The sequence below is a fragment of the Emticicia fluvialis genome, from assembly GCF_024793945.1.
In the GTDB taxonomy this organism is placed as follows: Bacteria; Bacteroidota; Bacteroidia; order Cytophagales; family Spirosomataceae; genus Emticicia; species Emticicia fluvialis.
The window spans coordinates 57,672-115,342 of record NZ_JANUSD010000001.1 but is presented as its reverse complement, the minus strand read 5'-3'; the positions used below and the strand labels follow the sequence as shown (position 1 = coordinate 115,342).

The 57,671-nt window shown below is 39.6% G+C and carries 44 protein-coding genes and 2 pseudogenes (1 of these 46 only partly in view); 15 read left to right on the top strand and 31 right to left on the bottom strand.

Annotated elements, in window-relative coordinates:
- The first annotated feature begins 117 nt into the window (after positions 1-117).
- The 4 genes from NZ848_RS00455 (at position 118) to NZ848_RS00440 (ending at position 3,398) form a co-directional block, all read left to right on the top strand.
- Entirely contained in the window at positions 118-1,122 is a 1,005-nt protein-coding gene (locus tag NZ848_RS00455; RefSeq protein ID WP_259013931.1) for an RHS repeat-associated core domain-containing protein, read from the top strand.
- A complete protein-coding gene (locus NZ848_RS00450) occupies positions 1,119-1,475 on the top strand; it encodes a hypothetical protein (protein ID WP_259013930.1) in 357 nt (118 codons plus the stop codon). The genes NZ848_RS00455 and NZ848_RS00450 overlap by 4 nt, the downstream gene beginning before the upstream one ends.
- Before the next feature lie 208 nt (positions 1,476-1,683).
- Positions 1,684-2,679, top strand: a complete 996-nt coding sequence (locus NZ848_RS00445; protein ID WP_259013929.1) for an RHS repeat domain-containing protein — start codon at positions 1,684-1,686, stop codon at positions 2,677-2,679.
- Positions 2,676-3,398: a hypothetical protein gene (locus tag NZ848_RS00440; protein ID WP_259013928.1), complete on the top strand. Its 723-nt coding sequence runs from the start codon at positions 2,676-2,678 to the stop codon at positions 3,396-3,398. The genes NZ848_RS00445 and NZ848_RS00440 overlap by 4 nt, the downstream gene beginning before the upstream one ends.
- A gap of 224 nt (positions 3,399-3,622) precedes the next feature.
- On the opposite strand, the gene NZ848_RS00435 is transcribed toward NZ848_RS00440, so the two are convergent.
- The 6 genes from NZ848_RS00435 to NZ848_RS00410 all read right to left on the bottom strand — a co-directional run bounded on the left by NZ848_RS00435 (position 3,623) and on the right by NZ848_RS00410 (position 11,089).
- A complete protein-coding gene (locus NZ848_RS00435) occupies positions 3,623-4,963 on the bottom strand; it encodes a TolC family protein (RefSeq protein WP_259013927.1) in 1,341 nt (446 codons plus the stop codon).
- Between the two features lie 11 nt (positions 4,964-4,974).
- Complete coding sequence (locus NZ848_RS00430; RefSeq protein WP_259013926.1) at positions 4,975-8,061, bottom strand: efflux RND transporter permease subunit; 3,087 nt, start codon at positions 8,059-8,061, stop codon at positions 4,975-4,977.
- Positions 8,062-8,069: 8 nt separating this feature from the next.
- The gene (locus NZ848_RS00425) at positions 8,070-9,104 is read right to left on the bottom strand and encodes an efflux RND transporter periplasmic adaptor subunit (protein ID WP_259013925.1); all 1,035 of its coding nucleotides are present in this window, start codon (positions 9,102-9,104) and stop codon (positions 8,070-8,072) included.
- A gap of 7 nt (positions 9,105-9,111) precedes the next feature.
- Positions 9,112-9,510 carry a hypothetical protein gene (locus tag NZ848_RS00420; protein ID WP_253532983.1) on the bottom strand — a complete coding sequence of 133 codons (399 nt, stop codon included), beginning with the start codon at positions 9,508-9,510 and terminating at the stop codon, positions 9,112-9,114.
- A 249-nt stretch (positions 9,511-9,759) separates the two neighbouring features.
- The gene (locus NZ848_RS00415; protein ID WP_253532981.1) at positions 9,760-10,320 is read right to left on the bottom strand and encodes a Crp/Fnr family transcriptional regulator; all 561 of its coding nucleotides are present in this window, start codon (positions 10,318-10,320) and stop codon (positions 9,760-9,762) included.
- Positions 10,321-10,651: 331 nt separating this feature from the next.
- Positions 10,652-11,089 (bottom strand): cyclophilin-like fold protein, encoded by a 438-nt coding sequence (locus NZ848_RS00410; RefSeq protein ID WP_259013924.1) that lies wholly within the window; start codon positions 11,087-11,089, stop codon positions 10,652-10,654.
- A gap of 195 nt (positions 11,090-11,284) precedes the next feature.
- On the opposite strand from NZ848_RS00410, the gene NZ848_RS00405 reads away from it, so the two are divergent.
- From NZ848_RS00405 to NZ848_RS00395, 3 genes are all read left to right on the top strand, one after another.
- Positions 11,285-12,169 (top strand): helix-turn-helix domain-containing protein, encoded by an 885-nt coding sequence (locus NZ848_RS00405; RefSeq protein WP_259013923.1) that lies wholly within the window; start codon positions 11,285-11,287, stop codon positions 12,167-12,169.
- Between the two features lie 186 nt (positions 12,170-12,355).
- Positions 12,356-12,835 (top strand): response regulator, encoded by a 480-nt coding sequence (locus tag NZ848_RS00400; protein ID WP_259013922.1) that lies wholly within the window; start codon positions 12,356-12,358, stop codon positions 12,833-12,835.
- Positions 12,836-13,286: 451 nt separating this feature from the next.
- Entirely contained in the window at positions 13,287-13,826 is a 540-nt protein-coding gene (locus NZ848_RS00395) for a YciE/YciF ferroxidase family protein (RefSeq protein WP_253532973.1), read from the top strand.
- A 274-nt stretch (positions 13,827-14,100) separates the two neighbouring features.
- Here NZ848_RS00395 and NZ848_RS00390 read toward each other — a convergent pair whose 3' ends face one another.
- From NZ848_RS00390 to NZ848_RS00375, 4 genes are all read right to left on the bottom strand, one after another.
- Complete coding sequence (locus NZ848_RS00390; RefSeq protein ID WP_259013921.1) at positions 14,101-15,522, bottom strand: phytoene desaturase family protein; 1,422 nt, start codon at positions 15,520-15,522, stop codon at positions 14,101-14,103.
- Complete coding sequence (locus NZ848_RS00385; RefSeq protein ID WP_259013920.1) at positions 15,515-16,279, bottom strand: hypothetical protein; 765 nt, start codon at positions 16,277-16,279, stop codon at positions 15,515-15,517. The genes NZ848_RS00390 and NZ848_RS00385 overlap by 8 nt, the downstream gene beginning before the upstream one ends.
- Positions 16,280-16,425: 146 nt before the next feature.
- Positions 16,426-17,022: a hypothetical protein gene (locus NZ848_RS00380; RefSeq protein WP_253532968.1), complete on the bottom strand. Its 597-nt coding sequence runs from the start codon at positions 17,020-17,022 to the stop codon at positions 16,426-16,428.
- A 623-nt stretch (positions 17,023-17,645) separates the two neighbouring features.
- Positions 17,646-18,458 (bottom strand): polysaccharide biosynthesis/export family protein, encoded by an 813-nt coding sequence (locus NZ848_RS00375; RefSeq protein WP_259013919.1) that lies wholly within the window; start codon positions 18,456-18,458, stop codon positions 17,646-17,648.
- A 972-nt stretch (positions 18,459-19,430) separates the two neighbouring features.
- On the opposite strand from NZ848_RS00375, the gene NZ848_RS00370 reads away from it, so the two are divergent.
- Positions 19,431-20,168, top strand: a complete 738-nt coding sequence (locus tag NZ848_RS00370; protein WP_259013918.1) for a tyrosine-protein phosphatase — start codon at positions 19,431-19,433, stop codon at positions 20,166-20,168.
- 36 nt (positions 20,169-20,204) lie between these two features.
- Here NZ848_RS00370 and NZ848_RS00365 read toward each other — a convergent pair whose 3' ends face one another.
- The 20 genes and pseudogenes from NZ848_RS00365 to NZ848_RS00275 form a co-directional block, all read right to left on the bottom strand.
- Positions 20,205-21,593, bottom strand: a complete 1,389-nt coding sequence (locus NZ848_RS00365) for an undecaprenyl-phosphate glucose phosphotransferase (RefSeq protein WP_253532962.1) — start codon at positions 21,591-21,593, stop codon at positions 20,205-20,207.
- A 465-nt stretch (positions 21,594-22,058) separates the two neighbouring features.
- Entirely contained in the window at positions 22,059-23,180 is a 1,122-nt protein-coding gene (locus NZ848_RS00360; protein WP_259013917.1) for a YjbH domain-containing protein, read from the bottom strand.
- Positions 23,164-24,051, bottom strand: a complete 888-nt coding sequence (locus NZ848_RS00355) for a YjbH domain-containing protein (RefSeq protein WP_259013916.1) — start codon at positions 24,049-24,051, stop codon at positions 23,164-23,166. Before NZ848_RS00355 ends, NZ848_RS00360 begins: the two co-directional genes overlap by 17 nt.
- 26 nt (positions 24,052-24,077) lie before the next feature.
- Positions 24,078-25,118, bottom strand: a complete 1,041-nt coding sequence (locus NZ848_RS00350) for a hypothetical protein (RefSeq protein ID WP_259013915.1) — start codon at positions 25,116-25,118, stop codon at positions 24,078-24,080.
- Positions 25,119-25,643: 525 nt separating this feature from the next.
- Positions 25,644-26,714 carry a GDP-mannose 4,6-dehydratase gene (gene gmd / locus NZ848_RS00345; protein WP_259013914.1) on the bottom strand — a complete coding sequence of 357 codons (1,071 nt, stop codon included), beginning with the start codon at positions 26,712-26,714 and terminating at the stop codon, positions 25,644-25,646.
- A 105-nt stretch (positions 26,715-26,819) separates the two neighbouring features.
- Positions 26,820-27,770, bottom strand: coding sequence for a GDP-L-fucose synthase (fcl, locus tag NZ848_RS00340; protein WP_253532955.1), 951 nt, complete (start codon positions 27,768-27,770; stop codon positions 26,820-26,822).
- A gap of 17 nt (positions 27,771-27,787) precedes the next feature.
- Complete coding sequence (locus tag NZ848_RS00335; protein WP_259013913.1) at positions 27,788-28,543, bottom strand: WecB/TagA/CpsF family glycosyltransferase; 756 nt, start codon at positions 28,541-28,543, stop codon at positions 27,788-27,790.
- A gap of 78 nt (positions 28,544-28,621) precedes the next feature.
- Positions 28,622-28,795: pseudogene (locus NZ848_RS21540) on the bottom strand (acyltransferase); the annotation flags it as partial.
- A gap of 126 nt (positions 28,796-28,921) precedes the next feature.
- A pseudogene (locus NZ848_RS21535) lies at positions 28,922-29,122 on the bottom strand (acyltransferase); the annotation flags it as partial.
- Between the two features lie 18 nt (positions 29,123-29,140).
- Positions 29,141-30,058, bottom strand: a complete 918-nt coding sequence (locus NZ848_RS00325) for a glycosyltransferase (protein ID WP_259013911.1) — start codon at positions 30,056-30,058, stop codon at positions 29,141-29,143.
- Between the two features lie 114 nt (positions 30,059-30,172).
- Positions 30,173-31,009: a glycosyltransferase family 2 protein gene (locus NZ848_RS00320; protein WP_259013910.1), complete on the bottom strand. Its 837-nt coding sequence runs from the start codon at positions 31,007-31,009 to the stop codon at positions 30,173-30,175.
- Between the two features lie 395 nt (positions 31,010-31,404).
- Positions 31,405-32,025 carry an acyltransferase gene (locus NZ848_RS21485; protein ID WP_309600814.1) on the bottom strand — a complete coding sequence of 207 codons (621 nt, stop codon included), beginning with the start codon at positions 32,023-32,025 and terminating at the stop codon, positions 31,405-31,407.
- An 80-nt stretch (positions 32,026-32,105) separates the two neighbouring features.
- Positions 32,106-33,113, bottom strand: a complete 1,008-nt coding sequence (locus NZ848_RS00310; protein WP_259013909.1) for a glycosyltransferase — start codon at positions 33,111-33,113, stop codon at positions 32,106-32,108.
- Positions 33,114-33,328: 215 nt separating this feature from the next.
- Positions 33,329-34,597: a glycosyltransferase gene (locus NZ848_RS00305; RefSeq protein WP_259013908.1), complete on the bottom strand. Its 1,269-nt coding sequence runs from the start codon at positions 34,595-34,597 to the stop codon at positions 33,329-33,331.
- Complete coding sequence (locus tag NZ848_RS00300; RefSeq protein ID WP_259013907.1) at positions 34,594-35,841, bottom strand: hypothetical protein; 1,248 nt, start codon at positions 35,839-35,841, stop codon at positions 34,594-34,596. Before NZ848_RS00300 ends, NZ848_RS00305 begins: the two co-directional genes overlap by 4 nt.
- 92 nt (positions 35,842-35,933) lie before the next feature.
- Positions 35,934-36,971 carry a hypothetical protein gene (locus tag NZ848_RS00295; RefSeq protein WP_259013906.1) on the bottom strand — a complete coding sequence of 346 codons (1,038 nt, stop codon included), beginning with the start codon at positions 36,969-36,971 and terminating at the stop codon, positions 35,934-35,936.
- Between the two features lie 4 nt (positions 36,972-36,975).
- The gene (locus NZ848_RS00290) at positions 36,976-38,043 is read right to left on the bottom strand and encodes a polysaccharide pyruvyl transferase family protein (RefSeq protein WP_259013905.1); all 1,068 of its coding nucleotides are present in this window, start codon (positions 38,041-38,043) and stop codon (positions 36,976-36,978) included.
- Between the two features lie 38 nt (positions 38,044-38,081).
- Positions 38,082-39,614 (bottom strand): lipopolysaccharide biosynthesis protein, encoded by a 1,533-nt coding sequence (locus NZ848_RS00285; protein WP_253532940.1) that lies wholly within the window; start codon positions 39,612-39,614, stop codon positions 38,082-38,084.
- Positions 39,615-39,645: 31 nt separating this feature from the next.
- Positions 39,646-42,015, bottom strand: coding sequence for a GumC family protein (locus NZ848_RS00280; RefSeq protein ID WP_259013904.1), 2,370 nt, complete (start codon positions 42,013-42,015; stop codon positions 39,646-39,648).
- Positions 42,016-43,640: 1,625 nt separating this feature from the next.
- Positions 43,641-44,810, bottom strand: a complete 1,170-nt coding sequence (locus NZ848_RS00275) for a LacI family DNA-binding transcriptional regulator (protein ID WP_259013903.1) — start codon at positions 44,808-44,810, stop codon at positions 43,641-43,643.
- Positions 44,811-45,115: 305 nt separating this feature from the next.
- Between NZ848_RS00275 and NZ848_RS00270 the strand changes: the two genes are divergently transcribed.
- The 6 genes from NZ848_RS00270 to NZ848_RS00245 all read left to right on the top strand — a co-directional run bounded on the left by NZ848_RS00270 (position 45,116) and on the right by NZ848_RS00245 (position 54,128).
- A complete protein-coding gene (locus NZ848_RS00270) occupies positions 45,116-48,277 on the top strand; it encodes a SusC/RagA family TonB-linked outer membrane protein (protein ID WP_259013902.1) in 3,162 nt (1,053 codons plus the stop codon).
- Between the two features lie 12 nt (positions 48,278-48,289).
- The gene (locus NZ848_RS00265; RefSeq protein ID WP_259013901.1) at positions 48,290-49,840 is read left to right on the top strand and encodes a SusD/RagB family nutrient-binding outer membrane lipoprotein; all 1,551 of its coding nucleotides are present in this window, start codon (positions 48,290-48,292) and stop codon (positions 49,838-49,840) included.
- Positions 49,841-49,932: 92 nt separating this feature from the next.
- Positions 49,933-50,886 (top strand): bile acid:sodium symporter family protein, encoded by a 954-nt coding sequence (locus tag NZ848_RS00260; protein WP_259013900.1) that lies wholly within the window; start codon positions 49,933-49,935, stop codon positions 50,884-50,886.
- A 32-nt stretch (positions 50,887-50,918) separates the two neighbouring features.
- Complete coding sequence (locus NZ848_RS00255; protein WP_259013899.1) at positions 50,919-51,860, top strand: RraA family protein; 942 nt, start codon at positions 50,919-50,921, stop codon at positions 51,858-51,860.
- A 106-nt stretch (positions 51,861-51,966) separates the two neighbouring features.
- A complete protein-coding gene (locus NZ848_RS00250) occupies positions 51,967-53,196 on the top strand; it encodes a mandelate racemase/muconate lactonizing enzyme family protein (protein ID WP_101726753.1) in 1,230 nt (409 codons plus the stop codon).
- A 101-nt stretch (positions 53,197-53,297) separates the two neighbouring features.
- On the top strand, positions 53,298-54,128 hold the full coding sequence (locus NZ848_RS00245) for a fumarylacetoacetate hydrolase family protein (protein WP_259013897.1): 831 nt from the start codon (positions 53,298-53,300) through the stop codon (positions 54,126-54,128).
- A gap of 271 nt (positions 54,129-54,399) precedes the next feature.
- On the opposite strand, the gene NZ848_RS00240 is transcribed toward NZ848_RS00245, so the two are convergent.
- A complete protein-coding gene (locus NZ848_RS00240; RefSeq protein WP_259013896.1) occupies positions 54,400-54,522 on the bottom strand; it encodes a hypothetical protein in 123 nt (40 codons plus the stop codon).
- A gap of 103 nt (positions 54,523-54,625) precedes the next feature.
- On the opposite strand from NZ848_RS00240, the gene NZ848_RS00235 reads away from it, so the two are divergent.
- Positions 54,626-57,671, top strand: partial view of a SusC/RagA family TonB-linked outer membrane protein gene (locus NZ848_RS00235; protein WP_259013895.1) — the 5' portion only. It continues 86 nt past the right edge of the window; the window shows 3,046 of its 3,132 coding nt (coding positions 1-3,046); it begins with the start codon at positions 54,626-54,628; the stop codon falls past the right edge of the window.

The window sequence follows — 57,671 nt, the reverse complement described above, 5'->3', positions numbered from 1 at the left end:
TAGCGTTCTCTGAACGCATTTTTGAGACATATAAGGTAAAAGAACACCCTCCGCACCAGTTGCCGATGTGTAGAAAAACCAAATGCCACGGCAATTAACCAGGCCTACCCTACGCTGGTGACACAAGAAAACCACTATGACCCATGGGGTGTAGGCATTGAGCGAGAAGTTGTTTCTGATACCAGCAAGCTGCCGAAATTTGAATTGAGAGACCGCTTTACTTACAATGGTAAAGAATTGCAGGGTACTTTAAATTATTTAGACTACGGCGCGCGGATGTATGACCCGAGTATTGGTAGATGGGGGGTAGTGGATCCGCTGGCGGAGAAATTTAGTAACCTCACATCATACAATTATGTGGGTGGTAATCCTGTAAGGAATACTGATCCAACAGGCATGTCTTGCAAAGGTTGTGGTAAAGACGGAGAATCCATATCTCCTCCTGAAATAAATGGTCATTATGCTTATATCGGGACTTGCCCTACTTGTCCTAATAGTAAAGAATATGATATTTATAGGGATAATAAAAGTTTATTTACTTACGATAGTCCAACAGGTATAGTTTATAATGGAGAAGGAAGTGCTTCAGTTACAGCAAAGTGCTGGACTAGAGAAGACGAAGTAGCTTATCAGTTTGTCCATAGTTTCCAATATAATCCTCATGATGATAGAGACTACGGAGCTTGGCGGCCTCATGGTTTTGGGTTACAAGGAGGCGTCTCTTTAGGTGGTGCAGGTATGAATTTTTCTGGTTACGGCGGCTTATATTTTGATGATTATGGTGTTACTACTTACGGAGGGTATGAATTTAGTATGGGGTATTTGAGTGAATATTATAATACCTATATTGGCAATATTATTGCTTTTTATGGAAACTCTAAAACTAATGGAGCTTATTTAGGCCCACTAAGTGTCTCAATTTCTGAGTCAGGCAAGTACGATTCTAAGAGAGCTCTACAAGCTGCTCCATTAGGCATAAGGTCATATGGCCTTGGTTTTGAATTTGGAAGTAAATCTTTTGGGAAAGGACCAATTCCACTTGGAGGGATGTTTACTTCAGGTTCAAATACCCTCCTTTATAAAACTTTTGATTATAGAAAGAGACCAACTAAAATAATATGAAAAAGATAACTGTAGTTTTCTTAATTGCATTAACCAGTTGTAGAATTGGGAATAATTGCTCTGAATACAATTCTACTTTAAAAGCCCAGGAATTTAACATTAAGATTGATTCCCTATGGCAAGATGGTCCAAATAGGATGTGGGTATTTGAAAATGCAAAAGAGAAAAAAAGATTTATGGATGACGGTGTCTATGAATTGTATCGTAAGACTAACAAAGGTGATAGGATAGTTAAAAAGAAAAATACTATAAGCATTACACTTTATAAAAATGACAGTAAAGATTCTGTAGAGGTTTTTAGCTTTGAATGTAAAAATGGTACTATTTATTACAATGGAGTGCCAACCGATTAAGAAGCTAATACTAATGGGGTTTAGTTAAATTGACCCATTAGCTGATAAATACCGTTCTCATCTCCATATGTTTACGCCCCGTTCGGCTAAATGTTCTACATTTAGTCGGTGTGTTTAGCGTTCTCTGAACGCTCATTTGAAACATATAAGGTAAAAGAACACCCTCCGCAGCAGTTGCCGCTGCGTAGAAAAACCAAATGCAACGGCAATGACCCAGGCCTACCCTACGCTAGTAACACAAGAAAACCACTACTACCCTTGGGGCGTAGGCATTGAGCAAGAAGTAGTAGCTGATACCAGCAAGCTACCGAAATTTGAAATGCGAGACCGCTTTACTTACAATGGCAAAGAATTGCAGGGCAATTTGAATTACTTAGACTACTGCGCCCGGATGTATGACCCGAGTATTGGTAGATGGGGAGTAGTGGGTCCTTTGACGGAGCAAAGAGAATGGCTAACTTTATATAACTATGTTCAGAATAATCCTATTAACCGTATTGAAATTAATGGAGAACTGGATAGGGATTATTATGATAAGAATGGAGCTAATTTAGGAAGCGATGGCGAGAAAGATAAAAAAGTTTATGTTGCCACTAGGAAAATAGTGACTGATAACAAGGATGCAAAATCTTGGTTTGAAAATGCCAAAGAGTTACCTATAGACCACGACAAATTTAGAAATCGAGCAGCAACAGTTTACGCTGAAAGTTCAATAGGATATGGTATTGAAAGTAAAGAGGAAATGTATGCAATAGCCAGTGTGTTAATATATGGAAACACAATTGCGTATGGAGCGAATGCGCCATTAGCAAAGAAATTCTTAAAGACTTCTTTGGAAGAGCAAACAAGTGCAATGGAAACAGCAAATGCAGCAATTATTAATACGTTGACGGGTGGACCTGATTTTAGCAATGGTGCAAAACAGTGGGACGGAAGCGAACAGACTATGGTCCCCCAAAAAGACATGGGAAAACCTTCCAATGGTTCTTTTATGTACAAAATGAATGTAATGAGCTGGAAGATGGAAGATAGTCATTATAAGTCTTGGAAATCAGCAATAGAGAACAAATTTGGTACTGGCAAATTTACAGTAGCACAAACAAGAGTTGCAACTCATGATTATAGTGGTATGAAAAATACTGGTAAGATACGTTTATTCTCAACAGCTCAGTATGGACTTAGTATATTTTGGAAAGAAAAATGAAAATAAGATTATTATTATTATTAGCGATTGGTTTTCTATCTTGTAATGTTCATAATTCGAAAGGTAGTTTACAGAAAACTTGTTTAATTAGACAAAATGGAGTTTTAGTTGAAAAGAGGTATCTTAGTCCAAAAGGTACACCAACAAGTATAATTACTTACGAAAAAGATGAGAAAACGCCTAGGGATTCTATAATCTTTAATGAATATTTGAATGTTACTGCTTATGTCTATGATAATGGAAGCTATTCTATTAATGATTTACTTTTAGTAAAAGATTATTACACAGAAATTTACAATATTGATAGTACATGCAATCTATATAAAACTATAAATCATAGAATTTTAATTGAGGACTCAATTGCGAATCTCTGTTATATTGCGAATTCTGTTTTGTCAGATGGGACTGATGCATCAACAAAAGCAGTAGTAACTAAGAGTTTGAATGGAATAAGAATTAAATATTTAAGATTAAATTCACTATTTCTTGATTTGCCAGAGGTTTTGCAGTCTTATTTTTATGAGAAAATCCTTTGTAATGTTAGTTTATATATAGATGAAGGATATTTAAAAGAGGAAATCTACATTTTTGAGAATGGAAGTGCCTCAAGGTACTTTATCTATGAAAAGGGCTTTTTAAAAGAATCTAAGTTGGAGGTCAGATATTTTAATAGTAATGAAACGCCTATTAAGACAATCCGTACCTATGAGCTTAAATAAATGAAATTTAGAAATTTTATTTATTAGAATGTGAATATACTTTGATTATAAAGATAATCGCAAGACACTCCATTTGGTGAATTGATTCACATAACTTTAAATTGTTTAGTTTTATCTAAAATCATAAACAAAACCAAACGAGACTGTAAACTAAACTGTGTCAAGTAAAAGTTTCAGCAAATTTATAACTTTACTTAAACACAGTTTAATTTTTGGTCTCATACTTACTTACCTATCAGCGCATTGATATCTGAAATGGCCAGAATGTAAGCCAGTCTGGCTGAATACACATGGGCTTCTGCTTTGGCTGCCAATGCACGGGTGTTTAGTACATCTGTTTTTAAATTCATGCCGGCAGCCAGCCTGTCGTTTTGTAGTTTCAGTTCTTCTCTGCGGTATTGAAGCGCTTTCTCTGCTACATTTACCAATGCCTTACTTTGGCTCGCCTTCCGGTAGGCTTTTTCTATATCATAGGCAAGCTGTTGCCGGGTGTTCATTATGTTTTCTTCTGCCTGCTTTAATTGATATGTTCTTTGTTGTAGCACCTGCTTGTTGGCATACAGATCCTGAATATTCCATTTCAGGCTTAAGCCTACAAAGGGGTTATTCATAGGCATAATGGGGTTTCCACCCTGTACCACATACCCTGCCACCAAACCCACATCCGGTCTGTTGCTTTGTTTGGCTGCTTTAATACCCAGCTCGGTTCTGGCTCTGGTAAGTTCTGTCAGTTGCAAGTCGGGGTTATTGGGTATCTCGCTTGCAAAAGAATCCATACTAGGCAGGTCGGGTAAAGTATCCGAAATGCCGTCAACATTAAAATCTTCCGCCTTTATACCGGTCAGCTTTGCCATATCGGCCTTGTAATTCTGAATCTGAAAGTCCAGTTTCAGCATATTCTGCTCTTCATCAGCAATACCGGCCATCAGGCCTGCCTTGTTTACATCAATGGTTTTTCCGCTTAGCAGGGCATTTTCAACATCTGCCAGCCTTGCCTGTGCCAATGCCAGTTTAGCCTGCGCCTCTTCCATCTGTTTCTGGCTTATCAATATGCCAAAATACAGTTGCTCAATGCCATGCTTTATCTGCAAAGCTATCTTTTGTTTTTCTTTTTCTGATACACTCACATCCAGCTTACTTAACTCAATGCCTGTTTTAATTTTTGCCTGCTGAGAAATCGGCTGATAAACAGTGGCGCCGGCATTATACGTACTTTTTTCGCCTACTTTAAATGTCCGGTCTTCGTTAGGTAAAAGCACCTGATTGGTGGCGCTTAAGGGTATTACACCTATTGTTCCTGCCGGGATAGTTATATCGGCCAGATTCAGGTTATACTGATACGTTCCGCTCAGGCTCACAACAGGCAGACGTTTTATCTCGTCTTCTTTAATTTTAGCTTTCTTCTCCTCTACCTGCCATTGCTTAATGGCCAGTATATGGTTATTCTTTAAGGCGGCATCAGTCAACTGCTGAATAGAGTAAGTTTTCACGTTTTGTGCTGAAACCAACTGAATACCTACTAAAAAGCCTATAAACACACTTATTGATATTTTGAAAGTTTTCATATTTCAGGGCTTTATTTTTTCGTTAACACATCTTTTTTATCGTCTGGTTTAATCCAGCCGATGTAGAGAATCGGCACTGTCAGTAAGGCCATAATCATGCTCCAGACCACCCCGAAAGCCAGCACACTTGCCAATGGCGCCCACATGGGCGACCCTGAGATAATCATGGGCAGTACACCTATGGCGGCTGCCATGGCAGTCAGGAAAATCGGGCGCAGACGTCTCTTTCCACTCTCAATAGCGGCCGTTCTGATATCCATCCCATGTTTCAACAGTTCGTTGGTGTGGTCTACTAATATAATGGCGTTTCTGACCACAATACCCGACAAAGCAATGAACCCGATAAAAGCCGTGAAGCTAAAGTTATTGCCGGTTACAAATAAGCCCAGAATTGCGCCAAACAAACTCAAGGGGATGGTTAGCATAACAATGGTCGTTTCTTTCAGGTTTTTAAACTGAAACAGCAGAATAAAGAAAATAAGTACCAGACTAACCACCATAGCCGTTACCATTTCACTCAGGGTTTCTTCCTTGTTTCCATGTTCGCCACCATATTCTATATGGTACCCATTCGGCAAAGCCAGTTTATCAATGGTGGGTTGCACCTGTTCAAGCAGTTCAGCAGGTAGCATATTATCTGATAAATCAGATTGAACCGTTAAGGTGCGAACGCCATTTCTATGCATAATTTTACCTGTCTGCCATTGCGGAATAATATCGGCAATTTGTCTTAATGGCACGTTGACACCTGTAACCGGCGACTTCAGGTAGACTTTTTGGAGGTCGTCTGTATTTTGTCGTTTTACATCGTCCAGCCTCAACACTATACCAATCTGGTTGTTGCCTTCGTACATGGTAGAAATTGATGCTCCGGTAAAACCGGTATAAACCGTTTGCGAAATACTGGTGGTAGTAAAGCCTAATCTGCCGGCTTCGGGTTTCAGGTTAATACCTATGCCGTAGTAGTCTTCGGCAAAATCGCTGCGCACATACCTGCTGCCTTTTGTATTTCTAATTATGCCGGCTACCTTATTGCCAATGTCTTTCAGTTTCACAATGTCATCACCAACTATTCTTACTTCAACCGGCGCTTTCAACGGCGAGCCCTGCTGCATCAGTTTCACAAAAGTGGTGCCTTCGGGTATTGCTGCGTCTACTTTCCGGCTCAGTTCTTCAGCAAGTTCTTCGGCAGTTTTGTCGGTGGTTGTATTCACCAGAATCTGTGCGTAATTAGTAGTTGGAAATTCAGGCGAAAAGTTATAATAAAATCTGGGCGCAGCGGTACCGGTAAATGTAGCATAAGAGCTCACACGCTCATCACTCTTCACCAGGTTTTCAGCCTTCTGAATCGCCAGTCTGGTTTTCTCAAGTTTGGTGCCTGTTGGTAACCATACCTCAATTACAAACTGGTTTCTTTCTGCAGTAGGAAAAAACAATTGTCGAACACCCTTCGTCAACAATAGCCCTGCCAGTGCAATAGGAATCAAACTGGCCAATATGGTGGTCTTCGGATATTTTACACAAACTTCAAGCAATCGGTTATAGCCCGTCTGCATGTAGTCGAGCAACGATTTACGCTTTTTACCCTTGTTTTCTTCTGCTTCAGCCTGGTGCAGCCCTTTCTTAATAAAAGTGTAACACAGCATAGGCGTAAGCAGCATGGCTACCACAAAAGACGACAATAAGGCTATTGCCACAGTAATAGGCAGGGCAAAGATAAACTCGCCTATGCTGCCATCTAACAATACCATGGGCATAAAAGAGGCAATAATGGTTACGGTGGCCACCAGCACAGGCATAACCAGGTCGCTGGCACTTCTCCATGCGGCCGTCCATCGGTCAACACCTTCATCCAGTAGCTCTACATAATTATCTGCTATCACAATGGCATCATCTACCACCATTCCCAGAACCAGAATCAAAGCGGCCAGTGAAACCTGATGTAACTCTATACCCAGGGTGTGCATGGTAGCAAAGGTAACTGCCACCGTAACCGGAATGGCCGTAGCTGCCACGGCAGCAATGCGAAAAGGAAGCAATAAGATAACTACTATAATTACCGAAACAATTGCCAGAAAAAACTCTTTGATAAAATGCGAGATGTTTTCCTGCACCAGGTGTGGCTGGTTAACAACGGTAGTAATTTTGACATTACTGGGAATAACCCCTCTTGCCTGCTCAATTTTTTGCTCAATTGCGTCACCAAAATGAACAATATTATTACCCTCATGCATTTGTATGGCAAGCAGAATAGCAGGGTGGCTGTTTACGGTAATTATACTTTGGGGTTCGGCATACTCACGTTTAAGAGTGGCAATATCGCCCAGCTTAATTACTGAACCCGTAGACGACGTACCTACAATCTGGTTAGCCAGGTCTTTTTCTGTGTTATAGTACCCGTTGGTGTATAGTGGCGCTTCGCTGTTGGCTGTTTTAATGTCGCCGGTTGGGTTAATGGCATTTTGTGACTGCAGCACCTTTACAACCTGCTGCATGCTGATACCATACTGCGATAACTTTTCTGAGCTGGACGAAACCACAATTTCTTCTTTCTGCTCACCGATGCGCTTAACTTTTGAGGTAGCCGGTATGGCACGTAAATAATCTTCCAGCTTCTGCGCGTAATTTTTAAGCTCGGTTGGTGAGGCGGTCTCGCTTTCAAGCGCAATTACCATAGCCTCCGTATCGCCAAAATCTGAATTCACTATCGGCCCCATTACGCCTTCAGGCAAATCTATCTGCCTGGCCACCAATAACTGGTTCCGCAGCTTGCTCCAGAATATATCCGGCTGTTTTACTGACTCTGTCAGTTCTACATTAATTACCACTACGCCGTCTTTGGTGGTCGAAAAAGTTTTGGCTTTGTTTACCTCTTCATATTGAAACAGATACTGCTCCAGTTTTTTGGTGAGCTGGTCTTCTACCTGAACAGAATTAGCGCCGGGATAATAGGCTATTACAAGACCCGTGCGGACCACAATTTTGGGATCTTCGCGACGTGGCATATTCAGAAGCGACTGAATACCCACTGCAAATAGCATTAACAATACCGATAACGTTATTTGCTTATATTTTAATGATGCCTGAATAATGTTCATGTCGGTAATTATTTATAAATGACAGCAGTGCCATCGGTTATTTTATTCTGACCGGCCACAACCACCAGGTCTCCTTTGTTCAGCCCGTTGATGATTTCAATTTTGTTTTCAATCATTTTGCCAATATTTACTTCTCGTCTGTACGCCTTGTTTCGGGCTTTATCTACCACATATACATAGGTTTGGTTATTGATGTCATGATTGATGGCCTCAGCGCTTAACACAATGGCCTCTGTGGTGGTATCAGCATCAATTTTAGCCTCGGCTATCATACCCGGCCTGATAACAAGCCCCGGGTTGTTTACTTCAATTTTAATGGTAAAAGCTCTGGTCGACGGGTCAGCTGCCGACCCTACCTCTATTACTTTACCGCTGAAGGTTTTGGCAAGCGCAGAAATGGTAATACTGGCAGGCTGGCCAATTCTGATATAATGCAGTTCACCTTCGGGTATATACGCCAGCACTTTTACTTTGCTGATATCAGACACCACAAATGCGGGCATACCAACACCCACCATTTCGCCGGTTTCACTCATTTTCTTGAGCAATACCCCGCCAATTGGCGTGTATAGTTTGCAGTCTGCCTCATTTTTTTGCTGAAGCTGCAGTTGTAACCTGGCCTGTTGTAATGAAAAACTAACTTTCGAAAAATCGCTATCGGTTACGCTTCCACGCTCATGGAGGGCTTTCAAACGGTTGTATTCATCAGTTACGGCATTTACCTGTACCTCTGCCAATTGTCTGGCTATGGTATAACTGGTGGGGTCCAGGCTGGCCAGTAGCTGACCCTTCCTGATGGTCTGCCCTTCGCGGGCGGTTATCAGATTAACCTTACCCCCTACCATAAAACCCAGCCTTACAGTAGTGTTACCCTCAATATTCCCACTTACAGAAACATCATTGCTGATGGCCGTGGTTGATATTTCTTCAACACTTACAGGTACGGCTGTGGTAGTGGCGGTGGTGGCCTCCGTACTTTTTGTATTGCATCCTGCCAGACCTACAAGCAGCGTCAGCAGAATATAAATGCCCGATTTTTTCATTTTAGAATTAGTTATTTTTAAAAAATTGTTCTTGGAAGACTATTTCTTTGATATCCAGAAATTGCAGGGTTTCTTCTATCACCAGGTTAAACTCTTCGCAGCCTGAAACCAAAAACCTGATTTCACGGCTGGTATTGGCATTAATCACGTTTTCGATGATGGTAGTGTCAAACTCAAAATCGCTGGCGGCTAATCCAACCTCATAAAATGCTATAAACTTACCCGGATAATGATACTTTAAAATTTCAATCTCTTTACTGAAACTAAATTCATTGTTCCAGGAGTAATAAACCAGCGTAATAAACGAGATAGCTTCTTCATGAAACATATCTTTCAGATTCGGAAAAACAGAAGCTATTCCGGCATTGTCTGCCACTATTACCCAATGTGTGCCATTTGTTTCCATTATTTTGATGTATTAATATGGCACAAAAGTAGAGGGTATGTTTTTGTGTATTTTTAAGATAGATTAAAAAATGCAGGCATCAGTAAAGAATAAAAGCATTTAAAAACCCATTCAAACTATATAGCTTAGATACTTGGGTAAATTATGAAACCGGGTGCGGAAGGTTGAGAAGCTGGCAACGCTGCGGCGTTAGTTTATCACGGCAAAGAAAAAACAAACCAATTGAACAGCACTAAGAACAACGTACGCTCAGAGCTGCGCTCTTATTACGCTTAGTGTCTGTTGGGTAATACCCAGATAAGAGGCCACATGACCCAAAGGCGCACGTAATAAAATGTTCGGGTATTGTTTAATCATTCGTTCGTAACGCTCTTTGGCCGAATGAAACTTCAGATAATAATTGTTGTCAGATAATTTCTTTACCACATTATACAACACCAGTTTTTCAAGCTGATTGATTTCAGTGTTTTGACTACTGAGCCGGGCAAAATCATTAAAATTACAGGTCGTAATGGTACTTGTTTCAAGCACTTCAATGCTGTAGCGCGACGGCCGTCCGAAAAGAGCGCTTTCTATCGTGGCCGTTACGCTTTGTTCCGGAAAGAAATCTTCAGTTACATCTTTATCATCTTTCATGTAATAAGACCTGATCAGGCCGGTTTCTACATAAAATACCCGGTAAGAATGTTCACCTTCTGTTACCAGCGTATGGCCTTTGGGGTAAACCTTGGTTTTTGTGCTGTTATTCAGCCAATCGGTTATGGAGTCTGTCTCAATTGACTGAGACCTGAGATAAGTTGCTAAATTCATACGCCTGATAAGAAAACTGGCTTAATGTAAATATTATTTGGGCAATTTGCAACAAATGCCATTCGGGGAAAGGCTGATTACCTGCTGAAAACATAGATTTCAACTATGCACCTGCCAACACGTATAGACAAGACCGAGATACGCTGACTAAACAACAATTGTGGGCTTTTATGTGCCTGAATGCCGCTTGAATGCAGAAGTAGATGATAAATGGCGACCGTATTTTTCGTGTACAGGTGTGGCCGCCTGCAAGACACAGGCGGCATGAAAAGAACACAGGCCACCAATAAGCATCAAGCCTTTGTGATAAGCCCTGTGGATAATAATACCCTTATGGGAGTTCAAACCTGATGGTTTTGTTATCAGAACCTAAAACCTCCGCAAGTCCTGAAGCATCATTGATTCGCCCTATCCGGGTATAACTGTATGTTGTTGAAAATGTCTTGTAAAATAATACAAGCGTATTTGACCCGAACAACATGAGGTCTCCGTTTTGGATTATCGGAGGAACTGCCGGATTAACCGGCAGATTCTTTGACAACCTGTAAAACTTTTCATTGGCGTTCAGTTCTGTCATACTTATTTCAAGTGGCAGCATGGCTCTGAATGCCCCCGCTGTTGGGCTGTCGGCCAAGGTGCCACCGAAAGTTCTGCCTCCTGCTTTTATAATTATTTGGGTTTTCATGGCTATAGTTGAGTTATAAATTTTATCAGGTTTTACGTCCTGATAAACAGATACGTCTTTTGTATAGGAAGCCGAACCAGCCATACAGGCAAGCACGGACAGGTCTGAAAGTACGCATCATTCGTATTGCATTTAGCCAGACGTGCCGGCATCGCAAAACTAATACACCTGTGTAAGACAAATCTTATACATTTTACGGTATTGCTTACCAATTTCAACGGCAGCGATATATTTTTAGAAATTTCAGGGTATTTTTGATTAGTAAAACATGACCAGCCAATGCTCATCTACGACACCATCAGGAAATACAGTGGGATGTTCAACAACCCGATATTGCATCCGCTAATTAATGTGGTTGATCTAAGCAAGTCGCCCCTACTGCCCAAAACCAGATTTATGTTAGCTTTTTATGCCGTTATCATCAAAGAAACCAGATGCGGCGATATCAGGTATGGTAATCAGTACTACGATTATGACAACGGAACCATTGTGTTTTTTGGCCCGGGTCAGGTAATTACCCATGACCCAGAAGGGGAAATGCACCAGCCTTATGGCACAGCGCTTATTTTTCATCCGGATTTAATCAGAGGCACTTCACTGGTAAAGCACCTGCATCAGTACTCGTTTTTTAGCTATCAAACAAACGAGGCATTACACGTCTCAGAAAAAGAAAGAACCTTAATAGATGGCTGCCTGGCTAATATAGCGGCTGAGATAAGCCAGAATCTTGATAAACACAGCCGAACCCTTATCGTTGCCAATATTGAATTACTACTGAAATATTGTGCAAGGTTTTATGACCGGCAGTTTATTACCCGTGAAAATGTAAATCGTGGCCTTATCGGTAAATTTGAGCAGCTACTGACCGACTACCTGACAGGCGAAAAACTGAAAACCAAAGGCTTGCCTTCTGTAGCCCATTTTGCAGAATTGCTCCATCTTTCGCCTAATTACTTTGGAGACCTGGTAAAAAAAGAAACCGGAAAAACAGCGCTTGAATTTATTCAGTTGCGCCTGCTTGAAGTAGCCAAAGAACGAATACTTGACCACGGCAAATCGCTCAGTGAAATTTCTTATGAGCTGGGGTTCAGGTATCCGCAGCACTTTACCCGTTTTTTCAAACAAAAAACAGGTGTAACTCCTACTCAGTACCGGATGCATTGAGATCAAACCATCCCCCTGTCAACCGGCTGGTGGCAATAGTTTTCTGCCTGCCGCCAGGCATCTGAACTGTATTAAGAAATCTCTTTTTCAGTGCTATAGAGTTACAAATGGCCCCTTTGCTGATATAAATGCATATATCGGTAATGAAATAATTTTCCCTGAATCCTGAAAATGAACGGCCTTCCTATGATGAGAAACCTTTTAACTGACCAGCAAAATCCAATTAAGGTTCTTTTGGCAGAGGACGATGAAGACGACCAATTCTTTTTTTCCAATGTGTTGTCTGAACTACCTTTTGCCACAGAACTCACAATAGTGAATAATGGTATGGCTGCCGTTGAAAAATTAAAATGCCCCGAAAGCCAACCAGACATCATTTTCCTGGACCTTAACATGCCCAAAATGAGTGGCAAAGAGTGCCTGAAAATGATAAAAACCAACAATTTATACAAAACCATTCCCTGCGTCATTCTCAGCACCTCCTCTTCAGGAGCAGAGATTGAAGAAACCTATTGCGCCGGCGCCAACCTTTACCTGCTTAAACCCAATGAGGTAAGCAACCTTCTTAAAATGGTTGATAAGGTGCTGAAAATTGATTGGAAAGAATACATAACCCCTAAAAGAGAATTGTATTTTCTATCAGAACGCTCGCTTCAAAGAGCCTGAATCACATAGCATTTTGTTTATATTTCTGGTACCAGCTTAGAGTATCAGCCTTGTTTATGGCTCGGGCAGCAAATGCCTGAGCACTTGCTTACTGTTGACGCCTCATTGAATTGAGTGGATGAAGATTCTGAAACAGGTTTCCCCGTTGGTGCATAGGCTTTTCATAATCTGTTTCTGAATCAGATTTATGGAAACGCATTGACGTTTACTGCTACTTCCTTTCGTTTTGAATAATTGATTAAACCTCAGGTTTTCATGTGGGTTATTCTGCGCTTTATATCCAATAATTTACCCTAACGATTGCTTATCTGTTTTGTGGTGATTTTCTTACCCGTCAGTTGAACAATTAATGAAATCTTTTGCCAGCTTAAAAGTACTCCCCTGCCCTTTCTACCTATGGAATGGTTATTTGCTTATACTATTCAGTATTATCAACTAAATCTTTTACACAATGAAAAATTCAAAATCAAAACGTAGTGTTGATGTTTCTGAAAAGGAAAGTGAAAAGCTGAAAGAGCTTTTTACAGATGGCCTGAAAGATATTTACTGGGCAGAGAAACATCTGACAAAGGCTCTGGGTAAAATGGCTAAAGCCGCCACTTCTGAAGAGTTGAAAATGGCCTTTGAAACGCATTTAACAGAAACAGAAGGCCAGATTGCCAAAGTTGAGCAGGTGTTTGAAATGATTGGCGAAAAAGCCAAAGCCAAGCACTGCCCGGCCATGGAAGGACTTATTAAAGAAGGGGAAGAAATAATTGAATCAACTGAAAAGGGCACTTTCGTTCGTGACTGCGGTTTAATTCTGGCAGCCCAGAAAGTAGAACACTATGAGATAGGTTCTTACGGTGGGTTGAGAAGCCTTGCCCAGACTTTAGGATACGAAGAGGCAGCAGGTTTATTACAGGAGATTCTGGACGAAGAAGGTGCGACCGATAAAAAGCTGACCGAACTGGCAGAAGCAACCATTAATGTGGAAGCTGCGCAGGAATAACGTTTATTAGAAATGATTAAGGTAGTATAGGCATCTGCCAGATGGCCCTATACTACCTTTTTTTTATTCACGAGCTGTTAGTCTTTAATCTATTTAAGTTAAAGTATTATTGGATGTCTCTTGGTAATACTTTCAACCTTTGAAAAACAATTTCCACTAAAGATTGAGACTCAAACAGCTGGTAAAGTATCTGGTTCTATCTATACAATTACCAATATATTTACGCTTGAAGTCAAGATACACAGGCATGAAATAGCTAAGCCTTTCTTAGACATTAGCGTAAGCTTTTTATGAACGATCGGGCTGCTCTGTAACCGCACATACCGTGCACACCACCCCCGGGCGGAGTAGAACCGCTGCATATATAAATCTTTGGATTCGGCGTTGAATAAGGATTTAGCCTTGCTACCGGCCTTGTAAATAATTGTGTTAGGTCTGCTGCCCCTCCGGCAATAGTACCACCGAAAAAATTCCTGTTATAATTATAAAACTGAGAAGTATTGGTAGTTTTTCTTTCCAGAATAGTGTCTTTGAAACCCGGGGCAAATCTTTCAATCTGTTTTTCTATAGCAAGTGTCATGTCTTTTGTGCTTCCGTTAGGCACATGGCAATAAGCATATCCGGTTTGCATACCTGACGGGGCCCGGCTGAAATCAAACTCACTTTGCTGGCATACCATAACAAATGGCGACTCGCTATGCCTGCCATTCCAGGCATCTTTTTCACTTTGCGCAATTTCCGGTAATGTTCCGCCAACATGTACTGTCGATGCTTTTAAGCAGTTGGCATCTTTCCAGGGGATGGATGAACGTAATGCCCAATCAATTTTAAATACCCCAGGGCCAAAATTGAATTTCCTTAACCTATTTATGTAGTTGGCCGGCAATTGCTTTTCTGCAATATTTGAAAGCTGAAGTGGGTCGGTATCAAAAAAGTAGTAATCTGCCTTGGGTAAATCTTCCATGCTGCTTATAAAGCAGTTAGTAATAATTTTACCCCCAGCCTTAATAAAATAAGAAGCCAATGCATTGGCTATGGCTATTGAGCCTCCTTTTGCAACGGGCCAATCAACCACATGGCCGGAAATGGCAAATACCAGACCTACTGCCGACGAGAAGCTCATGTCTAAAGGCAATATGCTGTGCGTTGAGCAACCTGCAAATAAAGCCTTTGCCCTGGTCTGGCTAAACAAACTATTGGCAAGAGAACTGGCAGGAAGCATTCCTTTTAGGCCAAAATTTGCTAAGGTGAATGGCGCATCAGGCCAACCCAAAGGCCCCAGAATATCTTTAAAAAGTACATCTGCCTTTTTTACAAAAGGTGTTAATGTTTTCTCCCACTTAATTCCATCTTTACCCCCAATTGAAAGCTTTGTATCTTCAATTGACCGATATTGAATCACTGCAGGTTCATTATCAAGCGGATGCGCAATTGAAGCCTTCGGAAATACCCACTCAAGGCCATGTTCCTGCAATGACAGACTCTGAAAAAAAGGTGAAAGAAAGCCCATCGGATGAACCGCCGAACAATGATCATGATTAAAACCTGGTAAGGTAAGTTCAGATGTTCGGGTTCCACCTCCAATGGTATCAGCCCCCTCAACTATTACAACCTGCAAACCACTTTTTTGTAATTCAATAGCGGCCGCCAGACCGTTCGGCCCAGACCCGATTACAACAACATCCGGATTACCCATTTTGCGAAATCCTGTTTATTAAATTTTCAAAACCTGATTTTGCTCCTGCTACTTTACTTTTAATATTCTCTATCATTGAGGTATAATCCAATAATACAAAAAGTAAAAGCATGTTTTCAAGAAAAAGAATATTCATTAGCAGATATATACCTAAATGAAACAGGAAAAGTAAGACTACAAGCCCAAGTCGTAGCTTTTTACTTGTAAATAAAGCAAAAGGAGCAATGATTTCAAGAACAGTTGAAACCGGCAGCATTGGCGCAACTAAATAATTCAGCCATGGATAATCTAATACCATTTTACCATATTCAAATCCCCATTCGCTAGGGTTATAGGCATGAAAAACTATCCATTGGCGCATAATATCAGGATGAAACGTGATTGGGAAGCCCTTGGCAACTCTGGCAATTCCGATAACCGCGTAATCAAAAGTGATTATAATTCCCAAAGCGAGCATTCCAGCCTGGTAAACCGACTGAGGCTTGTCGCTTTTGCTATTTGCGGTATCATAACATGGTAAAAGCAACAATAAATAAGTACAATATAGCAAGGTAAGCTCCCGGTGATTGACATGATTGCCCCATCCGCGAATATAGCCCATATAAAATGTCAGCAATACAGCTGCAATAAAAATGTTCCATTTAGACCTTCCAATTCCAAAAATAACTGCAACTATAAAATACAGGGTTACGCATTTAACTGTGAGCATTACACCCGGAGATATAGCCCTCAGAAAATCATCACTTAAAATATTCATCAGGCCATGCTTAAAGAAAATGCTGTGTTCTGCATTGGCAACCAGATAGCTGCTATCTGTAGAAACCCATATAAACCAGATAAAAAATATCCAAATTCTTGCAAAAGAAAGCGTATCTGCATTTGCGCCGTTGTGTAAAGTTATTTTCATTTCTTAAAGGGATTTTTAACAGACATTTGATAATCTTTAGATACTGCGTCTTTTGTAGTTTTAGTTAAGTCTATATTCACAATTTGAAAATCTAAGCTGTCTGGTAAATCTTTCCCCTGAAATTGAAGCACATTATAAATTGATCTGCCATACTTACTTATCTCTGCTTTTGCCCAGGATATTTTTTCGGCATTATCAGATTTTAGCGCGGATATAATTACATTGTTCATTTTCGTTGACAATGTTGGTGTGCCTGCTCCTCTAAGAATATCTGAAGGTGCATAGTATTCTGTTTTGCCATCTGAAAACCTGCCGGCAAATTCGTAGGTTTGAACGGTTTGTATTCTGCCCCCTCCTTCAAACATAGCGAATCTCGCAATCGGGAAAAACTCAACCTTCTTATCAGGGAATTGATATTGCCAGCGGTCAATAAGCTGTACAAACATCCAGAATCCAAAAAATAACATAAAAATACCCAGTTTAAATGCCCCCAGGCTTCTTAATGCATTTAGTACCCTTAATCTTAAAAAAATTACATAAAGTAATCCAATTAAAAATACTGCTTCAAAAACTATACGTAGATATTGGACCATCGCTTTTTGGTAAGTAGTTCATATAAAAAACTAAAAACCAATGCCACATCTGCATCTTCCTGAAATTCTAAGCTATTTCATAATAGTGCTTAATTAATAAAAGAAAATGCTAAAATTGTATGGGAAAATTTTCCCATATAATTTGAATATATAGTAAATAATTCTACTCATGTAGAATTACTGCCACGATAATTTAAAATTTGATTTTTTGACAATAAAACGCAATTTTTAAGCATAAATGGCGTATAAGCATACTATGCAAAGTTATTTTATAAGAAAGATTTAAGATTAAAAACACATCTTGTGTATTTGATGTCAGTGGCACAATCATTTACTTACTTCAACCCCTTAAATCAGCACGGCAAGTCAATTTTCCGATTTGAAACCTTAAATAGAATTGATAAAGCCTGAGCTACAAGCTAACATTTAATAAATTGGGAATGCCCATCAGGTTTAACTGACTCATGCATTATATACGTTTACAGGCAGAGCTGTATTCTAAAAAAAAGCCAACCCCCACAGCACATTACTGTAGGGGTTGGCTTGTGTTTTCATAGAGATTTTCAAACCAATTGAAATACCTCCTGAATTTTAATACTAATCAGACCACCAATGGCCAGACCTTATTTAATGACATTTAAAATAAGTACAAGCGTAGTTACTATACCAGTAAATATTGGAATCAACTGAATGGTCTGTATTCTCTGATCGGTATAAGTAACTTTACCTTTACTGATGTCAATATAAATTACATCATTGTTTTTAATGTAATAATAAGGCGAATTAAAAAAGTCTCTTTTGGTTAGATCCAACTTAACTATCTCGCGTTTATCTCCCGTTGTTCTAATCAACATTACATTCTTACGCAAACCGTAAATTGTTAAATCACCAGCCATACCAATTGCGTCTGGCAAGGTTGTATGGTCGTCCAGAAGATTGAAAACAGACGGTCTGTTCACCTCGCCAATAATTGTAAACTTATGGTTCAGAAAACGGACATTTACAGTAGGCTCTTTTAAAAATGTAAGGAGTTTTGCCTTTATACTATCACCGGCCTCTTTCAAGGTTAGGCCCTCCAATTTTACACTTCCAACCAATGGCATATCAATATTGCCTTGCGGATTTACCAAATAACCAAGTGGTTGATTTCTTGCCATACCTCCACCCGTTGAACCCGGAAAGTTAGTAGTTGTAAGGGCATTAACGTTAGGGAAATTAAAAATAACGTTAGATTCTTCACTTAAGCTGCTCACGGTTACGGCCAGAATGTCATCTGCCTGAATGCGGGTTACAGTTGGAAGGTTGGGGGGGAGTACCTGATTGGACACCGAATCTGTGCCTTGAAAATAGGTAATATCTTTTGTATTTACCCGCACACACGAGGACGCAACAAACACGATACCAGATAAACAAAGCAAAGCTCTGAATAATTTCATTAACTTTTTGGGGCTGTTGTTAAACATAAAATAATAGATAAAAATTGCTGATAGTTATGGCTAGTTAATAGAACTTCAATAAATGTCAGACAAGTATTCAATTGTTATATTTCTTGTGTTAATTCACTGTATTATCCTTCTCCGGTTCTTATCACTCTTCTTAAGTTCTCATTTAATTAATCAACCAGCAATACTCAAAAAATTAACATACGCAGAACTGCTGTGTGTATTCTTAAAATAAGACCTGAAAATATTGATTGGATTTGTGCACACGGTAGACAGGTAAAGGGCTGTTCATTTTCGTTGTTTGCTACTCAAAAAATACAATTTTAATATCATGCCAAACTTTAACCGAAACAAGGAAAAACTAAGCTAGTAAAAGTACGTAATAATTTAAATTCTGTTTTCAATCAAAGCTATACTTACATCAGGCACTTCAAACTTTCAATTAATCTCAATTTAAATTAAACTCAAGCGAAGCATTCAATTTTAAAGAATAGAACAAATATTTAAGACCCCGAAAACGGAAAAACTTTTTTCTTAAAATTGTGCCTTACAAAAATAAAAGAAAGTTTTAGAATTTAAACAGTATATTTTGATGCCAAACCGTATTTTTTAGTTTTTTATAGAATCTTCATATAAAAGTATTTAGAAATACAATAAAAAATCATTTGATGCCAGTAACCCTCTGAACCAGATTAATAAAATATTGAAGGCCTGTTTACCATTTGTAGTGCCTGACCCAATGAACATAAAATTTGAAACCCATACCGGAGAGGCTTTGTTGTTTAACTAATCATTACCCGACTGCACGTTTTTTAATCTTTAACAGGTAAAATATGAGATTACGAGATTCTGTCGTAATTTTGTTTAAATTCTGTAACGTACACGCTAGTCATAATCTAAATTGAATGGCATTTACTAAAAAGGTATAATGCTTCAAGAAAAACAATAAGTTAAAACACAATTCTTATGCTCTCAATTTTTAATTGGAAAAAACCTGCTGCTGATCCACTTTCATTCTTAAAAACCGATATTCATTCTCATCTGCTTCCGGGAATAGACGACGGCTCAACGGATATGGAACGAACCATTAACTATATTGAAGAGCTTCATAAAATAGGTTATAAAAAGTTTATTACAACACCTCATGTTAAGGCAGGCATTTTTCCTAATACACCAGCCATCATTAACAATGCGCTCAATGAAGTAAGAGAAGCGATAAAGCCGCGTAACCTTGATATAGAAATTGAAGCCGCTGCTGAATATCTGCTGGATGAAGAGTTTGAAAGCATTTTGCAAAGAAATGAGTTATTAAGCTTCGGTACAAAGCGTTACCTGCTCATTGAAATGTCGTTCATTTCTCCGCCACCCAACTTATCTCAGCTTATATTTAAACTAAAAACCAGTGGTTATTCGCCTGTTATGGCACACCCTGAGCGCTATCCTTATTGGTGGGAAAGTCTTGATAAAATAGCTGATTTAAAACAGGTAGGGTGCCTGCTTCAGCTTAACTTGTTGTCGTTAGCAGGCTACTACGGTAAAAAGACTAAACAAGTAGCAACCAAATTGCTGGAATCCGGTATCATAGATTTTGTTGGAACCGACCTGCACCATGAAAGGCATCTGGCCGATATCCAGCTATTAACGAAGGATTCGAAGTTGATGAAGCTATTAAAAAATAAAGCATTTCTTAACGAAATGCTTTAGTAGAAATTCTTTTGATTTGCTCCAGGTGTATGTGGATTAATAGGCCATTTTTTCGCCTTTCACCATATTATAAACTGTAGCAACTATTATTTTAATATCCAGCCAGATACTCCAGTGGCTGATATACCAGATATCAAATTTCACACGTTTTTTCATCAATGAAATGTCCTTGGTCTCTCCTCTGTATCCATTTACCTGAGCCCAACCTGTAATACCCGGTTTAACCCAGTGCCTGATCAGATAATTATCAATCTGCTCTTTACTTTCTATGTTGTGCTGCACAGCGTGAGGTCTTGGCCCTACAACTGACATATCGCCAAACAATACATTGAAAAACTGTGGCAACTCATCCAGGTTAGTTTTACGCAAAAACCTTCCGACTTTGGTAATTCTTGGGTCATCTTTTTCAGTTTGCCAGAAACCTCCGTCTTTTTTGCGGGTAGAACTGTCTGAATACATGGACCTGAATTTAAAACACACAATTTTCTTATTGTTTTTACCCCAACGCTCCTGAAGGAAGAAAATAGGCCCTTTTGAATCAATTCTGATAATTAATGCCAGAATAGGTATCAACCATGAAAACACCAAAACTATAACCAAAAGGCTGAAAACTATATCAAAAGCACGTTTAAGAACTCTAAAATGCCATTCTTCTAACGGATTTTTCCGCAAAGTAAGAATAGGGTTACCGCCAAAGAGTTCAAGTTTATATTGTTTTAACCCATATTGCGAGTACTCAGGTATAATTCGGGTTTTTATTCCCTCTTTTTCAGTTACCTGAATAATCTTCTCAACATACTCCTTGTCAAAAGAAGGCAAGGCAACAATTACTTCTTCAATACGGCTTTTTTTGATGACACTCTCAAGATTGGCCAGATTACCCTTATACTGGCCATTCAGATATTGAGGCTTCGATTCATCAATAAAACCTGCTACTTTATATCCAAACTGCGGTGTATCGCTAAATATTTTATAAAAAGACATAGCGCTGTCTCCTGTACCTACTATTAGAATATTCTTTATTTTGTATCCTCTTTCATATAACAACAGACTTATCTTCTTGAACAGATACTTCTGTATTGTCATCACAACAAAAACAAAAATGATGTTGAGCAGCACCAGCGTTCTTGAATAGAAGCTATCGTTAGATAGAAAAAGATATACCATTAAGGCTACCCCCTGGGCAATTATATTGGGAATGAGCACAAGAAACTCATCTACATACTTTACCGTACGAAACTCGTCGTATAATTCAGTATAACGGCTGGTAAAGTACCAGATTACCAATAGAAGAAAAATTAAAAATATATCACTATTGCGAAAAACCCGGCCACTTAATATCTGTGCTATACTATAGCAAAATATTAAACAGAGTGAATCTGTCAATAATCTTATATGATATACTTTTTTTAGATTTGAGACCATATAATTTAAAAACTAGAACTGTAATTATATGCTATGTTTGAATATCGAATTTGAAGCAACTACTTTTTGGGTATAATTTCTTCGTGACACGCTTATGCTAACTTAAAGCCTATTGACAGTTTAGTACTGTGCTTAAAAGAGAGATAACTGGCAATAACTCAACATTATATTTTGCAGCAAACAAAATAAAAAACAACCTACGCAAAAGTAAATTTCCACCCTATCATTAGCAATAATCGTTGTGTAAACCTTCAATTAAATTTACAATTATTGTAATCATGTTTTAACAGCAGTGTTTCCTGATACAAACTTAGAAAATATAATTTACTTATTATAGCGGAGGGGGTGAAAAATGCAAGAAGTCCTTTTTAAGTTTATATAAATACAGTTAATTTTTTACTTCTGGCATCAGCGTTACACACTATACGTATATATACTATAGAATACGTACCTAAGTCGCAATTTTTACAAGCCTCTTTTTAGCTGATTATCCCAGTAACTGCTATGATAAGTCCTTAACTTTTCATCCAGTTGGTAACCTGTTCTGTATCGCTCGGCAATCTGATATCCTTTTACATATAAGTATTCCCACCTGAACTCATCTGCTGTTCTAAGCCTGACACGCTTGCCCTGCAGGATAACACCAGGCGGAATTGGTATAGCAAAATTGAAACCTACTGATGTGCCATTGGTAGTTTTTAATGCATAGAACCCGATCTCTACATTTGAGAACTGGCGTATAAAATCAAATCTTACGCCTCTATCGTTATAAAGGTATTGCCCACCCGAAAGTTTTAAGGTTATATCATTCTTAAAAATACGGTAGCTCACATCACCTAACACCATGAGATGCCTGAGGGACTGGTATTCAAAATAATCGCCTGATATTCTGTAATAGCCGCTGAAAGAACCCTCCAACCCGAACGACCAAGGACTGTTCACATCAAAATACCTATACTGTGCATTGAGGCCGTACTGGTCTTTATAAAACAATCCGGCAGAAAGGCTCATAAAGTTAAATTTTCTAAAAGTCAGAAATTTATTAATAAAGGTAGGAGCCAGACGTAACCTCAGCGATTGCTGGTCTAAATCATTGACAATCGGTATAGTAAGACCGGTTGTAATAGCAAGGCCTCGGCCTAAAATAAGCTGGGTATTAAGAGCTACACTAAACTTGGCCTCAACAGGGTTATCAAAGTTACCGAACTTAGCTGTAAAGAGGGGAAGTAAAGAAAAGTCAAGCTTATAATCTTTCAGCGGAAACCATTTGTTAACCCCGACTTGCCGGGAAGCTGATGCAGAAAGCGGTTTAGAATAAATACCCGAACCTATTTTCTGATAGGATGCGATAGGCACTCCCTGAAACAACGGAATATACCTCTGGCTACTGGTGTCTGAAAGGGAGTAGCGCAACTCAACAAACCCGTTAAACGGATTCCGGTAAATGCGTTGTTCATAACTAACCCCGAGGCTGTCTTTATTTACACGCTCATAGGTAAGAAGTGTCTTCCCCTTCTTACCAGACTGCGCATAACCCATACCGGTTATACACAAAAAGCATAGTAAACTATTAATTAAGTGTTTCATCCAGCTTGGCAATGCTTTTCTTTGGTTTAAGCAGTTGAAAATGAATTGAAGAACCGAATATGAACCTGTCTCCGTTAAGTAATCCTCCCTGAACCGTCCATTTCTTCCAGAGCGTTAAATAGGCTCCAACATTCAGATGTTGCGAGTCCCACTCGGTCATCAGTCCGGCTTTATTCCGGTATCCTAACTTGATACCCGCAAAAGGACCTACAAGGTAACCGTTGTTGAAGATGAAATCACTTTTCTTCTGAAACTTTAAATTTGAAAAAATATTCGAATTCGCAAGATTCAGTTTAAAATCACCTTCTCTTGAAAGAATATACGGGCTACCATACCCGGCTGTTGTTTCCAGGTTCAGGTCTTTGTTCAGATTGAAGTGCTTGGTAGCCACTAAAACATTGGTCAGCATGGCTGTTTCAATCATAAACGGCGAAGAAATAATAACAGCCACTGAAGGAAACCTGGGTTTTTCTTTTACCAGAAGATAGCTTATATCCAGTTGCCTGTCTCCCAGACCCTCACGTATTTTTGTATCGGTTGTAACCGGTTGAAGCAGGCTTAAGGTAATGGTAAGGCGCGGCAGTAAGGTAAGATTGGCAAATAAAACACGCTCGGCATTTCTTTGCTTACTTCTTAACGAATATTTAAGCGGATTGTAGTTGTAGCCGAAGCTGAGGCTGGCGTCTTCGTAAGCAGTTGCATTAGGGATATACATCAGACCCGATTTGCCAGATAGATTCACCTGTGCCCAAACGGATTGCGAAGCAAAAACAAAAAGGCAGGTTGCTACGGTGGAGCGAAAAATCAAAAAAGAGCTACCCTTAAATCTCCATTTAAAAGAAATAAACGATAGCGCTTTTTTGATTTTCATATTTTTAAGAGGCGTTTGAATTAAAATTAACCCTGGCCCTGGTCATGACAAGTCTGGAAAGACGCCGTCAGGGTGGCCTGCATATTAGTAATGGTGGTATTATAAGCGTTAGCAATAGCGGCGAGGTCAGTATCTCGCGCTGAAGCTGCAGCGGCTATGGTGGCAGTGGTAGTTAAATTACAAGCATTTACTTCTGCTGCATATAAATTACCCGACAACTCAATAGTCTGAACAAAATTAACATATAAAAGTACAGTTAGCAAATTATAATTTGCTTCGCCTAGCGTATCTTTTACAGAAGCCAAAGCAGTAAGGCCTGCCTGAAGCAAATTGTTGGCAGTTGTGTTTCTGGTACTAAACGATGTACCTGCGGTGGCAATACATGCCGCACTGTTGGCTGCCGCTACCCGGTTAGCATAAGTGGCATTTACAGTTTGTTCCTGGGTTGCTCTGGCTGCATCTATGGTTGCTTTGGCACGATTAAATGCCAGCTGAGCCGAGTCGGTACAGGCGCTGTTTACTGCGGCCACGGCATAATCAGGAAACTTGATTAATGACTCATTTTTTGTAAAGGAAGACTCTTTTACAAAACCCGTTACAACCGTACCGTTAACCGATGGCAGGGTAATCTTTGGCAAATAGGCAGCCAGCGCAGGATTCAAAGCAATTGCTTGTACTGACGCTTTCAAATCTGCCGGTAAAGTACCTGTAGACACCAGATTACTGACCACCGCCGGAGTGAAAGCAGCGGAGATTTTACCTGCTTCCGAGGGCGCAATCACCTTCTCCACGTTGGCAGCAGCTGTGGTAACATCAGAGGTAACTGTTCCGGTGGCCAGAGCAGTGGTCACCGCCGTTGTTGTGGCTGATGCAGTTACTGAACCCTGCGTAGTGGTTACGGCTGCTGGTGTAGTTGGCTTTACATCTGGCAGTTTTACATCTTTGTACTTTTCCTCAAATTTAGGAATCTCAGGCTCTGCGTCTTTCGACTTACAGTTGTACATACTAACTGCCAACGCCATAACCAAACTCAGGCTGGCAAACTTAAATTTTCTTCCAGTTTTCATGATAATTTAAATTAATAAGAAAAATTGTATTGGGGATTTACTTAATTACGCTGCTAAAAAAACCAAGATTTCTTGTTTTAAGACCTTGAATTGTACTAAATCAATTCAAATTGCCTGTAAAACATGAAGAAATCTTGTGATTCCTGACAAATTATCCTTTAAGGTAGTGGCGAACTTTTAGTGTTGCAGTAAAAAAGATGTAAAACGAAGGGCAGCTCAGAAACAAATTAAACGAGCTCAACAATAGCAAACTTACAAAAGACAGAAAATCTGTATGAGGCGAATTAAGATAATAAACCTCTGATGTAACAACTTAACCGGAACAACAACTCTAAAATATTGGTAAATGCAATTATTGCCAAATAATATTCAAACTTTTTGCCATATTACCTCTAAAAAAGCATATTTTCTTTGTTAAAGACAATTCTATGCAAAGTAAATCCAAAATGGTCTGACCAATAATTAGGTATAATTTGGCGCACATGGCCTCATATACCTAATTATTAATCAGTTATAAAATGCTTCTTACTTGCCTTTGCTAAACAAAGCCACATCTGCCTGCATCATATCTTTTACCAATGCCGGTAGGTCGTATTTAGGCACCCAACCCAATTTGGTTTTAGATTTTGTTGGGTCTCCTATCAACAATTCAACCTCTGTTGGTCTGAAATATCTTGGATCTACAAAAACAACTTCTTTACCGATTGGCAATTGATAATCTGGATTGCTACATGCTGTTACAAATCCGATTTCATCTACGCCTTCACCTTTAAATTCTACCGAGATACCCACTTCAGCAAAAGACATTCTTACAAACTCTCTTACACGGGTAGTGATTCCCGTTGCAATTACGTAATCTTCCGGTACATCTTGTTGTAGAATTAACCACATGGCTTCTACGTAGTCTTTGGCATGACCCCAGTCGCGTTGCGCATCCAGATTACCCAGATACAAAGCGTCTTGTTGGCCTAATGCAATCTGAGACACTGCACGGGTAATTTTTCTGGTAACAAATGTTTCTCCACGTAGTGGCGACTCATGGTTAAACAAAATACCGTTTACGGCAAACATATTGTAGGCCTCTCTGTAGTTGACTGTAATCCAGTAGCCATACAATTTGGCAACTGCATAAGGAGAACGCGGATAGAAAGGCGTAGTTTCTGATTGAGGCACTGCCTGTACCAAACCATATAGCTCAGAAGTTGAGGCCTGATAAATTTTAGTTTTCTCGATTAATCCTAAAAGCCGAACAGCTTCCAGAACTCTAAGCGTACCGATACCATCTACCTGTGCAGTATATTCAGGCTCGTCAAAAGAAACTTTCACGTGAGACATTGCACCCAGGTTATAGATTTCGTCTGGTTGAACTTCCTGAATAATTCTGATGATATTGGTAGAGTCAGACAAGTCACCATAGTGCATTATAAATTTAACACCTCTTTCGTGCAGGTCTTCATACAAATGGTCTACCCTTTGAGTATTGATTAACGAACTTCTGCGCTTAATACCATGAACTTCGTAGCCTTTATTTAATAAAAAATCTGCCAAGTAGGCTCCGTCTTGACCTGTGATACCTGTTATCAGTGCTTTTTTCATTGAGTAACAATCTTTGGTTTATAATAAGTGTATAATGATATTGAATATGTCAACTAAAATATAAGTTTTACTTTCCGGGTTTTTCAAGAATGTTACCAAACTGTCTTAATTTGTACCCAGACGGAGCGTGTCATGATGCTCCAGGAAATCCTGATAGGCCAGCCCTATTCCTTCTTCCAGTTCTATGGTATGTTTCCAGCCACAATTATGCAGTTTTGAAACATCCATCAGTTTTCTTGGTGTTCCATCCGGTTTACTTGTGTCCCAGATTAACTCACCCTCAAAACCAACAATTTTCTTTACTGTTTCTGCCAACTCCTTAATGGTAACATCTACTCCGGTTCCTACATTGATTAATTCAGGCTCGCTGTATTGCTCCATTAAATAAAGACAGGCTGCTGCCAGATCATCGGCATGCAAAAACTCTCTCATCGGAGACCCCGTACCCCATAAGGTTACCGTGGCCACATGATTGGTTTTAGCCTCATGAAACTTCCGAATCATGGCCGGTAAAACGTGAGAATTCTGTAAATCATAATTATCATTAGGCCCATACAAATTAGTTGGCATGGCCGATATAAAGTCACAACCATATTGGCTTCTGTAAGCCTCGCACATCTTAATGCCCGCAATTTTCGCAATAGCGTATGGCTCATTGGTAGGTTCAAGATAGCCGCTCAAAAGATATTCTTCCTTAAGAGGCTGAGGCGCCAGTTTTGGATAGATACATGAAGAACCTAAAAACAGTAATTTTTTAACACCTGTTTTATATGAACTATGAATTATATTATTCTGAATTGCCAGATTTTCATACAAAAAATCTGCACGGTAGGTATTATTGGCAACAATACCACCCACTTTGGCAGCAGCCAGAAATACATATTCAGGTTTTTCGGTCTGAAAAAAGTCTTCTACCGCCTGTTGGTTTCTTAAGTCTAATTCTTTTGACGTGCGAAGTACAAAATTGGTATAACCATCCTTTTGTAACTTCCTTAAAATTGCCGAGCCAACCATTCCCCGGTGACCAGCGACGTATATTTTGGAATCCTTGTGCATTTAATCAGTTATAGAATTTAAATTTTAAAGGTCAGCTTTAATTTTTCTTTGGTTAGCAAGAAGATATAGTAACTGTTGGTTACAAAATACCTTTTAAATAAACGCTTGGGGTCTTGCATTAGGCGATACAGCCACTCCAGCATATTTTTCTGCATCCAGAGCGGAGCTCTTTTCTCCTCTCCCACTAACATCGGGAACGCCCCCCCTACTCCAATCATGACTGCATTTATTCTGCCTTTCATAGCTGCCATCCAGCGTTCCTGTTTCGGGCAGCCCAGTGCCACAAAAACTACATGCGCACCTGATTGATTAATTATTTGGACATCTCGCTCGATTTCCTCATCAGATAATTTCCTGAATGGAGGAGAAACAGAGCCGGCAATAGTAAGCCCAGGAAAGTTATCTTTGCACCACCCGTTCAGTTTTTCTAAAACCCCAGGGGTAGACCCGTAAAAAAACGCAGCCAGGTCTTGCCTTTCCATTTCTTTTAGCAGGGAAGGCATCAGATCAGGACCAGAAACCTTATCCTGCTGTATACCATACAACCACTTTAACCCTTTTACGAGCGGCATTCCGTCAGGCGTAACAATATCTGCATTATTAACTACCTCTGAAAAATCTTTAAAGCGAAACGCTTCTATACAAACATGCACATTTGAAACACAAACATAAGAAGACGTATGGTTCTTGCCCAAACCAAGTATATTATCAACAAACTCCTGATATTTACCAAGCGAAATGTTAATACTAATGAGTTTTTCGAAAAAAATCATAATAAAAAAAATTAACTACCTATTGTAAGGATAAAGTTAAAGGATATCAATACCTAGAATCTTTTTATGAAGATTAAGTTCCTCAATAGAGTCAAATCTATCAGATATCCTTTTAGCTGGTACACCAGCATAGATAGAGAATGGGGCAACATCTTTAGTTACTATTGCTCCAGCCGCAATAATACTCCCCATACCAATTTTGACACCACTCATAATAATCACACCATATCCTACCCAAACGTCATCTTCTATAACCACTTTACTTTCAATTCCTTTCCAATTATAGTTACCGTCTCTAATCTGTGCGGCTAACCTTGTTGGAACTCCAGTTTGTTGATAATGATGGTCATATTTCCCTACCAAAGCTACACGGTTACCAAAAATTACATTATTTCCTATTTCAGCATCACATTCAATTTGAGAGTCTCTGCCAATATAGAAATTGTCTCCTATTCTAATATAATTTTTAGCCCAGAGTCTTACACGAATGCCTGCGTGAAAATTACTTCCGATATTATAATTTCTCCAAATAATTTTTGCCAAAATTAAATTTCTAAATTTTTTGATAAATTGAATCATTGCTCCATTCTCAGAATATTAATTTAGTACTTTTAATCTTTTAAGAAAATCCATGATTTTAGTCATTGCCCTCATTGGAATCGAATTTCTAAAAATATAGCTTCTCTTGATAACTGGGTCAATAATAATTTCTTCAGGTAAAGTATAAATTGGTTTATCCTCATTGTTTAAACCTATTCTTCCTTGGTAACGATTAAATCCAAAAGTATTGGACGCATTCTCTCCAAATCCAGTATTTAATACAAGAGAACTTGTCGGATAAATTGTATAAAGATTATGTTTAAATTGGTAGTAAAAGAGTCTAATATCCCATGCCCGTGTTTTACCTGAAAGTGTATTTTTAAGCATATGTGATAAATCACTTCCCCACTCATTAAATTTATATTGAGTCTTAAAGTTAGATAGGAACTCTTTAGAATCTTTAATTTCCCAATCTACACTCCTAATTTTATCTGACCAAGAACCCCATCCCCAACTCCATGAACGTTTAGTAAAATAAACGTCATATTTATAATCTTTTGGAATATTGTTTAAATATGAAAATGCTGAAATAGAAATTACATCTTTATAATCTTTATAATAATTGAGAGTCAAATTCATAAAATATATAAAATTTTTATCAAAAACAAGGTCATCTTCAAGGATAATGAATTGATCAAACCTACTAGAAATTTCAGTAATCCCTTCAATAATATTGTAATCGACTCCGTAATTTTTCTCTCTAAAATTCAATTCAATTTTCTTAAAACCATTAATTGATTCTACAAAGGTTCTAACAAGATTTACTTTTTCAATATCTGCTTCATTTCTTGGAGCATCTGAAAAAATAATCAGTTCGGACTCGTCACTTAAATTGCAAGATTTAAGCGATTTTATACATTCTTTTAAAGTATCTATTCTCTTAAAGGTAAACAATACTAATGGGGCTAGATTCATGTTGTATTATTATATGTAAATTGAATTGGTAATAATATTTTTCTTACTTCACATATATTCAATTTTCTTAAAAATTGAAGTGAACAATTATTGAAGTACAAAAATAAAACTTAATTAATGCTTGGAACGGTTTGACCATAACCGCGGTAAAAGCACTCTAAAATGGATGCTAAAAAAATGATTAATTGCAGTTAGGGAACCGTAATGTCTTTTTTCAAAAAAGAAAAACTGTTTCGGATGACATTCACATGAAGTTCGATATAAACTTCTAATTCTTTTAAACAAAGGTGTACTAGGATTGCACCAATTCGGAAAATTACTATGACCCTCACATTTCCCAACAAATTCAGATGCAATAAATGAATCTATACCCATTTTTTTCGCTCTTAAACCATAGTCAAAATCTCCTATGGCATGATGAAATGTTGGATCCAGTTTTCCTGCAATATCAAATACATGTTTTGGTATTAATACTATATTTCCATTAAAATGATGACAGTCTTTTATTAAACCGTTGGGTTCGATAATTTCTGAGTTTTTGGTCCTTCCTCCATAAGTTATAATTTGGGCACTCTCAGATATTGTACTACCAACAATTATTGATTTGTTATCTTTACTAAAAGAGGCTTCTAACAACAGGATTATTCCATCCTCAAAAAGAATAGTATCATCGTTTAACCATAAATAAAAATCATAAACATTTTTTGAAGCATGCTCCCATGCTAATACCATTCCCCTATTCCAATATAAGTTCCCATCCCCAAAAATAATATTGACGTAAGGAAACTCCTCTTTAACTGCATTACTAGTGCCGTCAGTTGAACCATCATCAACTAAAAATATATCAATGGAATAGCCTTTCAACATATTGCAAGCACTTAAGGCTCTTAAGCATGATAAAGTTTTACCTTTTCGGTTATGACAAGTAATTAAAACAGCTATTTGATTCATTTAATTTTTACAATATTGTATTTTAATCAAAAACATGATTGAGAGTGAAAACTTACATTGGCCTCATTTAATTGGTAAAGCAAAAATGAGACTAATTTACTTTAAAGCCCTAAAACACATGTAAATAATATCCTTAGACACAAAAATCACTATTTTCAAGAATTATTCGGCTAAAGGCAATTTGGGTGAATAGATAATAACTTCAACCGACTAAATCACAATTTCATTATTCAGCGGTAAAATTTAAGAATTAATGAATTTCAAAAGAAATGAATTCATAAATCAATAATCTATCCTTAGCTCTATCCATTTTATTTACAAAATCTACTCAAATTCTCATAATTAAAATATGTATGATCAAGTCTGGATATATAAGACAATCTAATTCCTTTAATCTAGGGAATCTGTATCTTTTTTATAAATTTGGCTGGATTACCAGCCCAAATTTCGTTTTCAGGAATTGATTTTGATACAACAGAACAGGCTCCAACTATTGAATTTTTACCAATTCTAACTCCTTTTAAAATCGTTGAATGCGCCCCAATGAAAACATTATCTTCAATAGTAACACTTTTATGCTGAGTGTATTGATTTTCATTAAGTATTCGCAGAGTAGGATTTAAAGGATGAAAGTCACTATCATAAATACATACTCCTCCACCAATTGTCACATTATCGCCAATAATAATCTCTTTCATGCAAGTAATTGCAGCAGAACTCATCCCAACATTTGATCCAATTTTTAAAAATCCACTGTTATTAACTGAAATACAACATTTTTGAGGGCGCCCTATGGGATTTGAGGCAAGGGTATTATTCATTTGAAAATTTTCACCTATAATGCACTTTGAATTTTGATTTACAATAATATGTGGTACACCATTTGTTGAAAAAGAAGAGAAACTTACGTTATTACAATATAAATATATATACGTAACTATATTGTTAATAAATTTAAGAATTCTACGAATTATAAACCTAATAACACGAAAAACTAGAATGATCAACTTCTTCATTTATTTTCTTACTAAAATATTAACTTCAATTAAAATCAAACGAAACTCTTCAAGAAAGCTTCAATTCATCGGATTTCTTATTATCCTTTGGATAAAATACCTACAATTTCCTCAGGACTATATTCATTTCTTAATTTATTAGTAAACCACTCTTCCCATGTGTCTTTTAAATCTTTCTCTAAACCCATATTTTTATACATGGTGTTTACATACTTAATAAACCTATCTCTATGCTCTTCCATCATATTTATCATTTGGCTTCTAATTAGTTCAGATTGACCACTTTTCTTCTCTATGGCCAATTTAATGGCATTCACAACATCTTCAGTTGTGGCTTTTGTAATTACAGAGTTTTCATTTGTAAAAAAAACATCTCTTCCTCCTTTAGACTCGGTAGAAACAACAGGTATCCCACATAGTAAATATTCGGCGCTTGAATACATTGCACCCTCAATTTCTGATAGTGCTAAACCTACATTGGATTGATTATAAATTTCACATAATTGAAGATTATTTAAGAAAATAGGGTTATCTGTACTGCCAACATAATTTAGCCAGTGAGCATCTATTAATATACTATCAAGATATTTTTTATACTCACTATTTTTAAAGTTATAAGTTACCAAAGCCAGGTTCTCAACTTTTTCGCATAAGAAATGTCTTTTAAATTCAGACAAAACGGCGTTATAAACAGCTTGGTATTTTTTCACTTGATTAGGAATTATCCTAAATATAGTTTCATCTATGAAAGCATTGTGATTACAATATGTACATTTAATACCAATCATGCTAAGAATATTATACTCCTTTTGTGTATTGCACAAGATGTGAACAGTAATATTAGGAAACTGCAGTTTGTTCCTTATTATACTTATTACAAGTTTAAATACTTCTTTAAAGCTCTCATGTGAATACCATAAACCACAAATTATATCTATCCGCTCTTTACAACTCCTAGATAATAATTTTGACAAACTATATAAGTGATCATAAGAATTTAAACAAATAATTCTATGTTCAACATCTATAACTGTACCAAAATAAAGCTTTGGATCTGGTGGGTTGAATTTAGAAAAAATTTTATTCATAATTTTACTTTAGAAAATGCCGATTTAATATATTCACTTTGTTTTTAAGTAAAATGGTTAAAAAGTGAAAATGCACAAAATTGCAAATAAAAATTATCCATCTTATTTAATAATAAAACACGTAAATTAAATAACAGTTAATTATTTAGATATTTGTTTAATTAAAGACTATCAGTAATAAAAACTAATTGACTCTGAAAAATAATTAAGTTTTTTTACTCTCTTTTATTGACTATTTTATCATAAATAGACAAAGTATCACTTAAGATTTTTTCTCTGTCATGTCGGGCTGTAGCTTTACTTCTTCCATCACTTCCAATTTTTTGTGCTTTATTAGAGTCTTTGAATAAGGACAAAATTTCAAAAGCCATTTCATAAGGCGCATTTGCCGGAACTAAAATGCCTGAGATATTATGGTGAATTAAAGTAGATAAACCACCAACATTGCAGGCAATTATGGGTATTCCTAAAAGCTGTGCTTCACAGACGCTATTAGGGCTATTATCAATGTAAGAAGGATGGACAAAAACATCAGAATTCAAAATAGCGTTAATCAGTTTATCTGAATCCATTACTCCGTTAAATTCAATACAAAAGTCTTTAGCTTTTATATTTACCTTTTTCTCAATAAAGTTTACGAATTTATCGTTTGAATTTAGGCCAACTACCTGCCACCTAAAAATAACCCCACTATTCTCCTTCAAAATTTTAGCAGTTTTTAGAATTAAATCTAAACCCTTATAAATTGTATTAGAAATCGTTGAAATAATAGTTAGTTTATTGTTCTCTTTGAACTCCCAAGAATGGCTATCATAAAAAGGTGTTCTCAGTACTTCATCAATATGAAAATAGTCAGCATTAGGCGCTAATAATTGAGATATTTTCTTGTCCCAATCAGTTCTTCCCATTAAATTAGTTGCCGCTTTAAAATAAGACATTTCTCTTTTAGCACTTTTTTGAAATCTCCATTTGTTAAATAGAATGCTGTTACCCAATAAATTATTTTTGAAATAACCCTTATTAAATAGTACATCATAATCATTAAAATCATTAGGATAATATGAATTCAAGTAAGGGTTCAAGAGACCTTGTAAATGAATTACTACAGGCAAATTAACTAATGGGATAATAGATGAAAAAACTCCTTCTGTTCCAAAAATATGGATAACATCGGGTTTAAAATCATTGATAATTTCTAAACAGTATTTTACGTAAATATCAGTATCTAAATTACATGACCAATTATGAATAAGCTTTAATAGTCCTCCTCTTTTCTTTAATGGTATAGGATAGTATGTGGTTGAATCCGTTTTTACTTTAAAATTAGAATCCGAATCTAAAAAACTAACTGCTAATTCGATTTGTGTTTGAGTTCTCATCATACTCTCTAATGATGAAATCCAACCACCTCCATTGTACCCCTTATCGCTTGATTTATTAAACTTATACAATGACGGTGTGTTGGTAAACCAAAGTACTTTCATAATGGGCGAAGTTTACTTGAAGAACTGTTCAAAATATACTTTATTAAGCTTAAGTTATCCAAAGACCTGAACTTAATTGATTGGCAACACGCTATAAAAATCCAAAGAACAACATACTGGAAACTAAAGGAAGGTATTCCAAAAGGAACTAAGGCTATTAAATGCATAACTAAATATAACGACATAGCTCGGCTTAGTGTATTTTTAGATTTAAAAAGGCCTAAGTAACTTGAATGAACTAGAAAAAAAACAAACCCAATTAAATGTATAATGCCTCCTTTTAAAATCATATTTAAATATCCTGTTTCAATTACATTACGGTATAAATCTTTAAAAATAGGACAATAATAAGTACCATTGATTCCTCGGCCGAATATCCAATCTACTAACTTACCTTCAAAACTTTTAAAAAAGTAATCTTCGACGCCCGATCGGGTATCTTCACCCAATCTTGAAAAAAGCAATGAAAAAGTTGAATTGAGATAAGTCAATGCACTTGTGCCTAAGATTGTAATAATTAAAGTAATCAGTATAATCTTTATCCCTTTACTTTTAGAGGACGAAATAAACTGAAAAATAAAGAATGCTAATATTATCAAATAAGTAAAAACGCCTCCTCGCCTGGCGGCAAAAGCAGATGTAAATACGCCTAAGCCCCAAGCAATTATTGACATAATTCTATAAGGTTTAGATACAAATGAAAACCATAAGAGCGCATATGATGCAACTCCTAAAAAAGAGGAAGGTATGCTGGTAGTACCTATGTATTCCTGATAACTCTCATCATCAAAAAACTGCCTAGCTGAAAAAATATCACGAAAAAAAATCGTTATAAGAATAATTCCTATAAAACTATGCAAATAGGAGACCCTGAAAACACTAGGTATAGATATTTGTCTGGAATTAATAAAACAAATACATGGAACCAAATACGAAAGCCATGCATATTGATTAATAGGTGAGTATCCATCTTTATTAAAATTCTCTCCTGTTATAAAGGGGCGTAAAATAATTCCTACGTTCCAAAACAAATAAAAAAAGAAAAAAAAACGTACTATTCCATTGAATGGCACCTGATGTTTTAATCTAAAAATGGCGTTATAAAAAATGAACACAAGCGCCAGACCACAAAGCGAATAAGAAATTGGCTTAGAAGTTAGGAAAAATATCCTCCCTATGGCATGAATAATCAGGCCGATAAGTATCCATTCAAAGGACGTAAATTTAAAACTTATTCGCTTCATACTGTTCGCTTTTCTTCTTTCTTCTAATCTTTACTCGCGGTCTGACAACCTCTCATTTTGCCTGTCATAAAATTGGGTACTCAGCACAATTATTAATCTGCAATCAATAAAGCCTTGGTTTCATTTGCTATTTTGTTCCACGAGTATTTGTCTGATACAAACTCTCTTATTTTTGAGGCTTTAGACTGGTCATAGGGTGTATCAATACTGTTTATCAGCCTCTCAACAATTTTGCCAGTTTCTAGTGGCATCAACTCTATTTGCTCAGTTTCAAAATATGAGTTATTAAAATTATTGGTCGCGATTAAAATCGGACACCCCGCTGATGCCGCTTCTAAAACAGCATTGTTGGCTGTAAACGACAGTAATGGCAAAAACATGCAATTAACTGTTCTATAGAGGTTCCGTAGTTCTTCATCTGTTATACCCGATAATAGCTGAATCTTACTATTATTAAAATGGTAATGATTATCCTTTGATGTAACTACTATCACATTCAGGTCGGGTACTTTTTCAAGCAAGATATTAAACACCTCATTTGCCAGTTTAAAATCTCTCAGCCAGTTGCCCACCATCAGAATGGTCTTTTCTCTTTTTAAACTGTAATCAGGGCTATAAAAGTCTATGTCTATGCCATGAGGTATAAAAAAAACATTATCTCTGCCAGTCCATTCCTTAAACGCACTAACCTCCTTTTCACTCATCAGAATAATTTTGTCAAGACACTTTATTGTATTAATCAACGCCGGCTTATCAACAAAGAACTCTAATGGCTGGTGATATGTACAAACTATTTCATTTGTTTCGCCTTTAAAACGATGCAGCCACTTATAATTATTTTCTCCATAAACAAAATGAAATACCTGGTTCTTCCTGAATAAAATCAAATAAAAACACTTAATCAGGGTTAACAAATAGGTACTGCCAAAAACAATCATATAAAGCTTTCTGATTATCTTAGACCCAATGTTGCTTAATGAATAACTCAACCATTCGTGCTCTGCCTGACTATCTACTTCTAAATCGTACTTCAGGTAATTCTTAATCTTATCATAACCTGCGTGAGTCCCTTTGTGATGCCTGAACACAAAACCTACATAAATCAGTCTTTTAGATAGATGTTTGTCCATTACTTTAGTTCAAACTTTTTTTAAGAAACTCAAAAGATTCATTCCTAACAGCATTCAATTTTTGATAAACTGCCCGGTAATCTATTTCTGGTATTTTATCAATTTTATGGAAATCCGCCTCTGTTATAAGAAGGTGCTTCAAACCTACCAGCCCAAGAAGGCTTTCCAGCCTCGCCATACCTCTTACAGGGTTACCAATACAAATGAAAGGCTTCTTGAAAATAAGACAGAACGCAACACAATGAAAAGAATCGGTAATTGTAATCTCACTATTCTTTATGAAGTTCAACCATTGCGGAATCGTATATAACTTATTTGTTATTCTACCTAGCACCGGATACTTTTTACCCTTCAGATTAAGGACCTTCGTATTAATTTTATTTGCTAAATTGTTAATAAAATTAATGTGGCTTGGTTCAACATCAAGGAGCATCTGTGCTATATATCCTTCGTTTTTCTCATCAGATATTCCTTCTTTTTTTATTAAATCTGTGTAGTCTTTCTCATCCAGTAAAAAAACCGGGTCAAGCACCAATTGTGCATTTACACCTAAGTCTTCACATATTTTAACTCCTGAAACTTCCCGAACAGAAACAGAGCTGAATCTATTAATCAATGCCTTTATTCTGTCAACTTCTTTGGCTGGTACTTCAAGACGGTCAAGTCCAAAGCTTGCTGCATAAGAAATCTTCTTGTGGTTATCATCAACGAAAGAAAAAAAGAAGTTTTCAATATCAGGAACGTAAGAATACCTCCAAACCTGATCGCTACCTACAAGAAATAAATCAATTGATGCGTTTAAATCAGCTGCCGATTCAGATGTAACTTCTTTGGTTTTGTTTGGTAAATATTTTGCCGAAAATTCACTAAAAGGCTTGGTGCCCAGAGAATTCAGGATATAATTTCTAATAGAAGCCTTTAACCCACCACCACTCTCTTTTAAAAACTTATAATTGATTACTACAGGGGTGTGGCCCAACTTGCTTAGAGTAGTATACGTAGCAAAAAGCTGAAGCATTGCTCCGTAATTTCTATTTTCAGGGTAATGATGAGTTAATATCCCGATTTTCATAATAAAAAAAGCACCTCAATTTAAAATGTGTGTAATCACTAGCTCTTAAAAACCTTTTTCTTTGCCGTCTGAATTAACTGCGCAATCATCGTTTTTTCGGCATCTTTCAACCCTAACAGGTAAATAAAGCCAATGTATGTAACTCCTGAAACCAGGCATGTAATAATAAACTTGAACCACTCGCCGTGTAAATGCTGCTGTACAAACCAAACAATTAATACTGTTGGTAAAAGACTGGCGAAGCTATCAAAAATAACTCCTTTAAAATACTCTTTGACTGAGTAGCCGGTCAGGTAATTGAAGTAAAATATCCTGAATACCGTAGAAATACATTCTAATCCAAACCCTACCAGTATTATATATTGTGGCGGATACCCAAGTTTAAGAAAAACGTATCCAACGGGTAATGTTAAAAGCAAAATTCCACCTGCGACCATCTGATAAACCTTTATCTTTCCTATTGCCTGCACAGCTGTTATCAATCCCTGGTTAATCTGGCTGGCCATTGTTAATAAAATAATGGCGCGACAAAACTCTACTGAATAATCCGGAACGTTAGATAACCATAATTTCAAAATAAACGGCAATTCAAAATAAAACGGAACCGCAAAAAAGGTAAAAAGATAAAACGCAAACCGGTTTGCAGTAAGAGCCAGCCTGATCATACGCGCTCTGTCATTGGCTCCTTCGCTTTTCATTATTTGTGGACGAACAGCACTCAGCATCGTTTCTGAAAAAAACATCAGCTGTGTATTAATCTGGTTTGCCACACCATAAGCCGCATTTACTACTGTTGTATAAAACAAATTCAATACTACTGCAACCCCTTGATTTCGAGCAATAGCGGCCAGATTACCGAATAACTGCCAACCAGCAAATGAACCTAACTCTACAATCTGCTTTTTGCTATACTCGGCTTTTAAACTGACCGTACACTCCGGGTATTTTCTGGTACAATAAATCTGCTTTATTACCCTTATAACAAAACTTACCACCAGCATTAGTAACCCATAAAGCAGCAGTTTATCTTCACCAAAGTAAAATATAACAATTGCGGCCAGAAATCTCAAAATGGTTTCAAATACCCCTATAATGGCCAGAAATGTCATGTTTTCATGTGCATTCACTACCGCATCATAAGGAACCGAAATAACCGTCAGAAAGGTTGAAACAGAGACGAAATGTAAAATATATACAGCAGTTGAGATTCTTGTGTGATTAATCTGCAACTTATTATAGATAAAGTACATTCCTGTTACTTCAATTCCGATTAGTATTACTACTCCGATAATTAAATGGGCGATAATACTATTGGCGAAAATTCTTTTGATGTTACCAATATCGCCTCCGCCTAAGCTAAGAGAGATGTATCGCTGGGTAGAGGTAGTCATTACTGAGTTCAGAAAAGCCAGCATGGCTATAAGACCTCCAATCACATTATATAAACCAAAATCTTCTGCTCCGAGCGCATTAAGCACTAACCTAGTTGTATATAATGAGATAAATACAGTAACGGCTGCTTTGGCGTATGTTATTCCTGTATTAAAAACTACCCTTTTTGCTTGATTCATCAACAACTAATTTTCAATTTTATCAATCAGTTTACCCAAGGACATTCCACCACTTTTTCTTTTTCTTCTCTTCTCCATAGGCATAAGTATAACCGTATCCGTAGCCATATCCATACCCGTAGCCATATCCATAACTGCTATTGCTGTAATCAACACCATTGAATATCACGTTAAGCGATTTAAACTTACCTGATTTCTTAAGGTCAGCCAATAAATTAATGTAGCTCTTCGGTGTAAATTCGTGCCTTACTAAATAGAAACAAATATCGGTATACTGACTTAAAATAACAGCATCTGTTACCAATCCTACTGGCGGGGTATCCAAAATGATATAATCGTACTCGCTCTTCAGGAAGCTCATTAACTTTTCGAAACGGCCATTAGAAAGTAACTCAGCCGGATTCGGTGGCACAGGTCCGCAAGGAATTACGAACAGGTTATCGCTTATACTGCTGCGCTTAACAAGTTCTTCTTCGGTTGCCTGCCCAATCAGATAATTTGAAATTCCCTTGTCTTCAGCAATACCCAGATATTTAGATACTTTAGGTTTACGTAAGTCAAGTTCAAGAATTACAACTTTTTTATCAAGCAAAGCAATACTGGCTGCAAGGTTAATACTCACAAAGCTTTTCCCTTCACCACTAATAGATGAGGTTAGCAAGATAGTTTTGCTTTTTTCATGGGTTGTACCAATGTACTGTAGATTAGTACGGAGAATTCTGAATTGCTCAGAAATAAAACTTTTGCTGGTAAGGTCAAGAATATTATCCTGTACCTCCTTAGGTTTTTTGGCGATTTCTCCAAACACCGTTATACCATTTACCGCTTCAATTTCCTTGCGCGACTGAATTTTGTTATAAATCAGATCTTTACCGTTAATAACAGCTGCCGGAATAATCAGACCTACAAGCAGGGCAATGGCATAAATAACGCTTCTTTTAGGTTTTACAGGGTTTGAAACCGTGTAAGGATCATCTACTACGCGGCTATCAGTAACTGTTGAGGCGTAAGAAATAGCTGTTTCTTCACGTTTTTGCAAAAGCAATAGATACAAGCTCTCTTTTATACCCTGTTGGCGCTTGATGTTAACAAACTCTCTTTCCTTTTTAGGAATAGTTCTGATAGAAGACTCAAACCTGTTATTCAGGTTCTTTAAACTGTTTCTTGTCACAACCAACCCTTGTTTCTGGTTAGCTATATTCTCTCTGATGGCCCCTTTAATATTGGCTATCTGCGTATTAACGGTTTCAAGCAATGGGTTGCCTGCTTGTGTAGTGCGTGCATATTTTTCTTTCTGGATATCAAGCTCATTTAATTTGCCCAACAGCCCGGTCAGAACAGGGTCACTCACCATCAGTGTAGCAGGGGCTACGCCGGTCTGGCTGCTTCTAAGATATGACTCAACACCATCTAAAACTTTTAACTGAATATCAACTTCATTTAGTTTTGAATCGTTGTCTTTTACTTTTTCCAGAAACAAATTAGCCTCAACACTCAGGTCAGTAATACCCTGGCTACTTTTATAAACCTCCACATCTTTTTCAACGTCGCCCAGTTCGTTGGTAATGAGCTTCAGGCGCTCGTCAATAAACTGAATGGTGTTAGAAGCCTCTCTGTTTTTATCGCTCAAGGCAGAAAAAGTGTAGGCCTCAAGCAATTTGCTAAGGAAGGCTTTCCCTTTAGACGGCACTGCATCTTCAATAGTCAGCTTAAGCACTGAACTTTTCTGATTCAGTAACTCTACCTGCAAACTACCCTGATACATCTGAACAAGGCCTTCTTTAGGCGCAAATGTTACCTTGATAAGGTCATTATCTTTACGGTACAAAGAGTCATGAAGAAATACCCTGAACATACCAAACTCGCTTTTGATGTTCTGGCTGTATTGGAAAACTCCCTTAGATTGGCCGTACTCATTCAACAGCTCATATTTTTGTCTATTTAAAATTTTAACAAAAAGAGGCTCTTCATAAGCAACAGGCGTAAGTTTTCCGTGCTGAACCCAAATTGGCGAAGAGCCAAAGGCTATCTCGTCGTAGTCTCTAATGGCTCCTTCCTGAAAATAGGAAACGGTAAGGTTCAGTTCATTTACAACCTTCTCCATCAGGGATCTGGACTTCAAAACCTCCATTTCATTCTCCACAATCTTATTACCCGAAAACAGCTCAAGGTCTTTGAGCACATCGTTTCCGGCCATTCCCCCCTTCTTCTCGTCTTTAATCAACAAAATCGAATTAACCTGATAAATAGGAGTGGTGTACCTTAGGTAAAGAAAAGCCCAGATACCAGTAATGGCCAATGAGATAAAAAACCAGTACCAATATCGCAAGTACTTCATGAAAAATACGCGTATATCAAAATCCTCTTCCTTTTCCCAAAGGTTCAAATCATTACTATTCATCCGTATTTAAGTGTTTTGTTGTTAATTTTTAGATTAATCTTCAATTGACTCTCTACGACGCTCAGCGTTAATGAATAAAACTGCAAGCAGAATCACAATTAGTACAATGAAATCGGTAAGCATTTTTTTTACTTTTTAAAGTTAACTTATTTGGTTGTCTGCAAAAATTCAATTTACAATCAGAGCTTTTAAGAAGCTTCGTTTCACGGCTGGTAAAACGCAATGCTCTGGTTGGTCAGAAACCTGTGATTTAAATCACACTCAGTTTGATGATAATTCTAGTGTAATCCCTGTTTAACAATTAATCTTTTTTAAATCACAATATTCTGAAGGTATTATTTTTTACTTATTATTACTTGGACTCAGCCTTTTGCTACTACGCAGGTAAAATATCTGTTAATATTCTTTTACTAATTTTGAAAGGTATTATTCTTTACTTATTATTACTTGGGTTCAGCCTTTTGTTACTACGCAGGTAATAAATCTGTTAATATTCTTTTACTAATTTAGATGAGTATGGATTGTTACAGCTGTCTGAAAAACTGTCAGACTTAGGTAAAATAACTGAGTAGCGGTTAATTAATGAAAAACTCATTTTTTTAATATAAAACTTAGCAGATTGACTTCACCTAAAACACAGCTTTAAGAGCTGTTTTATAAACTTGTTATTCAAAGGTAAACAATTAAAAAACACAATATCAAGATAAATCTATTATTTGGTTAAACTTCTTAGTAAAATACAACTATTACTTTTTTTGGTAATAAACTAACCTTACAATTTAAAGCGCAAAAAATATTCTAAATTATACCACAAAAACAAAATTAATTAGAAGTAAATCGCATCTGTATTAACGTATTGCAAGGGTGTTTGTCTGAATTCTTTTACTTTAAAAAGTATAGCTGCGGGCATCTGTTTTTTGAAACTCAGATATGAATTTATTATTACCTAATCTTGAAAATTTACTAAACCATTCAGCCTATTAATATAACAATTTCACTATACTTTTCAAAGAAAAATCTAAATTGTTAACAAAAATTAATATGAGTTTTGCAGTTTTTATTTAAAAGTTTTCACAGACAAAGAAGGTATAAAGCAGTAGTAATGATGACGATTTTTTCTTTAAAATCCGGGTAGGTTAGACCTGTTAAACCTGCATGAAATATTTGTGCAGTTGTAAAAAAAAGGATAGAATTCTAATAAAAAATCAGGTTATGTAAGACCCTGGAAAATCTAAGAAACAAAGTTCATTCAGATATCCGGGGTTTTGATTAATGGCTTAATCAGACGAAAGATAAAACGTTTTAATCACAAAAAATAGTATAAAAGCTCTTTTTTTGTTTTTTTCTTTCAGTGCCAGGGTATTTTAACCCAGCCACACGCAGTCTAAAAAGCTTAAGGAACTATTAAAAATGAAATAAACAGAAGGCATATCCCCTATTGCAGTCAAGTCTGTGGTATATTCATTTACCTCGTTTATCAGATCATTCAGCTCTGCTATCTGAAGTTTACTTCGGCCCAGGTTTGTATCAGGATACTGTTGATTGTATGCCGCCAATGGCGGTTGTGAAGAAAAAACAGATGGCCTACCGGCCATAAACCGGGCCGGTAAGCAGGGCAGATGATTTTATAAACAATATTCTTTCACTCTGCGTGATGAGTTTCTGACCACCAGTTTGCCCTGAATAGCATGAGTAACCGGGGCTTCCTGATTGTTTTTGTTTTTGATGTTTTCAATAAGCAGTTGAATGGCTGCTTCGCCCACTTTGGTAGGATAATGATTAAAAACCGTAAGCGATGGTTCAAAAAGTTCGCACAGAGTTTCGTCGCCAAAACTCACAAAAGCCATATCGTCCGGTATTCTGATGTGCTTTTTCTTGGCTGCTACCATCATTTCAATGGCGTTTCTTGACAACATCGCAAAAATTCCTTCAGGCGGCTGTGGCAGATTAATAAAATACTCAAAGGCTTTGGTGCCATCATGTTTATTCATTTCAGAATAATAAATGTACTCATCAACCACTGCTATGCCATGCTTCTGCAAGGCTGCTTTGTACCCCTCAAGCCTGATTTGAGAAATATAAAACTTTTCAGGGCCCAGCATGACAGCAATTTTCCTGCAACCCTGCATAATTAAATGCTCCACGAGGTCAAAACTACCTTTAAAATCCTGGTGTACTACCTTGGTGGTGGCTACTTCATGGCATACGCGGTCAAAGTGTACAATCGGGATATCCTTCGCCAGCACACGTCTGATGTGCTCAAAAGTAGTAGTCTCTTTCGAATGGCTAATCAGCAATCCATCAACCCTGCAGGCAATCAGGGTATCTGTATTGAGTATCTCAATTTCTTCTGACTCACTTGAGTGGCACACCATAATGCGGTAGCCCGTTTCAATAGCCACCTTTTGCATACTGGCCAGTGCCGTGGCAAAAAAAGGCAACTCTACATTTGGTATCACCACCCCTATGGTGTTGGTCTTCCCGCGATTCAGGCTTTGTGCCAGCAGGTTGGGCCTGTAATCCAGGTCAACCGCTGCCTTCACAACGGCCTCACGCGTGCATGGGCTGATATCGGTCTTACCATTCAAGGCTCTTGAAACAGTTGAAGCCGAAATACCCAGATACCTGGCCAGATCAACAATGGTAATCTGGTTGTTCTTTTTTAGCGGAGCAGATTCTTCGATTTCCAGCACAAAATTGAGGTTACATGACTTACAGTAAAATCGTTGCCTGCCTCTCAGAAAACCTGACTTGATTACTCCGTCTACCGTGTTACATTTAATACACCTCTGCATGTTTGATATTGTATTATTTTAAGATTGCTTTTTAATAATCAAATTAATCAAAAATTCCTCTCCAAGACCCAAAATCGGCTTTAAATATCTATTTATCAGTTTTTTACATTCAAAAAAACGCCCAAAACACGCATCACAAACGTTTCTGATAGTTCGTGTTTGCAAGTTGGTGTCAAATTGACACTTTCCGCTTGCAAATCAAAATTTTGCCGATAGTTTCGATAATAATATTTCAAAAAAGCATCACAATTTTTAGCATTTGAATCATATAAAATTGTACTAATCGAATAAAACTCTACAGAAAAATGAAACATTTTTACCCTGCAAAAAACAGCAGTTTCAAACTGAAGCTACTGGTCTTATGGCTCTACCTCTGTCCGCTGGCCTTGCTGGCCCAGACCAGGCAGCTATCCGGCCGTGTTATCGGAAGTGTAAACAAAGACCCCATGCCCGGTGTAGGCATAACCGTAAAAGGAACCCAGAGAGGCGCCATTACCGATGCCGCCGGAAACTTTAAAATTGATGCCGCCCCAGGCGAAACGCTGGTATTCAGCTTTATCGGATACCTCACGCAGGAAATAAAAGCAGGCAACAGCTCAACTATTGAGGTGGCACTTGTAGAAGACACACAGGCACTTGAAGAAGTAGTAGTTACCGCCCTGGGTATAAAAAAGGAATCAAAAAGGCTGGGTTACGCGGCCGAAACCGTGAAAGTAAACGAGATTCAGCAAAACAGAACCGTTAACGTGATGGCTTCTCTGGAAGGCAAAATTGCCGGACTTGACATCTCTCCGCCATCATCGGGGGCAGGTGCCAGTACAAAAATCAGACTCCGTGGCCAGTCGGCATTTGCGGGTGCCAATAATTCTCCGCTCATTGTTATCAATGGCCTGCCTATGGACCAGGGCGCACGCGGTGCCAATGGCTTTGCCACCAGTACGGCATCTGTAGACCTGGGCGATAATATGCAGCAGTTTAACCCTGATGATGTAGAAAGCATGACCGTTCTGAAAGGCGCTACGGCAGCTGCCATTTACGGCTCGCGTGCGGCCAACGGCGCTATTATCATTACCACCAAGAGTGGCAATAAAAACACCGGCATAGGGCTTGAATACTCATCGAACTACGCGGCTGATGAGGTACTGGATTTTACCGATTTTCAGTATGAATACGGCCAGGGGCAGGGCGGTGTAAGGCCTACCACCCAGGGCCAGGCCATTACCACAGGCCAGTTTGGCTGGGGAGCCAAATATGACGGCAAGCCCACCATACAGTTTGACGGCGTAGAAAGGCCCTACTTACCACAAAAGAACAGAATCAAAAACTTTTACAGAACAGGAAGCGCCTTTACCAATACCATTGCGCTTTCGGGTGGTAATGGCATGGGTAGTTTCAGAGCCTCGTATTCGAATCAGGATGCCCTGGGGATTTCACCGAACAACGATTACCACAAGAAGATTTTCAATGCGGGTATCAACCAGAAAATCGGTAATAAGCTCACCACCACCCTCAATATCAATTATACCAACGAAATCAACAATAACCCGCCACAGGTAGGGGTACAAGGTATAGGGTCTCCTAATTTCCTGTATCGCTTATCTAACTCTATCGGTCTTGATGTGCTGAAAGAAAAAGCAGTAGCCGATAACGGCACTGAAAGGCAAACTTCTGGCTTTCAGACCACGCTCCTGAACCCCTATTATATTATGGACAGGCAGTTTATCAGAAACAAACGCGACCGCCTTCTGGGTACGGCCACTGTTAAATACGATATCTTCAAATGGTTGTATTTGCAGGGCCGGGTGAATATGGACTATGGCGTTTCTTTTCTGGAACAAAACCTGCCAACCGGTGTAGGTACTTCTACCCCGCTTAACCAGGCCGGCACAGGCTATAACGGTTCTTATGGCGTTAATACCAGCAACGGCCGCCAGATGAACATGGACTTCCTGCTGGCAGGTAATAAAGAATTTGGTAATTTTTCTGCCGATGTAAGCCTGGGTGGCAATATTTTCACCAATCGCAGCCGCACTTTTGACCAGAGCGTAACCGATTTTACCGTACGAGACCTGTATTCAATTGAAAACGGTATCACCAAATCGCAATCATTCGGGGTTTACACCGAACAGGTAAACTCTTTATACGGGTTTGCCGAGCTGGGTTATAAAGATATGATATACCTAAACCTGACCGGCCGTAACGATTGGTTTTCTGTACTCAACCCCAATAATAACAGCTCGTTTTACCCTTCAGTAAGTGGTAGCTTCATCTTCTCTGAGTTATTGAAAGAGATACCCTGGTTAAGTTATGGAAAACTAAGGGCATCGTTTGCTGATGTGGGTAGCGCCAATGGTATCAATGCATTCAGTGGCCTGCTTACCTACGGCATATTACAGAACGCCTTTAATGGTTATCCACTGGGTACAATCAATAATACCAACAGCCCCAACCCCTTGTTAAGGCCTTTCAGTGTCAGCGAACGCGAGGTAGGTCTGGAACTCAGAATGTTTAAAAGCAGAGTTAACCTGGACGTATCTTACTACGACAAACAAACCCGCGACCAGATTCTAACCGTTGTGGTTTCCAATAGTTCAGGCTACGACGGCACACCGCTTAACCTGGGTTCGTTACAAAACCGGGGGATGGAGTTTATGCTTGATGTAACCCCCGTACAAACCGGAAACTTTACCTGGAAAAGCTCATTTAATACCGCCATCAATACCACTAAAGTACTGGCCCTGGCACCCAACACCAACCGTCTGGTGGTAACTTCTTTTGGCGGCAATGAGTTTATCGGCAGCCTGGTTTATGAGGTTGGCCAGCCGTTGAACCAACTGGCAGCCAAAACGTATAAGCGAAACGACAAAGGCGAAATCATCGTTAACTCAAGCGGCAGACTGGTTCCTAACGATGGCGCCGATGTGCTGCTTGGAAGTGCGCTTCCGAAATTTACCGGAGGCTGGAACAACACCTTCAGCTACAAAAATCTGAGCCTGCTGGTGCATATAGACTACAAAGCAGGTGGAAAAATACTTTCTTCCACGGCGCTTAACGGCCTCAGACAAGGGCATACCAAGGCCTCATTAGTGGGCCGCAATGGTGGGGTGGTATTTCCGGCAGTTTATGCCAACGGCGAAAAAAATACAACTGCCGTTGACCCGCAGTCTTTTTATACAGATTACCGGAATGCCCAGATTGCCGACCCGTTTTTATTCAAATCTGACTTTATCAAGCTCAGAAACATCACACTCAATTACGATGCCACCAGACTGATTGGCAGCCGGGTAAAGTTCATTAAAGGGCTTGCGCTTTCTGTTTCCTGCCGTAACGTGCTGATTATCAAAAAATACCTGGCCGACCTTGACCCTGAGGCTTTCGCTTCATCGGGCGATTTCCGGGTAGGTTATGAGCAAACCACTTTGCCTACCACCCGCACTTACGGTGTTAACCTCAATGTTAAATTCTAAAATTCCAGAAAAATGAAGAAGTTCATATATACAATAACCACCATTTTTGCCGCTCTGGTTGTTTCTTCGTGCGACAAAGGGTTTGCCGTTATTAACACCAACCCTTATGCACTCACCAAGATTGACCCGGCCATTTTATTTACCAATGCCCAGCGCAATACCGATGCGGGCTCATGGGAAGGCGAACAAACCATCGTACAACAATTTGTGAATGCCTACAACACCGGAGCCACCGCGGGCTTCAATTTCAATGAAGACAACAACAACTTCAATATTCCGCGCTGGAATAACAGCTACCCGGGCCCGCTGAAATTACTCGAACAAATCATTAGCCTTACCAAAACAGATGCCACCAAAGCGAATCTGTACCAGATGGCGCGCATCTGGAAATCGCACATCTATATTGTGCTGGTAGATACTTACGGCGACATACCCTACAGCCAGGCCGGAAAAGGAAACCTGGAAGGTTTGTTTTACCCGAAATATGATGAAGACAAAGTAATTTATGAAGAATTATACAACGAAATAAAGTCGGCTGTGGCGGCGCTTGATGCGTCCAAAGGCGCAGTGAAAGAAGATTTGTTTTTTGGAAAACTGGCGGCTGCCGAGCAAATCGACAAATGGAAAAAGCTGGGTAATTCTTTGCTGCTGAGATTAGGAATGCGGTACTCAAAAATTGACCAGAATAAAGCGAAGTCAATTGTACAGGAGGCCTACAAAGGCGGGCTGATACAAACCAATGCCGATAATCCTTACATTGTCTATAACGCCATTTACAATAACCCGCTCAATGCCGGCCCCAGAGGCACCAACCCTTACTTTTACTACCTGGCTGAGCCTTTTGTCAATCAGTTGAAATCAACCTACGACCCACGCCTGAAATACATATCGGGTAAATATGCTGATCCGAATCAGGTGCTGGCACTTACCCCGGACACCACCCGTGCCAACCAGTTCGGCTACCCGATAGGCTATGACCAACTGACCATTGTAAAAAACCCGGCTTACCGCGGCCCGCAGGGAACAGGCCATAATTACTCACAACTGAACTACTCGGTTTTCGGCAGTGCTACTGCCCCCATATTTTATGTAACCAATGCCCAGACCAAGTTACTGCTGGCAGAGGCGTCTCAAAGAGGCTGGCTTACCGGCCTGAGCAACGTGCTCACTACCAAAGAGTATTATGAGGCCGGGGTTATTGCTTCGATGGACGAGTACTCGCTTTATCCGAACGTCCCTAACCCTGCCGTTCCGGCTGCTTTAAAATCAAGCTATCTTGAAAACCCGCTCGTGAAGTTTTCTGAAGCCAAAGCCCTGGAGCTGATCAACACCCAATACTGGATTGCCAGCCTGGGCAATGGCGCCGAATCATTTGCCAATTTCAGAAGAAGCGGCTTCCCGGCCTTAAGCCCGAACAATTACAACAATAACCTGCAGGGCGGCTTTACCAGACGTTTTGGGTATCCGGATGCCGAGTCGTCTACCAATAATGAAAATTACCAGAAAGCAGCCAGCCGGATTGGCGGCGACAAACTGACCAGCAGGGTTTTCTGGGATAAATAATTAAAAATACGAATGTAACTAGCCTATTATGGGGTTAAGCACCTGCTTAACCCTCCTTTCCACCATTCAAAAATCATTATTTAATCAAGCTGATGAAACTCAAAGATTACTGGTACACCCTGGGCATTATTTTCCTTGTTATAATAGGCTACTATTTCCCGCACAGCTTTACCAGCATTGGGGGTGTTAAACTCAACACTTTCATCAAGCCTGTTTTACAGGTAATTATGCTGGGCATGGGCGCTACCATGACCATTGATGATTTTGCCGAAGTCTTCAAATCTCCGCTTAAAGTACTGGTTGGTCTGGTATGCCACTTTACCATTATGCCATTTTCAGGGCTGGCGTTATCCATGATTTTCGACTTCCCGCCTGAAATAGCCGCCGGCATTATACTCATTGGCAGCAGCCCAAGCGGCCTGGCTTCAAATGTCATGGCCCTAATGGCCAAAGCCAATGTGGCGCTTTCTGTTACCATCACCACACTGTCTACGCTGGTGGCTCCGGTAATGACCCCTTTTCTGATGAAATCGCTGGGCGGAGGTCTGATAGCCGTAAATTTCTGGGATATGTTCTGGGATATGTCGCAGATGGTCATATTACCGGTGGTTATAGGTCTGGCCCTGCATAAATTTATACCGCGTCTGATGGCCCGGTTCAACCGGGCGCTTCCGATTTTTTCTATGCTGGGCATTGCCTACATTATTCTTATAGTAACTGCCAGTGGTGCCAGCTCGCTCAAAACGGTTGGCTTGCTATTAGTGGTTGTAGTCATAATTCATAACATTTTCGGGTATGCGCTCGGTTATTTTTTCTCGCGCCTGCTGAAGTTCAAAGAGGCAGACGCCAGAGCCATATCACTGGAAGTAGGAATGCAGAATGCAGGGCTGGCCTCAGCATTGGCCAATGAAATGGGTCGTATTGCCACAGTAGGCATAGCAGCAGCCATCTTCGGGCCGGTTATGAATATTTCAGGGTCTATCATTGCCAACTATTGGAGCAAACGCCCTCCTGAAGACACAGACGCAGCAGTCGCAGGTCATTAATCCCATTGTCAAACCTTAAACCTCTCATAAGCATGCTAAAAATTTATCTGGGCATTTTGCTTCTTTTCGGAGCTAAAACCTTGCACGCCCAACAAATATCAAAAGAGTACTTGTTACACCTGACACGTGAATGGAAGGGTGAAAGATTTGCCGACGGCAGGCCTAAAGTAGATGACGCCCTGCTGAAAAGAATGAAAAAAGTAACGCTTGAAGAAGCCTGGGCGGTATTGCGCAACCATAATTACAAGTACCAGTTTGAAGGAAACTGGCAGACCATCAACCCCGATTCGGTACTGGTAGGCAGGGCGGTAACTGCCACTTTTACGCCCGGCAGGCCAGACCTGCAAACAGCCATTGACGACAAAGGACATGAAAAAGACGGCCGGATTAAATCGCAGAACGCCTGGCCGATTGACCTGCTGGTAAAAGGAGATGTATATGTGGTTGACCAGTTTAACGCCTACGAAGACGGCCCAACCATTGGCGACAACCTCGGCAACTCTATCTATGCCAAAACCGGCAACGGCATTGTGTACGAAGGCGCCCTGAGAGACTTAAACGGGCTGAAAGAAATAGGCGGATTTACTTCTTTCTTCAGAAGCTATCATCCATCGCACCACCTCAATGATGCCAAAAGGGCTTTAAATACCACCCTGGTTGGCATCAATCAGCCTACCCGTATCGGTAAGGCCACCGTAATGCCGGGCGACATAGTACTGGGTCGCGAAGGCGGCGTTGTTTTCATACCACCGCATCTGGCCGAAGAAGTAGTAAAGGTTTCGGAGGTAGTAAGGCTACGGGATATGTTTGGCCATCAGCGGCTGCGCGAACAGAAATATACACCGGGGCAGATAGACAACCGTTGGTCAGACGACATCGAAAAAGATTTTTCGCAATGGCTGCGCGAACACATCAACAAACTACCTGTTGACCCGGCACAGATTCAGGAGATTCTGAAACAAAGAACCTGGTAACCCAGCACCAACCAATCATATTCCACCCGGGAGCTTGCCTCTCGCTAAACACATTTAAAAAGTGAACAGAAGAAATTTTTTCCAGAAAGCAGCAATCAGCTCAGCCATGGCTGCCACTTCATTTTCAACGTTCGGTAATGAATTTATTCAGGCCGTAGACAGAGCCCCTAAAAGTTCGGCGCCCACAGACCTGAAAATCACCGACATCAAGGCGGGCTATATACGCGGCGGCCATAGTTTATTTGTAAAAATTTACACCAATCAGGGTATTATCGGGCATGGAGAAGGGGTGGATGCCACACCCGGCACCTATCATCTGGTCAAATCAATGGGCAGGCGTATTCAGGGTCAGAACCCCCTGAATGTACACAAACTGTTTGAGTCTATCCGTAAATCAGGCTTTTTTGAAGGCGCCCAGTCGGGTATGTTTGTGGCCGTACTGACAGCGGTAGAAACCGCCCTTTGGGACATTGCCGGCAAAGCGCTGGGTGTACCCGTGTATCAGCTGCTGGGTGGAAAGTTCAGAGATACCGTCAGGGTTTACATGGATACCGCCCTTTATCAGAACCAGTTGCCCAAACCTGAAGAATTTGCCAAAGCCGCACGCGAAGCGGTAGATATGGGCTTTACGGCTGTTAAGTTCGACCTCGACCAGGCCAATGACCCTAACAAATATGACCGCTTTAACTGGACAGCCAGCCCGGCCGAGTTGCAACGGATGTACGACCAGATGGCCGCTGCCCGCAAAGAAGTAGGCCCCAAAATTGATATATGCGCCGATATGCACGGCCGCTACGACGCCACCACCGGCGAGCGGGCCGCCAAAATGCTGGAACCTCTGGGGCTGATGTGGCTGGAAGAACCCATACCGGCCGAAAACACAGATGCTTACAAAAAAATAGCGGCCTCTACCTCTACCCCTATCTGTGCCGGAGAAAACCATTACCTGGCCTACGGTTTCAGACCTTTGCTGGAAAGCGGCGCCGTAGATATCATCATGCCCGACCTGCAAAAATGCGGGGGGCTGGGCGAGGGCCAGCGAATAGCCAATCTGGCCAACCTTTATTACGTGCCGTTTGCCCCGCACATGGTGGCCTCTTACCTGGGCGCCATGGCCTGTGCCCATGTGTGTGCTTCAGTACCCAATTTTATGATTATGGAATGGCAGATTTACTTTCATAAAGACCCGATGTTTAAAGAAATTGTCACCTTTAAGGGTGACATGGTTGAAAAAAACGGGTATATCAGAGTAAGAGACGAACCCGGCATCGGGGTAGAAATCAACGAAGAAGGCATGAAAAAATATGCCACACCCGGCGTACCGTTTTTTGAGTAACTTATCCGATACACTTTGCTGACAGACTATCCAGGGTAATTCCGGCGTGCCGGAATTACCCCTATCTTACTGAAAAACATAATCAATGCGTACCAACCCAGATGAAAATATACAACACAACCCAGGGCCCCTTTGTAGCACATAAAGACCAATTCTACTCGTTTGCCGAACTTAGCTTTGATTCCCTCGTCAATCAACCCGGTCTTTATCAATGGCTGTTTCAGGCCGTATCCACCCGGCAACCAGCACAAAATTTTGATTTAAACCCGGCTCTGTTACCACCTATTGTTTCACAGGAAGTTTGGGCCTCGGGGGTTACCTACCTGCGCAGCAAAAACGCCAGAATGGAAGAATCTAAAGACGCCGGCGGAGGCGATTTTTATGACAGGGTATATGAAGCCGGGCGCCCCGAGATTTTTTTCAAGGCCACCGCGGCCCGAACCGTAGGCCACGGGCAGGGCGTAAAGATTCGCCGGGATTCCAACTGGAATGTCCCTGAACCTGAATTAACGCTTTTTGTTAACTCCGGCGGTGAAATTGCCGGATATACCATTGGCAATGACATGAGCTCCAGAGACATAGAAGGCGAAAACCCCCTGTATCTGCCTCAGGCAAAATCATACGATAAAAGCGCAGCCATCGGCCCCTGTATATGGGTAACAGGGCAGCCAATAGACCGCGAAACTGAAATCAGACTAACTATTGAAAGAGAAGCAACCGTAGTTTTTGCAAACGCTACCCGCCTGAGTCAGATGAAAAGAGGACTCCAAGAACTGGTCAGCTACCTGACATTCGAGTGCAGTTTCCCCAATGGTTGTTTTCTGATGACAGGCACCGGAATTGTGCCGCCAGACAGCTTTACTTTGCAACACAAAGACATAATCCATATTTCCATTGATGGTATTGGTACGCTCACAAATTGGGTGGAATAAGAACCGCATCAGCGTAGGTTCGGTCTTTTTCTCTTATGCTGATGCTATCTTTTCAGGGCTGACAGCCAGCCCGGCATTATATTAAAATGATGCCCTGATAACATCTGAAACACAAAAAATAACCGAAATCAGGACAACCCAATAATTAAAACTATTCACAACATAATACAATTTAGCATTACAGGCCTGGTACCGTATTGTATTTTTTATAGATTATTTAGTAAGATACCAAAACTTTTGCTGTTTTTTTTACGAAAACACTGCTGCTGTTTTAGGCTTCTGATACCCCATGTAAGAAGCCAAAAGTAATGCCGGCGCTACGCTCGGCAACGTTACCGATAGTTGGCGTAAAATATTTTGTGTCAATTTGACACCATTTACTTGCCTTTATCATAGCAGGCACTAGTTTAGGGTTTCAATACCGAAAAGTTCAAAAACTACAATTTTGGATGTCAGGTATTGGAAATTGTACTTTTCATATAAACCTATTTTCTTTTATGATTAAAATTTACAACCTTAAACAACAGTTAACGTGTTGGATGTGGGTTTCGGTTTTATTGCTGTGCCCGCTGCTACTGGCAGCCCAATCAAAATCCTTAACCGGACAAGTCACCGACGCATCTACCAAAGAGCGCTTACCCAGTGTAAGTATTACCGTAAAAGGCACCAAAAGAGGAACCTCGACTGACGTGTCGGGTAATTTCAAAATTGACGCTGCACCCAACGAAACCCTTGTGTTCAGTTTTTTAGGCTATCTTACCAAAGAGATAGCCGTTGGCAACCAGACAAATATCAGTGTAACACTAGACAATAATACCGCCACAGACCTGGAAGAAGTAATTGTGGTAGGCTACGGAACCCAGAAAAAACGCGACATCACAGGTGCGGTTGTCTCGGTCTCAGAATCAACCCTGAAAGAAGTACCAGCCCCTAACCTGTTAAACTCACTCAAGGGCAGGGCCGCCGGTGTATCTATTGTAAGCAACGGGTCTACTCCGGGCAGCCAGGCAACTATCCGTATCAGAGGTAACCGTTCTATCACTACAGGTAATGGCGACGGACTCGACGGCCCGCTGGTGGTAGTAGACGGTATTCCTTTTGGTGGCCTGAACGACATTAACCCGGACGACATCTCCAGCCTTGAAATATTAAAAGATGCATCTGCAACGGCCATTTTCGGTTCCAGAGGCGCCGGAGGGGTAATACTGATTACCACCAAAAGAGGCCGGACAGGCAAACCCGTAATTACATATGACGGATACCATGGCGTAACCAGTATCATGGGCAAATACAATGTCATGAATGGCGCCCAGTATGCCAAATTCAAGGAGCAGTCTGCGGCCTTAAACACACAGGGTGCCGGTACAACGGCCTATCCGCTAACAGAAGAAGAAAAAGCCAACCTGGCCGCCGGGGTATCTACCGACTGGCAGGACTTGCTCTATAAACCCGGCTTCAATACCAGCCATCAGCTGGGTTTGCAGGGAGGTGTGGAAAACACACAATACGGGCTGGGTATTGGCTACTTCAATGAAACCGGAATCATGCCTAATCAGGATTTCGACCGGATGAATATCCGTGCTACCATTGACCAGAAAATAGGCAAGCGCATAAAAATAGGCCTGAACACCATCAATACCCTTACCAGAAGAAACGACCCAGCCGGTGGTGGCGTACCTACCGAACTGGTGCGCTTGTCGCCACTGGTTAAGCCTTACAACGAAGACGGCACCATAAACCTGAACCCTAAAAAGGGAACCATTGAAGCACAGGCGGTGAGTCCGCTTACGCTGATTACCCGCGGCAGCGATATCATTTCAAACGAGCGGTCTATCAGAACCTTCAACAGCCTGTATGCGGAAGTAAACATCCTTGACGGCCTCAGATACCGCTTCAATGCCGGATTAAACTTCAGCCAGGTTCATTTTAACGGCTATGGGCCACCCAATACTTTTGTAAACACAGGTACTGAACAAAGTGTATCAAATGCCGATATCCGCAATACCGAGTATTGGGACGTGAACCTGCAACACCTGTTGTACTACGACAAAACATTTGCAAGCAAACACAAAATTGGCCTTACCGCCCTGTATGAGCTTACTAAAAATCATAACCTGGGCAGCAGCTTTAACGTAAAAGGCGTACCGGCCGATTACATCAAAACAGCCAATTTCTCTTTGGCCTCAGGCCAGCCTACGGGTAATGGTAGTTTTGCCGAAACCGGTCTGCTTTCTTATATGGCTCGTTTAAACTATACCTTTAACGACCGATACACCCTTACGGCTACCTTCCGCCGTGATGGCTCCTCAACCCTGTCGCCGGGAAACCAGTACTTTAATTATCCGGCTATTGGCTTAAACTGGAACATCATTGACGAACCCTTCATGAAAGGTCTAACCTTTCTAAGCAATTTAAAACTGAGAGGGGGCTGGGGGATTTCCGGTAACCGTAACGTTGGCGCCTATGCCACGCTGGGAGCGCTTTCGACAGGTTATTATAATTTCGGAACCACTACCGCAGGGCAGGTTCTGGCTTATACCGTAACAAGCCTTCCAGCTACTAACCTGGGCTGGCAATCTACTTCACAGTCTGATATTGGCGTGGAAATCGGATTATTTGATAACCGGATCGTGGGTACATTAGATGTCTACCAACAACAAACCAAAGACATTCTGTTGTCGGTAAACCTGCCTGAAAGTAACGGGGCGGGGTCAACCTTAAAAAACCTTGGCAAAACAGAGGGTAAAGGTCTTGAAACCTCATTAACCTTTGATGTACTGAGAAACAAAAACGGTTTCAACTGGAGCCTGGATGCCACCTACTTCTTCAACCGGGAAAAAATCACCCAGTTAACCACCCCAACCGAGCTAGACAATAAAGGTAACTTCTGGTTTGTGGGGCATCCGCTTACCGTAATTTACGACTACAACAAAATAGGCATCTGGCAGCAGGCCGATGCAGACAACGGAACGCTGAAAGCGCAGACCTCACCGGTACAGGTTCCGGGTGAAATCCGGGTAGAAGATGTTGATAAAAATGGGGTAATAGATGCCAACGACCGCAAGATTATCGGCAATTTCCAGCCTAAATGGGAAGGAGGCCTGACCAGCAGAATGTCTTACAAAGGATTTGACCTTTCAATAGTAACTTTTGCCCGCATGGGTATGAAAGTAGTAGTGCCTTATCTGTCTGGTACATCAGGCGGTGGCTCAGGCTTTGGGTTTCTTAACCAGGGGCGTTCAAATCAACTGGTAATGGACTACTGGACGCCTGAAAACCCTACGAATGCATTCCCTAGACCTGATGCAGGCGGTGGGGTACGCAACTTTACATCTACCACATCCTACCAGGACGGCTCGTTCATCAAAATGAGAAGTATCAACTTAGGATATTCATTTGACAGCAAGGTAATCAGCAAAATTGGTTTCTCTACCGTTCGCGTTTATGTCAATGCCACCAATCCGTTTATCATTTACTCTCCGTTGGTTAAAGCCAAACTGGCTGTAGACCCGGAAGGCAACGGATACGGCAACACCATTCAGG

Bases quoted from the DNA above. Each gene is read 5' to 3' on its own strand.
- NZ848_RS00450 (WP_259013930.1), top strand. From the start codon at position 1,119: ATGAAAAAGATAACTGTAGTTTTCTTAATTGCATTAACCAGTTGTAGA.
- NZ848_RS00445 (WP_259013929.1), top strand. From the start codon at position 1,684: ATGACCCAGGCCTACCCTACGCTAGTAACACAAGAAAACCACTACTAC.
- NZ848_RS00440 (WP_259013928.1), top strand. From the start codon at position 2,676: ATGAAAATAAGATTATTATTATTATTAGCGATTGGTTTTCTATCTTGT.
- NZ848_RS00435 (WP_259013927.1), bottom strand. From the start codon at position 4,963: ATGAAAACTTTCAAAATATCAATAAGTGTGTTTATAGGCTTTTTAGTA.
- NZ848_RS00430 (WP_259013926.1), bottom strand. From the start codon at position 8,061: ATGAACATTATTCAGGCATCATTAAAATATAAGCAAATAACGTTATCG.
- NZ848_RS00425 (WP_259013925.1), bottom strand. From the start codon at position 9,104: ATGAAAAAATCGGGCATTTATATTCTGCTGACGCTGCTTGTAGGTCTG.
- NZ848_RS00420 (WP_253532983.1), bottom strand. From the start codon at position 9,510: ATGGAAACAAATGGCACACATTGGGTAATAGTGGCAGACAATGCCGGA.
- NZ848_RS00415 (WP_253532981.1), bottom strand. From the start codon at position 10,320: ATGAATTTAGCAACTTATCTCAGGTCTCAGTCAATTGAGACAGACTCC.
- NZ848_RS00410 (WP_259013924.1), bottom strand. From the start codon at position 11,089: ATGGCTGGTTCGGCTTCCTATACAAAAGACGTATCTGTTTATCAGGAC.
- NZ848_RS00405 (WP_259013923.1), top strand. From the start codon at position 11,285: ATGCTCATCTACGACACCATCAGGAAATACAGTGGGATGTTCAACAAC.
- NZ848_RS00400 (WP_259013922.1), top strand. From the start codon at position 12,356: ATGATGAGAAACCTTTTAACTGACCAGCAAAATCCAATTAAGGTTCTT.
- NZ848_RS00395 (WP_253532973.1), top strand. From the start codon at position 13,287: ATGAAAAATTCAAAATCAAAACGTAGTGTTGATGTTTCTGAAAAGGAA.
- NZ848_RS00390 (WP_259013921.1), bottom strand. From the start codon at position 15,522: ATGGGTAATCCGGATGTTGTTGTAATCGGGTCTGGGCCGAACGGTCTG.
- NZ848_RS00385 (WP_259013920.1), bottom strand. From the start codon at position 16,279: ATGAATATTTTAAGTGATGATTTTCTGAGGGCTATATCTCCGGGTGTA.
- NZ848_RS00380 (WP_253532968.1), bottom strand. From the start codon at position 17,022: ATGGTCCAATATCTACGTATAGTTTTTGAAGCAGTATTTTTAATTGGA.
- NZ848_RS00375 (WP_259013919.1), bottom strand. From the start codon at position 18,458: ATGAAATTATTCAGAGCTTTGCTTTGTTTATCTGGTATCGTGTTTGTT.
- NZ848_RS00370 (WP_259013918.1), top strand. From the start codon at position 19,431: ATGCTCTCAATTTTTAATTGGAAAAAACCTGCTGCTGATCCACTTTCA.
- NZ848_RS00365 (WP_253532962.1), bottom strand. From the start codon at position 21,593: ATGGTCTCAAATCTAAAAAAAGTATATCATATAAGATTATTGACAGAT.
- NZ848_RS00360 (WP_259013917.1), bottom strand. From the start codon at position 23,180: ATGAAACACTTAATTAATAGTTTACTATGCTTTTTGTGTATAACCGGT.
- NZ848_RS00355 (WP_259013916.1), bottom strand. From the start codon at position 24,051: ATGAAAATCAAAAAAGCGCTATCGTTTATTTCTTTTAAATGGAGATTT.
- NZ848_RS00350 (WP_259013915.1), bottom strand. From the start codon at position 25,118: ATGAAAACTGGAAGAAAATTTAAGTTTGCCAGCCTGAGTTTGGTTATG.
- gmd (WP_259013914.1), bottom strand. From the start codon at position 26,714: ATGAAAAAAGCACTGATAACAGGTATCACAGGTCAAGACGGAGCCTAC.
- fcl (WP_253532955.1), bottom strand. From the start codon at position 27,770: ATGCACAAGGATTCCAAAATATACGTCGCTGGTCACCGGGGAATGGTT.
- NZ848_RS00335 (WP_259013913.1), bottom strand. From the start codon at position 28,543: ATGATTTTTTTCGAAAAACTCATTAGTATTAACATTTCGCTTGGTAAA.
- NZ848_RS00325 (WP_259013911.1), bottom strand. From the start codon at position 30,058: ATGAATCTAGCCCCATTAGTATTGTTTACCTTTAAGAGAATAGATACT.
- NZ848_RS00320 (WP_259013910.1), bottom strand. From the start codon at position 31,009: ATGAATCAAATAGCTGTTTTAATTACTTGTCATAACCGAAAAGGTAAA.
- NZ848_RS21485 (WP_309600814.1), bottom strand. From the start codon at position 32,025: ATGAAGAAGTTGATCATTCTAGTTTTTCGTGTTATTAGGTTTATAATT.
- NZ848_RS00310 (WP_259013909.1), bottom strand. From the start codon at position 33,113: ATGAATAAAATTTTTTCTAAATTCAACCCACCAGATCCAAAGCTTTAT.
- NZ848_RS00305 (WP_259013908.1), bottom strand. From the start codon at position 34,597: ATGAAAGTACTTTGGTTTACCAACACACCGTCATTGTATAAGTTTAAT.
- NZ848_RS00300 (WP_259013907.1), bottom strand. From the start codon at position 35,841: ATGAAGCGAATAAGTTTTAAATTTACGTCCTTTGAATGGATACTTATC.
- NZ848_RS00295 (WP_259013906.1), bottom strand. From the start codon at position 36,971: ATGGACAAACATCTATCTAAAAGACTGATTTATGTAGGTTTTGTGTTC.
- NZ848_RS00290 (WP_259013905.1), bottom strand. From the start codon at position 38,043: ATGAAAATCGGGATATTAACTCATCATTACCCTGAAAATAGAAATTAC.
- NZ848_RS00285 (WP_253532940.1), bottom strand. From the start codon at position 39,614: ATGAATCAAGCAAAAAGGGTAGTTTTTAATACAGGAATAACATACGCC.
- NZ848_RS00280 (WP_259013904.1), bottom strand. From the start codon at position 42,015: ATGAATAGTAATGATTTGAACCTTTGGGAAAAGGAAGAGGATTTTGAT.
- NZ848_RS00275 (WP_259013903.1), bottom strand. From the start codon at position 44,810: ATGCAGAGGTGTATTAAATGTAACACGGTAGACGGAGTAATCAAGTCA.
- NZ848_RS00270 (WP_259013902.1), top strand. From the start codon at position 45,116: ATGAAACATTTTTACCCTGCAAAAAACAGCAGTTTCAAACTGAAGCTA.
- NZ848_RS00265 (WP_259013901.1), top strand. From the start codon at position 48,290: ATGAAGAAGTTCATATATACAATAACCACCATTTTTGCCGCTCTGGTT.
- NZ848_RS00260 (WP_259013900.1), top strand. From the start codon at position 49,933: ATGAAACTCAAAGATTACTGGTACACCCTGGGCATTATTTTCCTTGTT.
- NZ848_RS00255 (WP_259013899.1), top strand. From the start codon at position 50,919: ATGCTAAAAATTTATCTGGGCATTTTGCTTCTTTTCGGAGCTAAAACC.
- NZ848_RS00250 (WP_101726753.1), top strand. From the start codon at position 51,967: ATGGCTGCCACTTCATTTTCAACGTTCGGTAATGAATTTATTCAGGCC.
- NZ848_RS00245 (WP_259013897.1), top strand. From the start codon at position 53,298: ATGAAAATATACAACACAACCCAGGGCCCCTTTGTAGCACATAAAGAC.
- NZ848_RS00240 (WP_259013896.1), bottom strand. From the start codon at position 54,522: ATGATAAAGGCAAGTAAATGGTGTCAAATTGACACAAAATATTTTACG.